The 57,465-nt window shown below is 71.5% G+C and carries 51 protein-coding genes (1 of these 51 only partly in view); 30 read left to right on the top strand and 21 right to left on the bottom strand.

Features of this window, described 5'->3' with window-relative positions; translation table 11 throughout:
* The 3 genes from HD597_RS40565 to HD597_RS40555 form a co-directional block, all read right to left on the bottom strand.
* A protein-coding gene (locus HD597_RS40565; RefSeq protein ID WP_253749708.1) for an aKG-HExxH-type peptide beta-hydroxylase crosses the window boundary here: on the bottom strand, window positions 1-877 show its 5' portion. Its footprint begins 272 nt before the window's first position; 877 of the gene's 1,149 nt are visible here — the first part of the coding sequence; its start codon is at window positions 875-877; the stop codon falls past the left edge of the window.
* On the bottom strand, window positions 874-1,059 hold the full coding sequence (locus HD597_RS40560) for a hypothetical protein (RefSeq protein ID WP_185109430.1): 186 nt from the start codon (window positions 1,057-1,059) through the stop codon (window positions 874-876). Before HD597_RS40560 ends, HD597_RS40565 begins: the two co-directional genes overlap by 4 nt.
* A 121-nt stretch (window positions 1,060-1,180) precedes the next feature.
* Window positions 1,181-2,638: a PucR family transcriptional regulator gene (locus tag HD597_RS40555; protein ID WP_253749707.1), complete on the bottom strand. Its 1,458-nt coding sequence runs from the start codon at window positions 2,636-2,638 to the stop codon at window positions 1,181-1,183.
* 70 nt (window positions 2,639-2,708) lie between these two features.
* Here HD597_RS40555 and speB point away from each other — a divergent pair, with 70 nt between their 5' ends.
* Genes speB through HD597_RS40540 form a run of 3 tightly spaced genes read left to right on the top strand, consistent with a single transcriptional unit; the run spans window position 2,709 to window position 5,757 of the window.
* Window positions 2,709-3,641, top strand: a complete 933-nt coding sequence (gene speB / locus HD597_RS40550) for an agmatinase (protein ID WP_253749706.1) — start codon at window positions 2,709-2,711, stop codon at window positions 3,639-3,641.
* Window positions 3,638-5,143 carry a purine-cytosine permease family protein gene (locus tag HD597_RS40545; RefSeq protein ID WP_253749704.1) on the top strand — a complete coding sequence of 502 codons (1,506 nt, stop codon included), beginning with the start codon at window positions 3,638-3,640 and terminating at the stop codon, window positions 5,141-5,143. Before speB ends, HD597_RS40545 begins: the two co-directional genes overlap by 4 nt.
* Window positions 5,143-5,757, top strand: a complete 615-nt coding sequence (locus HD597_RS40540) for a cyclase family protein (RefSeq protein ID WP_253759680.1) — start codon at window positions 5,143-5,145, stop codon at window positions 5,755-5,757. The genes HD597_RS40545 and HD597_RS40540 overlap by 1 nt, the downstream gene beginning before the upstream one ends.
* Window positions 5,758-5,772: 15 nt before the next feature.
* Here HD597_RS40540 and HD597_RS40535 read toward each other — a convergent pair whose 3' ends face one another.
* A complete protein-coding gene (locus HD597_RS40535) occupies window positions 5,773-6,267 on the bottom strand; it encodes an Lrp/AsnC family transcriptional regulator (RefSeq protein WP_253749702.1) in 495 nt (164 codons plus the stop codon).
* A 201-nt stretch (window positions 6,268-6,468) separates the two neighbouring features.
* Between HD597_RS40535 and HD597_RS40530 the strand changes: the two genes are divergently transcribed.
* The 8 genes from HD597_RS40530 to HD597_RS40495 all read left to right on the top strand — a co-directional run bounded on the left by HD597_RS40530 (window position 6,469) and on the right by HD597_RS40495 (window position 15,320).
* Complete coding sequence (locus tag HD597_RS40530) at window positions 6,469-7,902, top strand: gamma-aminobutyraldehyde dehydrogenase (protein WP_253749700.1); 1,434 nt, start codon at window positions 6,469-6,471, stop codon at window positions 7,900-7,902.
* Between the two features lie 21 nt (window positions 7,903-7,923).
* Window positions 7,924-8,991, top strand: a complete 1,068-nt coding sequence (locus HD597_RS40525; RefSeq protein ID WP_253749698.1) for an ABC transporter ATP-binding protein — start codon at window positions 7,924-7,926, stop codon at window positions 8,989-8,991.
* A 30-nt stretch (window positions 8,992-9,021) separates the two neighbouring features.
* On the top strand, window positions 9,022-10,215 hold the full coding sequence (locus tag HD597_RS40520; protein ID WP_253749696.1) for a polyamine ABC transporter substrate-binding protein: 1,194 nt from the start codon (window positions 9,022-9,024) through the stop codon (window positions 10,213-10,215).
* A gap of 3 nt (window positions 10,216-10,218) precedes the next feature.
* On the top strand, window positions 10,219-11,070 hold the full coding sequence (locus tag HD597_RS40515; protein WP_253749694.1) for an ABC transporter permease: 852 nt from the start codon (window positions 10,219-10,221) through the stop codon (window positions 11,068-11,070).
* Window positions 11,067-11,852, top strand: a complete 786-nt coding sequence (locus HD597_RS40510) for an ABC transporter permease (RefSeq protein WP_253749692.1) — start codon at window positions 11,067-11,069, stop codon at window positions 11,850-11,852. Before HD597_RS40515 ends, HD597_RS40510 begins: the two co-directional genes overlap by 4 nt.
* Window positions 11,853-12,011: 159 nt before the next feature.
* On the top strand, window positions 12,012-13,406 hold the full coding sequence (locus HD597_RS40505) for an NAD(P)/FAD-dependent oxidoreductase (protein WP_253749690.1): 1,395 nt from the start codon (window positions 12,012-12,014) through the stop codon (window positions 13,404-13,406).
* 10 nt (window positions 13,407-13,416) lie between these two features.
* Entirely contained in the window at window positions 13,417-14,274 is an 858-nt protein-coding gene (locus HD597_RS40500; protein ID WP_253749688.1) for an alpha/beta hydrolase, read from the top strand.
* A 113-nt stretch (window positions 14,275-14,387) separates the two neighbouring features.
* Window positions 14,388-15,320, top strand: coding sequence for a serine hydrolase (locus HD597_RS40495; protein WP_253749686.1), 933 nt, complete (start codon window positions 14,388-14,390; stop codon window positions 15,318-15,320).
* A 1-nt stretch (window position 15,321) separates the two neighbouring features.
* Here the strand turns inward: HD597_RS40495 and HD597_RS40490 are convergent, their stop codons facing one another.
* From HD597_RS40490 to HD597_RS40455, 8 genes are read right to left on the bottom strand one after another with little or no spacing between them, the layout of a single operon-like run.
* Window positions 15,322-16,830 carry an MFS transporter gene (locus HD597_RS40490; protein WP_253749684.1) on the bottom strand — a complete coding sequence of 503 codons (1,509 nt, stop codon included), beginning with the start codon at window positions 16,828-16,830 and terminating at the stop codon, window positions 15,322-15,324.
* A gap of 35 nt (window positions 16,831-16,865) precedes the next feature.
* Window positions 16,866-19,757 (bottom strand): ATP-binding protein, encoded by a 2,892-nt coding sequence (locus tag HD597_RS40485; protein WP_253749682.1) that lies wholly within the window; start codon window positions 19,755-19,757, stop codon window positions 16,866-16,868.
* Window positions 19,758-19,767: 10 nt separating this feature from the next.
* Complete coding sequence (locus HD597_RS40480) at window positions 19,768-20,508, bottom strand: isocitrate lyase/PEP mutase family protein (protein WP_253749680.1); 741 nt, start codon at window positions 20,506-20,508, stop codon at window positions 19,768-19,770.
* The gene (locus HD597_RS40475; RefSeq protein ID WP_253749678.1) at window positions 20,505-21,230 is read right to left on the bottom strand and encodes a cytochrome P450 family protein; all 726 of its coding nucleotides are present in this window, start codon (window positions 21,228-21,230) and stop codon (window positions 20,505-20,507) included. Before HD597_RS40475 ends, HD597_RS40480 begins: the two co-directional genes overlap by 4 nt.
* A gap of 54 nt (window positions 21,231-21,284) precedes the next feature.
* On the bottom strand, window positions 21,285-21,965 hold the full coding sequence (locus tag HD597_RS40470; protein WP_253749676.1) for a DUF998 domain-containing protein: 681 nt from the start codon (window positions 21,963-21,965) through the stop codon (window positions 21,285-21,287).
* Window positions 21,962-23,173 (bottom strand): glycosyltransferase, encoded by a 1,212-nt coding sequence (locus HD597_RS40465; RefSeq protein WP_379498380.1) that lies wholly within the window; start codon window positions 23,171-23,173, stop codon window positions 21,962-21,964. Before HD597_RS40465 ends, HD597_RS40470 begins: the two co-directional genes overlap by 4 nt.
* Window positions 23,174-23,228: 55 nt before the next feature.
* On the bottom strand, window positions 23,229-24,041 hold the full coding sequence (locus HD597_RS40460; protein ID WP_253749672.1) for a DMT family transporter: 813 nt from the start codon (window positions 24,039-24,041) through the stop codon (window positions 23,229-23,231).
* A gap of 36 nt (window positions 24,042-24,077) precedes the next feature.
* Complete coding sequence (locus HD597_RS40455; RefSeq protein ID WP_253749670.1) at window positions 24,078-24,698, bottom strand: DedA family protein; 621 nt, start codon at window positions 24,696-24,698, stop codon at window positions 24,078-24,080.
* Between the two features lie 391 nt (window positions 24,699-25,089).
* Here HD597_RS40455 and HD597_RS66175 point away from each other — a divergent pair, with 391 nt between their 5' ends.
* Both HD597_RS66175 and HD597_RS40445 read left to right on the top strand, forming a co-directional pair.
* On the top strand, window positions 25,090-26,241 hold the full coding sequence (locus HD597_RS66175) for a sensor histidine kinase (RefSeq protein WP_253749668.1): 1,152 nt from the start codon (window positions 25,090-25,092) through the stop codon (window positions 26,239-26,241).
* Between the two features lie 40 nt (window positions 26,242-26,281).
* Window positions 26,282-27,355 carry a hypothetical protein gene (locus tag HD597_RS40445; protein ID WP_253749666.1) on the top strand — a complete coding sequence of 358 codons (1,074 nt, stop codon included), beginning with the start codon at window positions 26,282-26,284 and terminating at the stop codon, window positions 27,353-27,355.
* Here the strand turns inward: HD597_RS40445 and HD597_RS40440 are convergent.
* From HD597_RS40440 to HD597_RS40430, 3 genes are all read right to left on the bottom strand, one after another.
* A complete protein-coding gene (locus HD597_RS40440; protein WP_253749664.1) occupies window positions 27,263-27,904 on the bottom strand; it encodes a VC0807 family protein in 642 nt (213 codons plus the stop codon). The two genes, HD597_RS40445 and HD597_RS40440, sit on opposite strands and share 93 nt — an antisense overlap.
* 215 nt (window positions 27,905-28,119) lie before the next feature.
* Entirely contained in the window at window positions 28,120-28,770 is a 651-nt protein-coding gene (gene leuE / locus HD597_RS40435) for a leucine efflux protein LeuE (protein WP_253749662.1), read from the bottom strand.
* A 46-nt stretch (window positions 28,771-28,816) separates the two neighbouring features.
* The gene (locus HD597_RS40430; protein ID WP_253749660.1) at window positions 28,817-30,010 is read right to left on the bottom strand and encodes a serine hydrolase domain-containing protein; all 1,194 of its coding nucleotides are present in this window, start codon (window positions 30,008-30,010) and stop codon (window positions 28,817-28,819) included.
* A gap of 91 nt (window positions 30,011-30,101) precedes the next feature.
* On the opposite strand from HD597_RS40430, the gene HD597_RS40425 reads away from it, so the two are divergent.
* Genes HD597_RS40425 through HD597_RS40415 form a run of 3 tightly spaced genes read left to right on the top strand, consistent with a single transcriptional unit; the run spans window position 30,102 to window position 32,987 of the window.
* Window positions 30,102-30,968 (top strand): TIGR03619 family F420-dependent LLM class oxidoreductase, encoded by an 867-nt coding sequence (locus tag HD597_RS40425; protein WP_253749658.1) that lies wholly within the window; start codon window positions 30,102-30,104, stop codon window positions 30,966-30,968.
* A gap of 31 nt (window positions 30,969-30,999) precedes the next feature.
* A complete protein-coding gene (locus HD597_RS40420) occupies window positions 31,000-32,391 on the top strand; it encodes a selenium-binding protein SBP56-related protein (RefSeq protein WP_253749656.1) in 1,392 nt (463 codons plus the stop codon).
* Window positions 32,388-32,987 carry a hypothetical protein gene (locus HD597_RS40415; protein ID WP_372513465.1) on the top strand — a complete coding sequence of 200 codons (600 nt, stop codon included), beginning with the start codon at window positions 32,388-32,390 and terminating at the stop codon, window positions 32,985-32,987. Before HD597_RS40420 ends, HD597_RS40415 begins: the two co-directional genes overlap by 4 nt.
* Window positions 32,988-32,998: 11 nt before the next feature.
* Here HD597_RS40415 and HD597_RS40410 read toward each other — a convergent pair whose 3' ends face one another.
* A complete protein-coding gene (locus tag HD597_RS40410; RefSeq protein ID WP_253749654.1) occupies window positions 32,999-33,469 on the bottom strand; it encodes an Lrp/AsnC family transcriptional regulator in 471 nt (156 codons plus the stop codon).
* Window positions 33,470-33,563: 94 nt separating this feature from the next.
* On the opposite strand from HD597_RS40410, the gene HD597_RS40405 reads away from it, so the two are divergent.
* Window positions 33,564-34,256 (top strand): nitroreductase family protein, encoded by a 693-nt coding sequence (locus tag HD597_RS40405; protein WP_253749652.1) that lies wholly within the window; start codon window positions 33,564-33,566, stop codon window positions 34,254-34,256.
* Between the two features lie 71 nt (window positions 34,257-34,327).
* Complete coding sequence (locus HD597_RS40400; RefSeq protein WP_253749650.1) at window positions 34,328-36,154, top strand: M14 family metallopeptidase; 1,827 nt, start codon at window positions 34,328-34,330, stop codon at window positions 36,152-36,154.
* 57 nt (window positions 36,155-36,211) lie between these two features.
* On the opposite strand, the gene HD597_RS40395 is transcribed toward HD597_RS40400, so the two are convergent.
* Window positions 36,212-38,710: a helix-turn-helix transcriptional regulator gene (locus HD597_RS40395; RefSeq protein WP_253749648.1), complete on the bottom strand. Its 2,499-nt coding sequence runs from the start codon at window positions 38,708-38,710 to the stop codon at window positions 36,212-36,214.
* A gap of 797 nt (window positions 38,711-39,507) precedes the next feature.
* Here HD597_RS40395 and HD597_RS40390 point away from each other — a divergent pair.
* From HD597_RS40390 to HD597_RS40380, 3 genes are read left to right on the top strand one after another with little or no spacing between them, the layout of a single operon-like run.
* The gene (locus HD597_RS40390) at window positions 39,508-41,070 is read left to right on the top strand and encodes a chitinase (RefSeq protein WP_253749646.1); all 1,563 of its coding nucleotides are present in this window, start codon (window positions 39,508-39,510) and stop codon (window positions 41,068-41,070) included.
* Window positions 41,067-42,503: a carbohydrate-binding protein gene (locus HD597_RS40385; protein WP_253749644.1), complete on the top strand. Its 1,437-nt coding sequence runs from the start codon at window positions 41,067-41,069 to the stop codon at window positions 42,501-42,503. The genes HD597_RS40390 and HD597_RS40385 overlap by 4 nt, the downstream gene beginning before the upstream one ends.
* 56 nt (window positions 42,504-42,559) lie before the next feature.
* A complete protein-coding gene (locus tag HD597_RS40380) occupies window positions 42,560-44,353 on the top strand; it encodes a chitinase (RefSeq protein WP_253749642.1) in 1,794 nt (597 codons plus the stop codon).
* On the opposite strand, the gene HD597_RS65110 is transcribed toward HD597_RS40380, so the two are convergent.
* Entirely contained in the window at window positions 44,346-45,917 is a 1,572-nt protein-coding gene (locus HD597_RS65110) for a molybdopterin-dependent oxidoreductase (protein WP_276083144.1), read from the bottom strand. The genes HD597_RS40380 and HD597_RS65110 overlap by 8 nt on opposite strands.
* Window positions 45,918-46,034: 117 nt before the next feature.
* On the opposite strand from HD597_RS65110, the gene HD597_RS40370 reads away from it, so the two are divergent.
* Window positions 46,035-47,426 carry a putative hexosyltransferase gene (locus tag HD597_RS40370; protein ID WP_253749640.1) on the top strand — a complete coding sequence of 464 codons (1,392 nt, stop codon included), beginning with the start codon at window positions 46,035-46,037 and terminating at the stop codon, window positions 47,424-47,426.
* On the opposite strand, the gene erm is transcribed toward HD597_RS40370, so the two are convergent.
* Window positions 47,398-48,123, bottom strand: a complete 726-nt coding sequence (erm, locus tag HD597_RS40365) for an ErmE/ErmH/ErmO/ErmR family 23S rRNA (adenine(2058)-N(6))-methyltransferase (protein ID WP_372513643.1) — start codon at window positions 48,121-48,123, stop codon at window positions 47,398-47,400. The genes HD597_RS40370 and erm overlap by 29 nt on opposite strands.
* Window positions 48,124-48,475: 352 nt before the next feature.
* Here erm and HD597_RS40360 point away from each other — a divergent pair, with 352 nt between their 5' ends.
* Genes HD597_RS40360 through HD597_RS40335 form a run of 6 tightly spaced genes read left to right on the top strand, consistent with a single transcriptional unit; the run spans window position 48,476 to window position 54,045 of the window.
* Window positions 48,476-49,153: a response regulator transcription factor gene (locus tag HD597_RS40360; protein WP_253749636.1), complete on the top strand. Its 678-nt coding sequence runs from the start codon at window positions 48,476-48,478 to the stop codon at window positions 49,151-49,153.
* Window positions 49,150-50,547 carry a sensor histidine kinase gene (locus HD597_RS40355; RefSeq protein WP_253749633.1) on the top strand — a complete coding sequence of 466 codons (1,398 nt, stop codon included), beginning with the start codon at window positions 49,150-49,152 and terminating at the stop codon, window positions 50,545-50,547. The genes HD597_RS40360 and HD597_RS40355 overlap by 4 nt, the downstream gene beginning before the upstream one ends.
* A gap of 24 nt (window positions 50,548-50,571) precedes the next feature.
* On the top strand, window positions 50,572-51,090 hold the full coding sequence (locus tag HD597_RS40350; RefSeq protein WP_253749631.1) for a hypothetical protein: 519 nt from the start codon (window positions 50,572-50,574) through the stop codon (window positions 51,088-51,090).
* On the top strand, window positions 51,087-52,178 hold the full coding sequence (locus HD597_RS40345; protein ID WP_253749629.1) for a peptidoglycan-binding protein: 1,092 nt from the start codon (window positions 51,087-51,089) through the stop codon (window positions 52,176-52,178). Before HD597_RS40350 ends, HD597_RS40345 begins: the two co-directional genes overlap by 4 nt.
* Window positions 52,178-52,840: an ABC transporter ATP-binding protein gene (locus tag HD597_RS40340; protein ID WP_253759676.1), complete on the top strand. Its 663-nt coding sequence runs from the start codon at window positions 52,178-52,180 to the stop codon at window positions 52,838-52,840. Before HD597_RS40345 ends, HD597_RS40340 begins: the two co-directional genes overlap by 1 nt.
* Window positions 52,837-54,045, top strand: a complete 1,209-nt coding sequence (locus tag HD597_RS40335) for an ABC transporter permease (RefSeq protein WP_253749627.1) — start codon at window positions 52,837-52,839, stop codon at window positions 54,043-54,045. Before HD597_RS40340 ends, HD597_RS40335 begins: the two co-directional genes overlap by 4 nt.
* On the opposite strand, the gene HD597_RS40330 is transcribed toward HD597_RS40335, so the two are convergent.
* Window positions 54,046-54,468, bottom strand: coding sequence for a hypothetical protein (locus tag HD597_RS40330; protein ID WP_253749625.1), 423 nt, complete (start codon window positions 54,466-54,468; stop codon window positions 54,046-54,048).
* Between the two features lie 79 nt (window positions 54,469-54,547).
* Between HD597_RS40330 and HD597_RS40325 the strand changes: the two genes are divergently transcribed.
* On the top strand, window positions 54,548-55,402 hold the full coding sequence (locus HD597_RS40325; RefSeq protein WP_253749623.1) for a hypothetical protein: 855 nt from the start codon (window positions 54,548-54,550) through the stop codon (window positions 55,400-55,402).
* 37 nt (window positions 55,403-55,439) lie between these two features.
* The gene (locus tag HD597_RS40320) at window positions 55,440-56,183 is read left to right on the top strand and encodes a DUF6597 domain-containing transcriptional factor (RefSeq protein WP_253749621.1); all 744 of its coding nucleotides are present in this window, start codon (window positions 55,440-55,442) and stop codon (window positions 56,181-56,183) included.
* 44 nt (window positions 56,184-56,227) lie between these two features.
* On the opposite strand, the gene HD597_RS40315 is transcribed toward HD597_RS40320, so the two are convergent.
* On the bottom strand, window positions 56,228-57,253 hold the full coding sequence (locus HD597_RS40315; protein ID WP_253749619.1) for an AI-2E family transporter: 1,026 nt from the start codon (window positions 57,251-57,253) through the stop codon (window positions 56,228-56,230).
* Window positions 57,254-57,465 lie beyond the last annotated feature (212 nt).

The raw sequence follows: 57,465 nt of genomic DNA, 5'->3' as shown, positions 1-57,465 counted from the left end.
GCCAGAAGGCGGTGATCGCGAAGTTCGCGAAGCAGCCCTGCACCAGCGCGCCCAGCGGCCGGGGGTCGGAGCGCCACGGGGCGTACCAGCGGCGGTCGTCGCCGGGATCGACCAGCGAGGTCGTGTCCTCCACCGCGCCGAGCAGCAGGTGCCACACCTCGTGCACCAGGCTCTCGGCGAACGCGAGCGGATCGGGCGGGGGCGACAGGGCGATCGCGCCGTACGCCCAGCCGGAGGTGGCGCTGAACGGCCGGCTGCGCTCGCCGCTGTCCAGGGGCACCAGCGTGGTGAAGACCTCCGCCACCGTCCCCGCCGCCGCGTGATGCCGCTCGCACAGCACCTGCCAGGCCAGGCTCAGCTCGCGCTGCCACCACACCGGATCGGCGCCGCCCCGCCTGCCGTAGCCGGCGAGGTAGGGGTCGATCGCGTCGAGACGGACGGACAACCGGGCCGGGCCCGCCGCCACGTCGAGGACGGGTATCGGCACGAGGCCGGACTCGGTGATCGTGCCCATCCCGGGGACGAGCGGACCGGCGAACGGCGGCGGCCGCCGGCCGGCCCGCATGGCGGCGCCGGCCGCGAAGGCCGCCAGGTAGGTCAGGTCCGGCTCCTCGCCGCGGTCCAGCCGCCACAACGCGTCCACCGCCCAGCAGCCCACCTGGGGGAGCAGCAGCAGCTCCGCCATGAGCCGCGGCTCGTCGCTCTGCAGGCGCCCGAGCGCCCGGAAGGCGGCGTCGTGGCCGGGCACCCTGCGCTGCACCGCCGCCAGGAGCACCTGGTTCCTGGCCAGCTGGAGGCCCCTGAGGCGCTCCAGCAGCGCGGGTGTGGGGTCGCCGCCGGCCAGGTGGTCGCAGAGCTCGTACGTGCCGGCGGTCACGGAACGGCGCCGTGGCCGGACGCGCTGTCCTCCTGCCACAGCCGGTCCCACGGCCCTCGTCGCCCGACGATCCCGCGCACTGCCCGGTCGAGAGTCGCCTCGTCCACCTCGACGAGCTGGAGCAGCGTCAGGTCGGTCAGCTCCACGAGCCCGGTGCCGACCGCGCGAGCCGGTTGCGCCATAGAAAGTCCCTCCTCGCCCGCTGTGGCGATGATACGACGGGACTTTGGCCGAATGAAATGCCGGATAATCGGGCGTTGTTTTCGGATGCGGCCGAACTGGGGCGGTGACTATAGCGCCGGCTCAGTTGTGGAGGCCGAGTTGGCGGGCCGCGCGGATGGCCAGCCAGACCTCGGCGAAGGCCGCGCTGGAGTCGAGGTCCCGGCCGCTGAGCTCGCTGAATCGGCGCAGGCGGTAGGCCAGTGTATTGGGATGCACGTGCAGGGCCCTGGCGGCGTCGCGCATATGGCGGTTATGTTCCAGCCAGGTCCGTACGGAAGCCAGCAAATAGGAATTGTGCGCCTCGTCATAGGCGAGCACCTTGCCCAGCACGTATTCCACCAATGCGGCCAGCGTGGCCGGATCCTCGGGCAGCCACCGGCCGGTCGTGTCGTCGCCGTACAGGACGAGCGACCGGCTCGACTCGGCGGCGTGCGTGGCCGCCCAGGTGGCCTCCCGCTGGGCCACCCGCAGCGGCTCCCCGGGCGGGAAGGGGCGGCTCATCCCGGCCGCGACCCCTGGTACGGCGGCGACGGCGGGGCCGAGCGCCGGTGGGCCCAGGAGGTAGTGGTCGTCGCCGCGGCGCAGCATCAGGTGCGGCAGGTCGTCCATGGCGCGGCGCAGGGCGTCGTCGGGGACGCCGCGCACCACCAGCAGCACCGTGTCGGACTCCATGGACAGGCCGAGGCGGGCCAGGCGGCGGCGGGCGGCCGGCGGGTCGAGGAGGTCCTGCAGCAGCTCGGCCAGCGTCTCCGCACCCTCCCTGCGCAGGGTCTCGCGCTCGTGCCTGGCCATCGCGACCTGGAGCGCGGCCACCGTGGCGATGTGCTGGACCACGGCCAGGCCCGCGGGGCGGGCGCCCTCGCGTTCGAAGGCCACCAGGTAGCCGGCGGGGCCGCCCGGGGCCGAGACGGGCAGCACGAAGCCGCCGGGGATCGTGGGCGGGGCGTCGGGCGCGGCGGGCAGGACGGACGGCGGGGGGACGGGGACGCCGGGCAGCAGGGGGCGGCCCGAGCGGGTGGACAGGTAGACGTCGTAGCCGGACAGGCGTTCCAGGCGCTTGAAGAGCGTGGCCGTGTCCAGGTCCTCCGCGGCCAGCCAGCGCAGCGCGCCGAACACCTGGAGCTGGGCGCCGAGGCGGTGGCTGGCGTCCTCCTGGAGCGCCGCCGCGACCTCCTGCGCGATCGCGATGAACGGGACCGCCAGCGGCACCTCCAGCACCGGCATGCCGCGCTCCTCGGCGGCCTCGAAGAACGCCGGGTGCAGCGGCGGCACGTGGAGCTGGGCCGACAGGGCGAGCGCGCAGACCCCGGCGTCGTCGAGGCGCTCCAGGTAGGCCCGCTGCCTGGCGGCCGAGCGGGGCACGCCGATGCCGGTCGTCATGATGACCTCGGCGCCGAGCAGCCACGGCGTCGGGTCGTCCAGCTCGCTGACGTGCGCCCACGAGACCGAGCGGGACAGCCCGGCCTCGCCCGCCAGCACGCGGAGCTGGAGTGCGGGGGAGCGGAGGAGATCCTCCACGGTCAGTTTGTGCTCGGCCACAACACACACCGTAATACTTCGTGACGACCACAATTGCCGCAGGTCAGAAGCGTGACGAACACTGAGGCGCATGAACCTCGGCCCCGTCGACTCCAGCAAGGTCCCGCGCTTCGCGGGCCCCGCCACCTTCGCCCGCCTGCCCCGCCTCGACCAGGTGGAACGGGCGGACGTGGCGGTGGTGGGCGTGCCCTTCGACACCGGCGTCTCCTACCGGCCCGGCGCCCGGTTCGGCCCCGCCGCCGTACGGGAGGCGTCCCGGCTGCTGCGGCCCTACCACCCCGGCCTCGACGTGTCCCCGTTCGAGCGGGTGCAGGTCGCCGACGCCGGGGACATCGCGGTCAACCCGTTCGACATCGGCGCCGCCATCGAGACCATCGAGGGCGCGGCCGACGACCTGGACGCCAGGCTGGTCACCATCGGCGGCGACCACACGATCGCGCTCCCGCTGCTGCGCTCGGCGGCCAGGAAGCACGGCCCCGTGGCGCTGGTGCACTTCGACGCGCACCTCGACACGTGGGACACCTACTTCGGGGCCGAGTACACGCACGGCACCCCGTTCCGCCGGGCCGTCGAGGAGGGCGTCCTCGACACCGAGGCGCTCAGCCACGTCGGCATCAGGGGCTCCCTCTACGGCAAGAAGGACCTGGAGGAGGACCGGCGGCTCGGGTTCGGCATCGTGACCGCGGCCGACGTGCTGCGGCGCGGGCTGGACGAGGTGATCGACCTGCTGCGGCAGCGGGTCGGCGACCGCCCGCTGTACCTGTCCATCGACATCGACGTGCTCGACCCCGCGCACGCCCCCGGCACGGGCACCCCCGAGGCCGGCGGGCTCACCAGCCGCGAGCTGCTGGAGATCCTGCGCGGCCTGGCCGGGCTGAACCTGATCGGGGCCGACGTGGTCGAGGTGGCCCCGGCCTACGACCACGCGGAGATCACCTCGATCGCCGCCTCCCACGTGGCCTACGACCTCGTCAGCCTGCTGGCGCTCCAGGAGAAGACATGAGCAGCGGCTCCCTCACCGAGATCGAGACCTACGGCGTCGAGCGCATCCCCGACGCCGACCGCAACGCCCGCCCCGTCGACCTGTTCAGGGTCGCCTTCGGTGGCGCCAACACGTTCGCGACGTGCGTGCTGGGCGCCTTTCCCATCCTGTTCGGCCTGTCGTTCTGGCACGGCCTGGCCGCCACCGTGCTCGGGCTGGTGGCGGGGGCGCTGATCCTGGCGCCGCTGTCGCTGTTCGGGCCGCTCAACGGCACCAACAACGCCGTGTCCTCCTCCGCGCACCTGGGCGTGCACGGCCGGGTCGTGGGCTCGTTCCTGTCGCTGCTGACCGCGATCGCGTTCTTCTCGATCTCGGTGTGGTCCTCGGGCGACGCGCTCGTGGGCGGCGCCCACCGGCTGGTGGGGCTGCCGGACACCGACTTCTCGTACGGGGTCGCGTACGGCGTCTTCGCCGTCCTCGTGCTCGTGGTCTGCGTGTACGGCTTCCGGTTCATGCTGTTCGTGAACAAGATCGCGGTCGCGGCGGCGTCGCTGCTGTTCGTGCTGGGCGTGTTCGCCTTCGCCGGCGACTTCGACCCGTCGTACGCCGGCGCCGTGAAGCCGGGCGACGCCCTGTTCTGGCCCTCGTTCATCGGCGCGGCCCTGATCGTGCTGTCGAACCCGGTCTCGTTCGGCGCCTTCCTGGGCGACTGGTCCCGCTACATCCCGGCGAGCACCCCGCGCGGGCGGGTGATGGCGGCGGCGTTCCTGTCGCAGATCGCCACCATCCTGCCGTTCTTCTTCGGCCTGGCCACCGCCTCGATCATCGCCACCAAGGCCGCCCAGTACGTCGACCCCGCCGCCCCCAACTATGTCGGCGGCCTGCTGGCGGTCTCGCCCGGCTGGTACTTCGTGCCCGTCTGCCTCATCGCCCTGATCGGCGGCATGTCCACCGGCACGACCTCGTTGTACGGCACCGGCCTCGACTTCTCCAGCGTCTTCCCCCGCTTCTCGCGGGTCCAGGCCACGGTGTTCATCGGCACGCTGTCGATCGTGTTCATCTTCATCGGCCGTTTCGCGGCGAACCTCACGCAGAGCATCTCCACGTTCGCCACACTGATCATCACGTGTACGGCACCCTGGATGGTGATCATGATGCTCGGCTACGTGACGCGGCGTGGCTGGTACGACCCCGAGGCGCTGCAGGTGTTCAACCGGCGCCAGCGCGGTGGCCGCTACTGGTTCACGCACGGCTGGAACTGGCGCGGGCTCAGCGCCTGGCTGGTCTCCGCCGGGCTGGCGCTGATGTTCGTCAACCTGCCGGGGCAGTTCGTCGGGCCGCTGGGGAACCTGGCCAGCGGGATCGACATCTCGCTCCCGGTCGGGCTGGCCGTGGCCGGGCTGCTCTACCTGGTGCTGCTGGCGCTCTTCCCCGAGCCGCGCGAGGTGTACGGGCCCGAGGGGCCGCGCCTGGTCCGCTCGGCCGACACGCCGGTGCTGCCCATCGTGGAGCCGGTGGCGTGATGACGCTGCTCGACCTGTCGGCGCCGATCGAGACCGGGATGCCCGTCTACCCGGGCGACCCCGAGGTCTCGGTCGGCCCCGCGCTCACCGCGGCCCGCGACGGCGTGAACGTGCTGAGCCTGCACCTGGGCTCCCACTCGGGCACCCACGTGGACGCCCCCTTCCACCTCGACGACTCGCTGCCGACGCTGGACGAGCTGCCGCTGGAGCGCTTCCACGGGCCCGCCGTCGTGGTGGACGCCCGGGGGCTGGGGGCGGGCTCGGCCATCGGGCCGGAGCGGTTCGAGCACATCGACCCGGAGGTGATCGTGCTGGTGGCCACCGGATGGCCCTTCGGGGCTCGCGACCACCCCTTCCTCAGCGCGCAGGCCGCGGCGCTGCTGGCCGGGCGGGGCGTCCGTACGGTGGGGATCGACGCGCTCAGCGTGGATCCGACACCCGCGGACGCCTTCCCGGCGCACGAGGCGCTGCTGCGCGCGCACGCGGTCATCGCGGAGAACCTGTACGGCCTCGACCGGTTGATCGGGGAGCGGGAGATCGAGGTGTCGATGTTCCCGCTGCGGATCGCCGGAGGCGACGGCTCGCCCGTGCGGGCGGTCGCCAGGGTCGGCTAGCGGGTGCCCCAGGAGCTAGCGGGTGCCCCAGGAGTAGGTCTGCTTGCGCAGCTTGAGGTAGACGAACGACTCGGTGGCCCGTACGGCGGGGATGGCGCGGATCTTGCTGAGGATCTCCAGCAGGTGCCCGTCACCCTCGCAGACCACCTCGACGATCACGTCGAAGGAGCCGGCCGTGAGCACGACGTAGTCGATCTCCTCGATGTTCGCCAGCTCGTCTGCCACCTTCTCCAGGTCGCCCTCGCAGTTGACGCCGATCATGGCCTGGCGGGGGAACCCGAGCGTGAGCGGGTCGGTGACCGCGACGATCTGCATGACGCCGGCGTCCTGGAGCCGCTGGACGCGCTGGCGTACGGCGGCCTCGGACAGGCCCACCGCCTTCCCGATCGCCGCGTAGGGCTTGCGCCCGTCGGCCTGGAGCTGCTCGATGATCTGCTTGGACAGGTCGTCGAGCACTACCGGGCCACCGGAGCCTGCGCTGTTCCGGCGTACGCGGGGCGGCGTCGTCATTGAGCGGATCCTCCTAGCGGTCCGGCGTTACGGGGTCGTTCCCGCCGGGTTGCCGTCCTGGTGCGACATGTTGTCAGTTCTTCGCGGTCTGTCAAGCGAATTCGTAGCAATTTGATATCTTCACCACGAAATCCCTTGTCGTGATGCATCTGCTCTGTCAGAGTCGCGGCATCTCAGCCACCTCACGAGGAGGTCATCACCTTGACCACCCGTCTGCAGAACTACATCAACGGTGAGTTCGTGGACGCCAAGAGCGGCCGATTCTCCGACATCATCGATCCGTGCACGGGTGAGGCCTATGTCCAGGCTCCCGTCTCGGGTCAGGAGGATGTCGACGCCGCCTTCGCCGCCGCGGCCGCCGCGTTCGAGTCGTGGGGCAGGACCACCCCGGGCGAGCGGGCGAACCTGCTGCTCAAGGTCGCCGACGCGATCGACGCCCGGGCCGATGAGATCAACGAGGCCGAGTGCCTCAACACCGGCAAGCCCCGCGCCCGCATGGCCGAGGACGAGACGCCGGTCGCCGCCGACCACTTCCGCTTCTTCGCGGGCGCGGCGCGCACGCTGGAGGGCCCGACGGCCGGCGAGTTCCTGGCCGAGCACACCAGCGTCATCAGGCACGAGCCCATCGGCGTGATCGGCCAGGTCACGCCGTGGAACTACCCGATGATGATGGCGGTCTGGAAGATCGCCCCGGCGCTGGCCGCCGGCAACACGATCGTGCTCAAGCCGTCCGACACCACCCCGGTCTCCACGCTGAAGCTGGCCGAGATCCTCGGCGAGGTGCTGCCGGCCGGCGTCTTCAACGTCGTCACCGGCGACCGCGAGAGCGGCGCCATGGTGGTCAGCCACCCGACCGCGGCCATGGTGGCCATCACCGGCTCGGTCGGCGCGGGCATGTCGGTGGCCAGGAGCGCCGCCGACGACCTCAAGCGCGTGCACCTGGAGCTCGGCGGCAAGGCGCCGGTCGTGGTCTTCGAGGACGTCAAGGACCTGCGCAGGGCCGCCGGCGACATCGCCACCGCGGGCCTCTACAACGCCGGCCAGGACTGCACGGCCGCCTGCCGCGTGCTGGTGCACGAGAGCGTGCACGACGAGTTCGTGGCCGCGCTCACCGAGGCCGCCGCCGGCACCGTCACCGGCGACCTGGGCAACGAGGACGCCCTCTACGGCCCGCTCAACAACGAGAACCAGCTCACCAGGGTCCAGGGCTTCATCGACCGGGTCCCCGCGCACGCCAAGGTCCTCACGGGCGGTCACCGCGTCGGCGACAAGGGCTACTTCTTCGCCCCGACCATCGTCGACGGGCTGCGTCAGGACGACGAGATGGTGCAGAACGAGGTCTTCGGCCCCGTGATCACCGTCCAGACGTTCACCGACGAGGCCGACGCCCTGGCCAAGGCCAACGACGTGAGGTACGGCCTGAGCGGCTCGGTCTGGACCTCCGACCACGGCCGCGCCATGCGCATGTCGAACCGGCTCGACTTCGGCGTGGTCTGGGTCAACACGCACATCCCGTTCGTCTCGGAGATGCCGCACGGCGGCTTCAAGCACTCCGGATACGGCAAGGACCTCTCGGTGTTCGGTCTGCACGACTACACCCGGGTCAAGCACGTCATGCACTACATCGGCGAATAGCGGCAAGGAACGAACCTGGAAATGACCGGGCTGAGTGCGATCGAGCTTGCGGACGTCGTCAAGGAGTACCACTCGCATGGCGAGGTCGTCCAGGCAGTCAGAGGTGTGACGCTGGGCATCGAGGAGGGGGAGTTCTTCTCCCTCCTCGGGCCCTCCGGCTGTGGCAAGACCACGACCATGAGGATGATCGCGGGCTTCGAGGCGCCCACCAAGGGCCTGGTGAAGCTCTACGGCCAGGACGTCACGAACGTCCCCCCGAACAAGCGCGACGTCAACATGGTCTTCCAGTCCTACGCGCTCTTCCCGCACATGAGCGTCTGGGACAACGTGGCGTTCGGGCTCAAGCAGCGCAAGTCGCCGAAGGCGGAGATCGACCGGCGGGTCGGCGAGATGCTGGAGATCGTCGACCTCGCCGACCGGGGCAGGCGCATGCCGCGCCAGCTCTCCGGCGGCCAGCAGCAGCGCGTGGCCCTGGCCAGGGCGCTGGTCAACCGGCCGCGCGCGCTGCTGCTCGACGAGCCGCTCGGCGCGCTCGACCTCAAGCTGCGCCAGGCCATGCAGATCGAGCTCAAGCGCATCCAGCGCGAGGTCGGCATCACGTTCGTGTACGTCACGCACGACCAGAGCGAGGCGCTGACCATGAGCGACCGCATCGCCGTCATGAACGACGGCGTGGTCGAGCAGCTCGCCGGCCCGCGCGAGATCTACGAGCGGCCCGCCACGGCCTTCGTGGCCGGCTTCATCGGCACCTCCAACCTGCTCGCCGGCGCCGCGACCGGCGGCGAGCTGAAGGTCGGCGGCGGCCGGGTGCTGGTGCCCGGCCAGGACGGCGACGTGACGGTGACCGTGCGGCCCGAGAAGATCACCATCGGCACGGACGAGCCCGCGCAGGGGCTGAGCGCCGTGCGGGGCACCGTGGCCGAGGTGGTGTATCTCGGCACGTATAACAGCTATGCGGTGAGTCTCGCTGACGGGGCCGAGGTCACCGTGTTCCAGCAGAACGCGCATGACGCGACGGCCACGGCGGAGCGGGGCGACTCCGTCTGGCTGTCGTGGCAGGCGCAGCACTCGTACGTGATTGGAAGTTGATAGCACCCCATGAACCCCTTCATGCGTGGAATGACGCAGCCCCGCACCCGTCGTGACGTCTTCCGCCTGGCCGGCTTCTCGGCCGCCGGGCTCGCCCTGGCCGCCTGCGGCGTGCAGGGGCAGAAGGCGGCGCCCCCGAAGGCCGACGCCGTCGCCGACTACTGGGCCAAGCAGAAGAAGAACGGCAAGGTCGTCTTCGCCAACTGGCCCGAGTACATGCCCGAGGACAAGGGCCCGCTGGAGAAGTTCAAGCAGGACACCGGCATCGCGTACGAGTACAAGGAGGTCATCCAGGAGAACGCCGAGTTCTTCGGCAAGGCCGACCCCGTGCTGCGCGCCGGGCAGCCGCTGGGCTACGACATCGTCGTCATGACCAACGGCATCCAGCTCCAGCACATGATCGAGCTGGGTTACGCGGTGCCGCTCGACCACTCCAAGCTGCCGAACTTCCAGGCCAACGCCGGGCAGAAGTACAAGGAGCGCTCGTACGACCCGGGTAACAAGTACACGGTGCCGTACACCTCCGGGGTGACCGGCATCGCCTACAACACCAAGTACGTCAAGGACGAGATCACCAGCATCGAGTCGCTGTTCGACCCGAAGTACAAGGGGCGGGTCGGCATGATGGCCGACGCCCAGGAGATCGCCAACTTCGGCATGATCGCGCTGGGCATCGACCCGGAGAAGTCCACCGAGGCGGACTGGAACAAGGCCGGCGAGAAGCTGAAGGCGCAGCGCGACGCCGGAATTGTGCGGAAATATTATGATCAGTCGTATATCGACGCCGTGTCGAAGGGCGACGTCTGGCTGACCATGGCCTGGTCCGGCGACGTGTTCCAGCGGCAGCTCGCCGGCGAGCCGGTGAAGTTCGTCGTGCCGGCCGAGGGCGGCACGATCTGGACCGACAACATGCTCATCCCCAAGGGCGCGGCCAACCCGGTGGACGCCCTCATGCTGATGGACTACCTCTACCAGCCGGCCGTGGCCGCGGAGCTCGACGAGTACATCCAGTACGTCACCCCGGTCCCCGCCGTGCAGGACCTGCTGCGCGAGAAGGCCGCGACGGCCAAGGGCGAGGACAAGAAGGCGCTGGAGGACATGGTCGGCAGCGCCCTCATGTTCCCCTCCGAGTCCGACTACGCCAAGCTGCGCAACTACACCCGGCTCACCACCCAGCAGGAGCAGGTGTTCAACCCGATCTTCCAGTCCATCACCCAGGCGTAACCGATGCGGCGGCTCACCCCCTACCTGCTCGCGCTGCCGAGCTGGATGTGGCTGGCGATCTTCCTGGTCGTGCCCATGGTCGCGATGGCGTCGGTGTCGCTGCAGACCGGCAACGCCATCGACGGCTTCGCCATGACGTTCAGCTTCTCCAACTACACGGACGCGATCGGCCGCTACAGCACGCAGCTCGTCCGGTCGCTGGTCTACGGCGGGCTCGCCACCGTGGCCATGCTGGTCATCGGCTACCCGGTGGCGTACTTCATCGCCTTCAAGGCCGGCGCCCGCAAGTCGATGTACCTGTTCCTGCTCCTGCTGCCGTTCTTCGTCTCGTTCGTGCTGCGCACGATCTCGTGGAACTTCCTGCTGTCGGACAACGGCATCCTGTTCGGCACGCTCAAGGGCTGGGGGCTGCTGCCCGAGGACTTCCACGTGCTGGCCACGACGTTCGCGGTGGTGGGCGGGCTGACCTACAACTTCCTGCCGTTCATGATCCTGCCGATCTACGTGGCGCTGGAGCAGGTGGACCCGCGCGTGGTGGAGGCGGCCCAGGACCTGTACGCGACGCGGGCGGCGGCCTTCCGGCGGGTGGTGCTGCCGCTGTCGCTGCCGGGGGTGTTCGCCGGGGTGCTGATGACGTTCGTGCCCGCCACGGCCGACCCGATCAACGCCGCCATCCTCGGCGGCACCTCGAACACGATGATCGGCAACATCATCCAGACGGAGTACCTGACCAACCTCGACTACCCGACCGCCTCGGCGCTGTCGTTCACGCTGATGGCGGTGCTGCTGGTGGGCATCTTCATCTACGCGCGGGCGCTCGGGACCGAGAACGTGCTAGAGGCGGCGGCCCGATGAGGGGCGCGCGGGCCGGCGACCGGCTGCTGCACCTCTACACCTGGCTGATCATCGTCTGGCTGTCGTCGCCGATCGCCGTGATGATCCTGTTCGGCTTCAACGACAAGCAGAGCAAGTCCAACACCACCTGGCAGGGCTTCACCCTGCGCTGGTACGCCGAGCTGTTCGAGATCTCCGACCTCACCGTCGCGCTGCGCAACTCGCTGGTGATCGCCCTGATCAGCACGATCATCACGGTCGTGATCGGCACCATGCTGGGCCTGGCGCTCGGCAGGCACCGCTTCCGCGGCCAGGGAGCGACGAACTTCCTGGTCTTCGCCGCCATCTCCACGCCCGAGCTGGTCATGGGGGCCTCGCTGCTGTCGTTGTTCGTCTCCGGCAACGTGCCGCGCGACGCCAACACGATCATCATCTCGCACGTGCTGTTCTCGCTGTCGTTCGTGGTGGTCACGGTGCGGGCGCGGGTCGTCACCCTGGACCCCTCCCTGGAGGAGGCGGCCAGAGACCTGGGCGCGACGGCCTGGGGCACGTTCCAGCAGGTCACGCTGCCGGCGATCCTGCCGGGCGTGCTGGCGGGCGGGATGCTGGCCTTCGCGCTGTCCATCGACGACTACGTGGTGACCAGCTTCGTCAACGGCTCGACCGTCACCTTCCCGCTGTGGATCGTCGGCGCGGTGAAGACCGGCATCCCGCCGCAGGTCAACGTCATGGGTACGCTGATCTTCTGCATCGGGGTGCTGATCGCCGTGGGCAACGCGGTCGCGGCGCGCCGCCGTAGCTGAGAACATTCTTCCGGATTCCCCTCCGCAGGTCGCGGAGGGGTTTCACCTTGGCCAAGAACAGGGAGGCGAGATCGGATTCCGGCGGGGGGAACCCGCGCGTGACACCTCATTGGTCCCGCAATTTTCAAAACTCAGACTTTCGTAAGGGAAGTGGGATTTGTGGATCCGCTGAAGGCGCTGGCTGACGCGGAGCGCAAGCCGTACTGGCTGGACAGCCCGGCCAGACCCGAGCCGCAACCGCGGCTCTTCGGACACACCACCGCCGACCTGGTCGTCGTCGGCGGCGGCTTCTCGGGGCTCTGGACGGCCCTGATGGCCAAGGAGCGCGACCCCTCGCTGGACGTCGTCCTGATCGAGGGCCGCAGGATCGGCTGGGCGGCCACCGGCCGCAACGGCGGGTTCTGCATGGCGACCCTCACCCACGGCCTGGCCAACGGGCTGGAGCGGTGGCCCGAGGAGATCGACCGGCTCGAACGCATGGGCGTCGAGAACCTCGACGAGATCGAGCGCACGCTGGAGCGCTACGGCGTCGACTGCTCCTTCGAACGCACCGGCGAGCTGCACGTGGCCACCGAGGAGTGGCAGCTCGACGGCCTCAACGAGCACCTCGACCTCATCTCCGACCTCGGCCTCGACTACCTGCCGCTGGACCGGGAGCAGGTGCGGGCCGAGGTGAACTCGCCGACCTACCTGGGCGGGCTCTGGGAGCGCAGCGGCTGCGCCATGCTCGACCCGGCGCGGCTGGTGTGGGGGCTGCGGGACGCGTGCCTGCGGCTCGGCGTACGCGTCCACGAGCGCACCCCGGTCCGCTCGATGGCCGACGACGGCACGACGATCACCCTGCGCACGCCCCACGGCACGGTGGGCGCGCGCCAGGTGGCGCTGGGCACCGGGGTGTTCCCGCCGCTGCTGCGGCGGCTGAAGCACTTCGTGGTCCCGGTGTACGACTACGTGCTGATGACCGAGCCCCTGACCGCGGCCCAGCTCGACTCCGTGGGCTGGCGCAACAGGCAGGGCGTCGGCGATTCGGGCAACCAGTTCCACTACTACCGGCTGACCGACGACAACCGGATCCTGTGGGGCGGCTACGACGCCGTCTACTACAACGGGGGCCTGGTCAAGCCCGAGTACGACCAGCGCGACGAGACGTTCGTCAAGCTCGCGCGGCACTTCTACGACACCTTCCCGCAGCTCGACGGGGTGCGGTTCACCCACAGGTGGGGCGGCGTGATCGACACGTGCAGCCGGTTCAGCGCCTTCTACGGGCAGGCGCACGGCGGCCGGCTCGTCTACGCCGCCGGCTACACCGGCATGGGCGTCGGCGCCACCCGGTTCGGCGCGAACGTCATGCTGGACCTGCTGTCGGGCAAGCCCACCGACCGCACCGAGCTGCGCATGGTGAAGGAGAAGCCGATGCCGTTCCCGCCCGAGCCGGTGCGGTCGGGGGTGATCCAGTTCACCCGCTGGTCGATCGCGCAGGCCGACCAGCACCAGGGCAGGCGCAACCTGTGGCTGCGCGCGCTCGATCGGATGGGGCTCGGGTTCGACTCGTAGCCTGGTGCGTATGAGAGTGGATTTCATGGTGGACGGTCTCACGCTGGCCGGCGATCTGCGGGTGCCGGACGGCGTGGGGCCGTGGCCGGGGCTGGTGTTCACCGGGCCGTTCACCGGAGTGCGTGACCAGGTCACGGGCCTGTACGCGGCCCGGCTGGCCGAGCGGGGGTATGCCACGCTGGCCTTCGACCACCGCAACTGGGGCGAGTCCGAGGGGCGGCCGCGCCGCCACGAGGACCCGCAGGGCAAGCTGCACGACCTGCGGGCGGCGGTGTCCTTCCTGCGCTCGCGGCCCGAGGTGGACCGCGGGCGGATCGGAGCGGTCGGGATCTGCCTCGGCGGTGGGTACGCGCTCAAGTTCGCCGCCTTCGACCCCCGGGTGAAGGTGTTCGCGGGCATCGCCGGGGCGTACAACAACCCCTACGCGATGCGCGGCGCGGACCTCGCGCCCTACCTGGACGTGCTGGAGCGGCAGGACCTGGGCGGGCCCGTCGAGTACCTGCCCGCGGTCGCCGGGCAGGGTGAGGCCGCGATGCCCGGCGACGAGCCGTACGCGTACTACGGCGGCGAGCGCGGCGCGTCCCCGCACTGGGCGAACGAGGTGACCAGGGCCAGCGTGCTGGAGCTGCTGACCATGGACAACATGACGGGCAGCGACTTCCTGTCGCCGAAGCCGGCGCTGATCGTGCACGGCGTGGTGGACCGGTTCTGCTCCCCCGAGGGGGCGGAGGAGGTGTTCAGGCGGCTCGACCGGCCGAAGGAGATCGTCTGGGTGGACGCCAAGCAGCACATCGACCTCTACGACCGCGAGCCGTACGTCACGCAGGCCGTGGACGCGACCGCGGCCTTCCTGGGCGAGCACCTCTGAGCCCGGCAAGGTAGTGCTGAAGGTCTCGCCAGGAAACCGCCTGGCGGGATGGGCAGGGCCGCCCGGCCGGGCATCATCCGTACGACCCCCGACGAGATCACGGGGGTTCGCGCGTGCGTGGGAAGTGGATGGCCTGGCTCGGATCGGCGGTCGCGGCGGGCTGCGCGGTCGGCTGCGCGGCCGGCTGCGGGGCGGGGAAGGCGCCGGTGGTGCCCGCCGCGGTGGAGGCGCCGGTCAAGGTCGCCCGCTGTGTCCTGAAATTTCGTGACATCCGGGCGGGTAATGCCGCCCGGGCACGGCTCGAACGCGACATCGCCCAGTACGTGCGCGGCCGGCCGGGCCGGATCGTCTACGGCGCGCTGGACCTGGTGACCGGGGTCCGGCTGGGCCACGGGGAGCACGAGCACGACATGATCACCGCCAGCGGCGCCAAGGTGGACATCCTCGCCGCGCTGCTGGCCGGCCGCGACTCCCGCCTCGACGAGGGCGAGCGGGACCTGGCCTCCCGCATGATCAGGGAGAGCGACAACCGCGCCGCCGACGTGTTGTGGTCGCGCGTCGGCGGCGGCGGGGCCATGAGCGACTTCTACCGCCGGATCGGGCTGAAGGAGACCACGCCGGGGCCGAGCAAGTACTGGGGCGGCACCAACACCAGCCCCGCCGACCGCATCCGCCTGCTGAAGGTGCTGGTCAAGGGCGGCAAGGGGCTGACGGCGGGCGACCGGGGGACGGTGCTCGGGCTGATGGAGCGGGTGCAGAAGGACCAGGCGTGGGGCGTCAGCGCCGCCGCCAGGCCGGGCGACAGGGTGGCGCTGAAGAACGGGTGGACGCCGCGGCCGTTCATCCACCACACGTGGGCGGTGACCAGTTACGGCCGCGTCGTGGGGCCGGAGCGGGACCTGCTGCTGTCGGTGCAGACCGACCGGCAGCCGGGCGAGGGGACGGGCATCCAGACCATCGAGGGCATCGCCCGGATGATCGGCCACCGCCTCGACGACCTGTCCCCGACGAGAACCCGCCCCTGCCCGACGAACCCCATCGCGTGAGCTAGTGCGCGCCGGACAGCACCTCCTCCGGGATGACCTTCGGCACGCCGCGCAGGCCCACCAGGGCGAGCACCGCCACCACGGCCAGCAGGCCCGCCGTGACGAGCGAGGTGAGGTGCACGGCCTCGACGAAGGCCGCCTGCGCCGCCCGTACGAGCTGGGCGGCCTGCTCGCCGGGGAGCGCGGCGGCCAGGTTCAGCGCTCCCGCGATCGACTCACCGGCGGCCTCGGCCGGGACCCCGGCGGGCACCTCCAGGCCGGCCCGGTAGGCGCTGGTCAGCACCGTGCCCAGGATCGCGATGCCGAGCGCGCCGCCCAGCTCGAACGCGGTCTCCGACACCGCGGCGGCGGCCCCCGCACGCTGCCGCGGCGCCGTGGCCAGCACGTTGTCGTTGTTGACGGTGAAGGCGAACCCGACGCCCATGCCGCCGATCACCATGACGGGCAGCAGGGTCAGGTAGTTCAGCTCGGTGCCGAGCGTGGCGTAGTAGAGGAACGAGCCCGCGTTCATGGCCAGGCCCAGCGCGACCACGCCGTTCCTGCCGAGGTGCCGGATGAGCCTGGCGGCCAGCACGCCGCCCACCGCGCCGCTCAGCCCGCCGGGGAGCTGCGCCAGCCCCGCCTGCAGCGGCGACCAGCCGAGCACCAGCTGCAGGTACCAGGCGAACATCAGCATCATGGCCGACATGGCGAAGATCGCCAGCAGGTTCGTCAGGATCGAGGCGGTGAACGCGCGCCGCGCGAAGAGCCGCACGTCGATGAGCGGCTCGGCGAGCGTGGTCTGCCGCCACACGAACAGCGCCAGCAGCACGGCCCCCGCCAGGCCCGCAGCCGCCACGTCCAGGTGCCCGACGCCCTTGTGCGCCGCCTCCTTGATCGCGTAGATGGCCGTCACGATGCCGGTGAACGACAGCGCCACACTGACGAGGTCGATCCGGCCCGCGTACGGGTTGCGCGACTCCGGCAGCACCAGGACGCCGCCCACCAGCACCAGCGCCATGATCGGCACGTTGATCAGGAAGACCGAGCCCCACCAGAAGTGGTCGAGCAGCACGCCCCCGACCACGGGGCCGACGGCGAAGCCCGCCGCGCTCATCCCGCTCCAGACGCCGATGGCCGCGGTGCGCTCGCCCGGCTCCGTGAACACGTTCCGGATGATCGACAAGGTCGAGGGCATGATCGTGGCGCCGGCCACGCCCAGCAGCGCCCTGGCCGCGATCAGCAGCTCGGGGGTGGGCGCGTACGCGGTGACCACGGAGGCGGCGCCGAACGCGACGGCGCCGATCAGGAGCAGGCGCTTGCGGCCGATGCGGTCGCCGAGGTTGCCCATGGTGACGAGCAGGCCGGCCAGCGCGAAGCCGTACATGTCGCCGATCCACAGCAGTTGCGTGGAGGTCGCGCCGAGGTCGGCCACCAGCCGGGGCAGGGCCAGGTGCAGGACCGTGAGATCCAGGGAGAGCAGCAGCGTGGCCAGGCAGGCGATGGCCAGACAGGCCCATTTGTTCTTCATGCCGCACACTCTGATGAGGGCGGCTGACGGCGGGCCTACCGTTCGCTGACCGAGTCGCTGATCTGCGCCAGCGCGGTGTCGATGCGGCAGCGGGTGTCCTCGGTGCTGTACCAGCCGCGGGGGCACACCTCGCGCGCCTGGACCAGCAGCGCACGGGCGGCGTCCGGGTCGCCGCGCTCCACCTCGACCAGCCCCAGCCCGAGCAGGGCCCAGGCCAGGGTCTCCATGGAGCCGTTGCGGCGCGACAGCTCGGCCGCCTCCGCGTAGTCCGCTCGCGCGCCCTCCACGTCGCCCAGGGGGCTTCGCGCGTCGGCGCGGCGGCACAGCCCCTCGGCGGTCTCCGTGGCCGAGCCCAGCTCGCGTGCCAGCGCGAGCGCCTCGTCGGCGAGCGCGTGCGCCGCCGCGTAGTCGCCCTCCCGCTGGCGCAGCGCCCCGAGCCCGGACAGCACCAGCACCATGCCCCACCGCTCCCCGATGGCCCTGAACCCCGCCAGGCTGAGCTCGAAATGGTTCAGCGCCTCGTCGATCCGGCCGAGGATCTGCAGGACGAACGCGTGGCCGCAGTTGGCCAGCGCCTTCTTCCACGGCGACAGGCCGCTGACCGCGGCCAGGTAGAACTCCTGCATCGCCCCGAAGTCGTCGGGCGGCCCCGTGAACATCGACAGCAGCATCATCATGAACTCGACCCGCACCGGCACGTAGTCGATCGGCAGCAGCCGCCGCACCTCGGCCAGCCGCTCGCGCAGCGGCTCGTCCATGCCTCCGGCCCAGGCCACGATGAGCACGCACATGCTGTACTCCTCCTTGAGGCCGGGCACGCGCGTATCGCCCAGCGCGGCCAGCAGCGCGGCGGCCAGGTTCGCGCTCGCGGTGCGGTGGCCGCGCATCCACCAGTAACAGGCGCTCTGGGCCAGCAGCCGCATGCCCAGCTCGAACTGCCCGGTCTCGGTCGCCCAGCGCACGGCCGCGTCGAGGTCGCCGCTCTCCTCGTCGAGCCTGGCCAGCCACTCCATCTGCGTGCCCGTACGCAGCATCGGGTCGGCCGTCAGCATCAGGTCGAGGTAGTAGTGGGCGTGCGCGTCGCGGATCGTGTCGCCTTCGCCCGACTCCATCAGCCGCTCCGCGCAGAACGCCCGGATCGTCTCCAGCATCCTGAAGCGCCCGTCCGCGAACTCCACCAGCGACTTCTCCGCCAGCGAGAACAGCACCTCCTCCGGCAGCCCGCACACCCGCTCGGCCGCCTCGGGCCGGGCCCCCGCCACGAACGTGCTCAGCCGCCTGGCCATCACCTGCTCGCTCTCGTCCAGCAGGTCCCAGCTCCACGCCACGACCGCGTGCAGCGTCTGGTGCCGGGGCAGCGCCGTGCGGCTGCCGCGGGTCAGCAGCCTGAACCGGTCGTCGAGCCGGGCCGCGACGTCGGCGATCGACAGCGTACGCAGCCGCGCCGCCGCCAGCTCGATGGCCAGCGGCAGCCCGTCGAGGGCCCGGCAGATGCGTACGACGTGCCCGGCGTTGCCCGCGTCCACCGCGAAGCCGGGCCGCACGGCGGCGGCGCGGTCGGCGAACAGCCGCACCGAGGGATAGCCGAGCGGCTCGTCGGTCTCGGCGGGCGGCAGCCGCAGCGGCGCCACGGGCAGGATCGACTCGCCCGTGATGCCCAGCGCCTCCCTGCCCGTCACCAGCACGCGCAGGTCGGGGCAGGCGGCCAGCAGGTGGTCGGCCAGCTCGGCGGTGGCCGTCACGAGGTGCTCGCAGTTGTCCAGCACCAGCAGCAGCTCGCGTTCGGCCAGCGCGGCGACGAGCCTGGCCTCGGGGTCCAGGGTGGGCCGGCCGTTGATGTTCAGCAGGGCGTCGCGCACGCCGAGGGCGGCCAGCACGGCCTGCGGCACGCCGTCGCCGTCGGAGACGGGGGCGAGCGGCACGAAGCACACGTCGCCCGGCTCCTGCGCGGCCGTCTCGATCGCCAGCCGCGTCTTGCCCGCGCCGCCCGGGCCGATCAGCGTGACGAGCCTGCTGTCCCGGAGCCTGGACCCGACCTGCGCCAGCTCCTCGGCGCGGCCCACGAAGCTGGTGAGCTGCGCCCGCAGCCCCCGCCTGGCCGGCTGCCCGGCCCCGCCCTGGCCGGCCGTCCCCGCCGGGGCTGCGGCCCCGGGCGTCGAGGGTTGCGGGGGCGTGGTGCCGGGCGGGAGCGCGGGGCCGAGCGCGGGGTCGGCTCTGAGGACGGCCAGGTGGGCCGCGGCCAGCTCGGCGCCGGGCTCGATGCCCAGCTCGTCGTCCAGCAGCTTCCTGGTCTCCTCGTAGACGGTCAGCGCCTCCGCCTGCCGGCCGCTGCCGTACAGGGCGCGCATGAGCTGGGCGCGCAGCCGCTCGCGCAGCGGGTGCGCGGTCGTGAGCTGGCTCAGCTCGGCCACCAGCTCCCGGTGCCTGCCGAGGTCGAGGTCCGCCTGCGCGCGGTCCTCCGTGGCGGCCAGCCGCAGCTCCTCCAGGGCCGCCGCGGCGGCCTCGGCGTGCGGGGCGTCGGCGAGCGGCGCGCCCCGCCACAGCTCCAGCGCCTCGCGCAGCAGAGCAGCCGCCCGCCCGGGGTCGCCGCCGGCCAGCGCCTGCCTGCCCTCGGCCGTCAGCAGCTCGAACCTGCGCGCGTCCACGTCCCGCGGGTCGGCGACCAGCCGGTACCCGGCCGGGTGGAACTCCACCAGGTCCCGCCCCAGCGCCCGGCGCAGCCGGGACACCTGCGACTGCAGCGCGTTGGCCACGCCCTCGGGAGGTCGGGGGCCGTACATGCCGTCCACGAGCTGCTCCGCGCCGACGATGCGGCCGGCGTGCAGGGCGAGCAGCGTCAGCAGGGCACGTACGCGGGGGCCGCCGAGCGTGACCGGCCGGCCGTCCTCGCCCAGCACGTTCGTGGGCCCGAGGATCTGGAAGCGCATGTCTCGATTATCACGGCAATCGAGCGGCGATCTCGTTATATGTCGGGATCCCCGGAGCCTGCTCGCCGCGGACGCCGAGCGCCGTGCCCAGCGCCGCCGCCAGCGCGGCCCGGTAGAGCAGCGACCCGGTGCTCACCCTGGCCACCCCGGCCTCGGCCAGCCGGGCCAGGCCGGGCCCGCCCTGCTGGTAGAGCACGTTGAGCGGCAGCGGCGTGCTCGCCGCCAGCTTCGCGATCTCGTCCAGGTCGTTCAGCCCCGGCACGAAGACGCCGTCGGCGTGCCCGTAGGCGTCCAGCCGCTCGCGGGTGCCTTCGCCGGAGCCCAGCCAGTACGTGTCCGTGCGCGCGTTGACGAACACCCCGTGCCCCTTGGCCGCCTCGATGATCCGCTGCTGCAACCCGATGGGGCGCAGCGTGCCGTCCGGGCGGCCGTCCTCCAGGTTGACGCCCGCCACGCCCAGCGCGGCCAGGCCCGCCACCAGCTCGCCCACCTCGGCGGGGTCGTCGCTGAACCCGCCCTCGATGTCCACCGTCACCAGGACGCCCAGGCCGCTGATCGCCTCCGCCAGCTCGATCGTCTCCGCCCTGGTGGCGCCGGCCCCGTCGGGCCTGCCATGCACGGCGGCCACGCCGAGGCTGGTCGTGCCGATCGCGGGGAAGCCGTGCGCGGCCAGGTGGGCCGCCGAGCCGTAGTCCCAGGCGTTGGGCAGCAGCAGCGGGTCGCCGGGGCGGTGCAGGTCGTGGAAGTTCACTTCAGCAGTCCCTCCAGGACGCCCGCGGCCAGCGCGAGCGCGTGAGCGGGGGCGGGGCAGGGGCGCACGCCGTGGCCGAACGTCAGGTGCGGGACGTGGCCGCGCGCGGGGTCGAACGCGTCGGGGTCGCGGTTGACGGCCACCAGGTCGATGGTCACCTCGTCGCCGGTGTGCGTGTCCAGCCTCCGGGTGGCCCGCAGCGGCGGATCCTGGCTGAGCGTCTCGCGCAGCAGCTCGTCGATGTCCTGGCCGGGGGCGGCGTGCCGGAGTGCGGTCTCGATGAGGCCCTCCGTGGCGGAGTGCGCCTGCAGCAGCAGCGTGATCACCGGGACGCCGGCCAGCTTCAGCAGCTCGGCCACGGCGGCGTCGGCCTGCGGGCTCTCCTCGCCCGACAGGTAGCCGGCCGCGGCGGCGGGCACCGCACCGGTGTCCTGGACGCCCAGCGCGGCCCCCAGCACGGCCGTCGGCACGCCTCGCCAGTCACCGCCCCGCTGCCTGGTCAGCGCCCCGGCGGCCGATCGCAGCCCGGCGGGGTCCAGCCCGGCCAGGAGCCCGGTCAGCTCGTGGCGCCGCCGCGCGTGCGTCTCGCCGGCGCTGAACCGGGACACGCGGGCGCGCAGCCAGGCCAGCGTTCCTTCCGCGCCGTCCTGGCGTACGGGTGGCGGCACGTACCTGGTGTCGGAGAGCACCGCCGCGGCTTCGGCATGACGTGTGATGAGCATGAGGTCACGCTAGGGCGAAGTCCTTTCGGCGGCGGTCGAAGTGTCGCGGGGCGATCAGGCGGCGAGCCGTTCCTCACGCTCGTGCCCGGTGGCCTCGGCCGGCTCGGCGGGGACGGGCTCGCTCTTCGCGACGGCCCGGCCGGAGAAGGCGGCCAGCGCCATGGCGATGAGCAGCGCCATCTCGGCCAGCACGACGCCGCGCTCCAGCGTCCCGTAGTAGCCGGCGCCGTTGATCAGCGACGAGGTGATGGTGGCAGGGTGGGCCGCCAGGTAGATCGCGAGCGTCGCCGCGGCGGCCACGCTCAGCGCGCGCACCGCGTTCCAGCGGGGCGCGGCCGCCCTGCCCTTGGCCAGGATCCAGCCGGCGACCGGCAGCGAGGTGAACACGACCGCCGCCGACCAGCGGTGGATCTCGCCGGAGACCGTGCCGATCTGCGAGGTACCCGGGTCGGTCGGGAAGATCGCGCTCATCATCAGGCCCGCCGCCCCGGCCACCAGCAGCACCCGGGTGGGCGCGGTGCGCGCCGGGTCGAGGGTGACCAGCCCGTACGCCAGGCACAGGCAGGCCGCCGCCAGCGCGAGCATCCCGATCAGCACGGGCACCAGCCCGCCGGAGACCAGCGCGTAGTCACTGAGCAGCACCTGGGTGGGCAGCGCCACGTCCGCGTACGCGAGCGCACCGGCCGACACCAGCGTGCCGATCATCGTGCCCCAGACGCTCTGCCTGGGCGTCATCGCATCACCTCGTCATAGATCCGCTCGAACCGGGCGAGCGACGCCTGGTCGTCATGGGTGAGTGCCAGCTCCCTGCTGGCCTTGCCGAGCCGGGCGCGCAGGCCGTCGTCGGCGAGGATCGCGGTCAGGTGCCGGGCCAGCGCGACCACGTCGCCCGGCTGGTAGAGGTAGCCGTTGTCGTCCACCAGGTGCGGCAGCGCCATCGCGTCGGCGGCCACCACGGGCAGCCCCGAGGCCATGGCCTCCAGCGTGGCGATGCTCTGCAGCTCGGCGACGCCCGGCATGGCGAACACGTCGGCGGCGGAGAAGGCCTGCGGCATGTTCTCGTCGGCCACGAAGCCGAGGAAGAACACCCGCTCGCTCACGCCGATGCGCCTGGCCAGCTGCGTCAGCTCCTCCCGCTGGTTGCCCTTGCCGACGAAGGCGACCTGCGCGTCGGTCTCGTTGAGCACCAGCGGCAGCGCGCGGATCACCTCGTCGAGGCGCTTCTCCTCGTCCAGGCGGCCGACGAACAGGATCGTGGGCCGGTCGGGCAGGTCGAACATCTTGCGCGCCCACGCCTTGGGCTCGGCGTGCGGGTGGAACCTGGTCAGGTCGATGCCGCAGGAGACCGGCTCGACGTCGCGCCCGAAGCCCTGGTCGGACAGCAGCTTGGCGGCCAGCGGGGTGGGCGTGGTGATGTGGTCGGCGCGGTTGAAGACGCGGCTGAAGTCGCGCCAGGCCAGCTTGCCCGCCTTCTCCCGCAGCCGCGCGGGGATGTGGGCGAACTGGAAGAGGTTGTCGGGCATGAAGTGGTTGGTGGCCACGATCGGCACGCCGGCCCGGCGGGCGGCGGCCATGGCGGCCCTGCCGACCACGAAGTGACCCTGGGTGTGCAGCACGTCGGGCTTGATGATGGAGACGAGCCGGTCGAGCCTGGTCGGCACGGTGAAGCGCATGGTCGGGTGGACCAGCAGCGGCGCCGAGCGCAGCCGGTGCACGATCACGCCGTCGGCCACGTCGGCGCTGGCCGGGCCCACGTCCGACTGGCAGATCACGTGCACCTCGTTGCCCCGGGCGGCCAGGCCGGTGGCCAGGCGATGGGTGAAGTAGGCGGCGCCGTTCACGTCGGGTGGGTAGGTGTCGGACGAGATGAGGATGCGGCGCGGGCGCTCCGGGGCGGGGGAGAGCGCGGCGAGGTCGGGGACGCTGTGCAGGGGCATGGCCATGTCGATGAACTCCGATGTCAGGGATGGCTTGGGGAGAGCCGTGAACGGGGCGATCTCATGCGGGGTCGTGGTGGGCCTCCAGCGGGCTGGTCCGCGCCAGGGCGACGGTGCCCGCGGCGGTCAGCAGGGCCGCCACGACCGGCAGGATCCCGGTCGGCAGCGGCTCGCCCAGCAGCAGCGCGCCGAACGCCACCGCGGTCAGCGGGTCGGCGATCTGCAGCGAGGCGAAGGAGACGCCGAAGTGCCCGACGGCGTAGGCGCGCTGGAGCATCATCAGCGCCAGCAGCGCGGGGACCGGCAGTGCCAGCAGGTACCACCAGTTCCAGTCGCCGTCCACCAGCACCCGCATGAGGGTGGCGGTGGCGCCGTACAGCACTCCTGAGCTGGTCGCCAGCAGCGCCGCCCGGCCGGCGGGCGAGACCACCCGCGAGGCGGCCCACAGCAGCACCGCCGCCACCCCCGCCACGCCCAGCAGCGTGAGCACGCCGTTCGGGCTGAGGTGGGTCGGGCCGTGCGACTCGGGGACCAGCAGCACCAGCCCGATCAGGCCGGCCGCGACCACGCCGGCGGACACCAGCTCGGCGCGTGAGGGCCTGCGGCCGTGCAGCGTCGCCGCGAGGGGCAGCGCGAACAGCAGACTGGCCACCCCCATCGGCTGCACGATCGTCAGCGGTCCGAGCCCGAGTGCGACGATGTGCAGGCCACCACCCGCCAGGATGGACACGCCGCCGAGCAGCCAGCGTGGCCTCCGGAGCAGCGCGAGCAGCCCCGGCTTGGCGGAGCCGACCGCCTCGAACTGCTGCAGCGCGGCTCCGAGCGCGAAGAACAGCGAACCGACCAGGGCGATCACCGCGGCCAGCACAGTCATGCGCACTCCTTTCAGACGGATGGTTGCCAGGCAGGGTCAAACGGACGTGTCCGCAGGAAGACGTTCCGGGGAAGCCTTGATGGCGCGCTGCTTCCTGACCCATCGCACGATCTCCACCACGGCGGTGATGGACAGCGCGATGCCCAGGCCGAGCAGCAGGCCCTTGATCGGGTCGTTCTCGAACGCCATCCCGCCGAAGTAGCCGATCAGCCCGGAGTACACCGCCCACGAGCTCGTCGCGATCAGGTCGAAGAAGGTGAACGAGCGCAGCGGATGCCGCACCGCGCCCATGGTCAGCGTGGTCGCGGTACGCCCACCGGGGATGTACCTGGCCACGACCAGGACGAGGCCGCCCCGCTCCGCCAGGGCCCCCCGCGCCCAGACGAACGCCTTCTTGCCGCGCAGCCTGCCTGCCGACCTGTTGCCGATCAGGTAGGAGATGTGGTCCCCGGCGAACGCGCCGAGCGCGGCCACCACGATGACCAGAGCCAGGTTCGGCCCGCCGGACGCGGCGGCGAACACCCCCGCGGTGATCACCGACGTCTCGGCGGGCACGACGGGGAAGAACCCGTCGAGCAGCGCCAGGGCGAACAGCGCGACATACAACCACGGCGACGACATCACCTGCTCGACGAGGTCGAGGATGGCGTGCGACATGAGCGTGTACTCCGATCGTTAGGGCACTCACACAGCCTGGCGGCGTGTGACGTCCGGGAACATCGGGGATGCCCCCGGTCGAACGCGGTCCTTTCCCCTATGCGGGTCAGGGCCGATACCCCTTGAAGGTAGAAACTCCGCAGGTCACGGCACATCGGACGATCGGCACGCACTACCCCCTACTTTCGTCGGGGGCAGCGCCTGCGACCTCCGGATGACACCTACGATCAAACAGGTTCGAGCCGGTGGAATCAGGAGTGGAGATAGGCGCATTCGTGGTGGGGCTAGCCCTACCTCGAAGGTGGACGGCACCCCACCCCGACTTTCGTCAGGGGAGCCACCTGACTTCGGACGGCATCCACCTGCCGGCGCTGCCGCTACCGTCGGTGCGGTGAAGCGTCTACGCCGGGACAACCGCCGCCAGGTGGTCTATGACGTGCTGCTCTTCGTCGTGCTCGGCGTGTTCGTCGCCGCCATGGGGCCCGACCCGTTCAGGGACCCCGCCGGGTTCGCCATGGTGACCGTGCCCCGCTGGGCGCTGGCCGCGGTGGCCGTGCTCGTGGGACGGCCGTACCCGCTGGCGGCCCTGGTGCTGCTGCTGCCGCTGGGGCCGTGGCGGTTCAGCGAGGGGTTCGCGACCGTGGACCTGAGCTGGCTGCTGCCCCGGCGCGACGTGAAGATCCTGCCGCTGCTGCCGACGTCGCCGTTCATCGCCTGGTACGCGTACCTGACCGGGCGGCGCATGGCCAGTTGGTGGCCGGCGCTGATCGCGTTCTGCCTGATCTCGCTGGTGGGCGTGGTGGTGGTGCTGGGCAGGGGCGGTGATCTGGCGCTGTGGGTGTCGATGATCACCGCGGTCGTCGGCACCTACGTGGTGCCGCACCTGTTCGGGGTGCTGCGCCGCAAGCTGCTGCAGCAGCGGCGGCAGGCCAGGACGTCGGCCGAGGCGCAGGCCAGGCTGCGGGAGCGGGCCAGGATCGCGCGGGAGATGCACGACTCGCTCGGCCACGACCTGGCCCTGATCGCGGTCAGGGCGGCGGGGCTGGAGCTGGCTCCCGGCCTGGCCCCCGCCCAGGTCAAGGCGGCGGGGGAGCTGCGGCTCGCGGCGGCCGACGCCACCGAGCGGCTGCGCCAGATCATCGGGCTGCTGCGCGAGGACTCCGACGCGGCGCCGCTGGCCCCCGTGGACGAGGACGTGGCGGAGCTGGTGCGCCGGGCCGCCGGCTCCGGCATGTCGATCTCCCTCGACCTCGCCCCCGGGCCGGTGCCCGGTCTGGCCGCCGCGGTGGTGCAGGAGGGGCTCACCAACGCCGCCAAGCACGCGCCCGGGGCGGCCGTGACGGTCTCGGTCGCGCCGCGCCTGGTCCGCGTACGCAACGGGCCGGCCCGTTCCCGGCCCACCGCCAGGACCGGCGGGCTGGGGCTGGCGGGCCTGCGCGAGCGCGTACGCCTGGCCGGCGGCACGCTCACCGCCGGCCCGGCGGGCGACGGCTTCGAGCTGACCGTGACCCTCCCCCGCGAGGGGGAGGAGGATCCCCGCTAGGCGGGAGGGCCCCGGCCCCGGGGCAGGCGAGGCTCGGAGCATGACGCAACCCGCACCGGGCACCGGCCACCGGCCCCGCCAGGCCGTGAGCACCACGGACCTCCCACCGGGCACCGGCCACCGGCCCCGCCACATCACGGGCGCCACGGACGTCGCGCCGGGCATCGGCCGCCGCACTGCCGCGATCGTGGCGGTGGCGGCCATGCTGCCCTACCTCACGCTCAAGGTCCTCTGGCTGACCGGCAGCTCCCTCGGCGTGAGCGACCCGAGCCTGATGAACGACCCGGCGATGGTCGGGCTGAACGCGATGACCTTCGGCATGGAGGCCGTGGGCCTGCTGCTGGCGCTGGCCTTCACCGCCCGGTGGGGCATGCGGCTGCCCGGCCTGCTGGTGCTGCTTCCCCTCTGGGTGGGCACCGGCCTGCTGTCCGTGATCGTCGTCACCGCGCCGATCCTCGTCGCGACCGCAGGCACGGCCGCCTTCAGCGGCGGCCCCATCGCGCCGTGGGTCTACATGATGGTCTACGGGGGTTTCCTGGGGCAGGGCGCCGGCCTCATGGCGGCCTTCGCCCTGTACGCCCGCGACCGCTGGCCGGCCGCCTTCACCACGGCCACCGGCCTGCCCTTCCCCAGCCCCACCAGGCCGCTGCAGGCGATCCTGGCCTGGGGCGCGCTGCCGGTGGCCGTGGTGGTGGGCGGAGCGCGGCTCGTGCAGGCCCTGGACGGCCCGGCCGCGGCGGCGGCGCAGAGCGGGCTCAAGGGGCTGCTCGCGATCGCCGGGGCCGTCGCGCTGGTCGTGATCGTGCGCGGGCGCGGAGGCGTCCCGTTCCGGCGTCCGCTGGCGATCGCCTGGCTGGGCTCGGGCTCCCTGTTCGCCTGGGGCCTCTACGTGATGATCGTCCGGTCCGTGGGCGGGCCGCTGGCCGGAGGAGGGGGCGGCCCAGCCGACCTGGTGGAGCTGTTCGGCATGCTGACCGGGCTCGTCATGGGGTTGTGCGGGGCGTTCCTGCTGGTGGAGCGGTCAGGTGTGCGCGACGTGCAGCCGGCGCAGGAGCCGCTTGAAGGCGATGACCGAGAAGGTGATCGCCGCGCCGCTGATCACGGCCACCGCTGACGTACGCATGATCATGAACGCGCCGAGCGAGCCGCCGATCGACTCGTAGACCGCGAGGAAGATGCTCAGCGTGGAGTTCATCAGCAGCACGAACGCCCACAGCAGCGTGATCCTGGCGAAGAACCGGCGCACCCGCTCGTGCTTGAGCACCGCCGACGGCAGGTGGATGTAGTCGAGCGTGAGCTTCTGCACGAGCGGCCTGTTCAGCCGCACCGAGGCGAGGAAGGCGATGCTGATGCAGATCGTGCCCATCTCGGGCTGGATGAAGAACCACATCCACGTCCCCGTCCAGAACGCCACGATCGCCCGGATGGTGATCGCGAACGCGGCCAGGTACATGGTGGCGGGCACCTTGACCCGCTTGACGAGGCGCCAGGCCACGCCCAGGTAGACCCAGGCGACGGTGAGGGCCAGCGCCCACTTGAAGCCGAGGACCACCATGGCGAGGTAGAAGACGGCGAGGGGGGCGACCACGCCTTCGAGCAGCCGGGGAGCCGCCTGCCGGGCGAGCGCGGTGAGGCGTGGGAGGGTGACCGGTGGATGGTTCAAGGCTGCTCCGCAGATAGGCCGACGATCAGCGTCTACCCGGGCTTCGGGGGACCAGGCATTCCGGATGGACCGCTCGACGTCACCGATGCGTCCATCACCCGCCGTCCCGGGAAGCACGCCGGTGGCTTACCGTACCCGAGGAGGAGGGATGGGACTGCCTCTTTTGACGCGTTCCATCTGTCTCCACGAAAACAGCGCAACCTTGAATACGGCTTTCATCCGAGTGACGCTGTGGCGAGCTTCGCGCCGAACCCCAGGAAGACGGCCCCGACGCCGGACGTGAGCCCGGCGCTGAGCCGGCGGCGGCTGCGGAACTGCGCGGCCAGGAAAGTGCCGCCGAAGATCAGGCCGGTCAGGTAGAGGAAGCTGAAGAGCTGGATCACCGCGCCCAGGATGACGAACGACAGCGCGGGGTTGGCGTAACCCGGGTCCACGAACTGCACGAAGAACGACAGGAAGAACAGGATGGCCTTCGGGTTCAGCAGGCTGATCGTCAGGGCCTTGCGGAACGGGCGCGTGCGGGCGTCCACCTGTGCGGCGGGCGCCTCCGTCATCCGCGCGGACCGCCACGACCTCCAGGCGCCACGGATCATCTGGAACCCGATCCAGGCCAGGTAGCCCGCGCCGGCGTACTTGACGATCGTGAACAGCAGCGGGTTGGCCCTCAGAAGCGAGGCGGCGCCGGCGGCGGTGAGGACCATCAGCACCGTGTCGCCGACGAAGACGCCCGCCGCTGCCCGGTATCCCTGCCGGACCCCGTGCTGGGCGGCGTAGGACAGGACGTACAGGGAGTTCGGGCCGGGCAGGAGGATGATCAGGAAGGCGCCGACGACGTAGGCCCAGAAATCCGTGATACCGAAGAACATGCCGCTGCTCCTGGGAAGAATGGTGACATATCACGGTATCCGGTGATCAGGCGTACCAGATGCCTCCGTGGGCCTGACGGTGGCCGAGCGCCCGGTAGGCCGCGTCCACCAGTGCCTGGCCGCGCGGGTTCACGCCCAGCCCGGCGCCCTGCTTGCTCATCGTGTAGCCGAACGCCAGCCGCGCCGCCGGATCGCAGAACCCGATCGAGCCGCCCATCCCCACGTGCCCGAACGCGGTCTCGGCCAGCAGCACGCCCTCGCTGTCGGGCTCCGGCAGGTGCCGGTTGTCCACCGGCTTGACGAAGCCCAGCGCGAAGTGGGTCGGCGCGAGCAGCACCGCGTCGGCGCCGGCCGAGGCGGTGAGCGACATGAGCGCCAGGTGCTCCCTGCTCACCAGGCCGCCGCCGCCCAGCGACAGCGGGCGGTACATGCCCGCCAGCCCCCGCGCGTTCGTGATCCCGCCGACGGCCCCGATCTCGGCGGCGTGCGCGGCCCTGCTGTCGGACTCGCCGGCGGCCATGTAGCCGCCCTCGTGGGCCAGCACCCCCGCCTGCACCGAGGCGGGGTCGCCGAACGCCCTGAGGTAGAACGAGGCCGGCGCCTGCGGCGGATCGGCGGGCACGGTCGGCGCGACCCGCCCCTCCTGCTCCTCGGGCAGCCCCAGCCAGAAGTCCAGCCCGAGCGGCTCGGCCACCTCCTCGCGGAAGAACGTGCCGAGCGAGCGCCCGCTCACCCGGCGCACCACCTCGCCCACCAGGTAACCGAAGGTGAGCGCGTGGTAGCCGTGCCTGGTGCCCGGCTCCCAGTACGGCTCCTGCTCCGCCAGCCGCCCGGCCATCAGCTTCCAGTCGTAGAAGGCGCCGGGCGGCAGCGGCTCGCGCAGCGCGGGCAGCCCGGCCTGGTGGGCGAGCAGGTGGCGGACGAGCGTGCCGCCCTTGCCGCGCGCGCCGTACTCGGGCCAGTAGCGGGTCACCGGCGCGTCCAGGTCGAGCTCGCCGCGCGAGGCCAGCATGTGGGCGCACAACGCCGTGGCGCCCTTCGTGCACGACCACACGTGCCCGATCGTGTCGCTCTCCCAGGGCCGGCCGGGTGACGCCTGCCCGCCCCACAGGTCGACGGCCACCTCGCCGCCGACGATCACGCACACCGACGCGCCCACCTCGCCGCGGTGTTCCAGATTCGCTTCGAACTCTTCGCGCACCTGGGAGAACATGGGGTCGCAAGTGCCATGCACGGTCATTTCCCGAATGCATCACGAATGCCGGCGCGTGTAAACCGATGACTTTCCACCCTTGCCCTGGTCAGAAGTGCAGACAAGGAAGGAGCACGAGATGGATCTCGGAATCGGACTTCCCGTGACGGGCCCGCAGGCGAGCCCGGAGGAGATCGTCCGCGTGGCCCAGGCGGCCGAGCGGGCGGGGCTCGGCGCGGTGTGGGCCTACGAGCGCCTGCTGCGGCCCGCCGAGCCCTGGATGCTGGGGCTGGAGCAGGTCATCCCGCTGCCCGAGGACAGCGCCTCCGTCTACGACCCGCTAGAGACCCTCGCCTACCTCGCGGCCAGGACCAGCACGATCCGCCTGGGCACCACGGTCGTCGACGCGCTGTTCCACCCTCCTGTCGTGCTGGCCAAGCGGCTGGCCACGCTCGACCGGCTCAGCGGCGGCCGCGTCTGGGCCGGGCTGGGGCAGGGCTGGATGAAGCAGGAGTTCGAGGCGGCGGGCGTGCCCGTGAGGCGGCGCGGGGCGGGCTTCGCGGAGCACGTGGAGGCCATGCGCGCCTGCTGGGGCCCCGACCCGGTGAGCTTCTCCGGCCGCTTCTACACGATCCCCGAGTCGGGCATCGGGCCCAAGCCGACGGGGCTGACCCTGCTCGGCGGCGCTGCGGCGCCCCCGGCGGTCGAGCGGGTGGCCGGGCTCGGCCTGGGGCTGACCACGGTGGTGTTCGACTGGGACCAGCTCGGGCACGGCGTCGAGGCGTACCGCAAGGCCGGCGGCGCCGGCCCGCTGGTGATCCAGGTGAACGGCACGGTCAGCGAGCGTCCGCTGGACGAGCGCGCGCCGCTCACCGGCTCGCCCGAGCAGGTGGCCGGGGACCTGGCGCGGGCCAGGGCGCTGGGCGCCGACCACGTGGTGTGGCAGCCGATCGGCTTCGAGACGGACGGGCTGGTCGAGCGCATCGCGCAGATCAATACCTATTGACCGTGTAGGGAATCGGTCTATATCTGGAGAGATGACCCTCTGGACTCCGGATCCCACGTTCTACCCGTCCCCCAGAGACGCCGCCGGCGCCCCCGCCGAGAAGCTGGCCTACGTCGCCGCCTTCGACCGGGCGGCGGCCCGGCCCGACGCCCTCGCCGTCATCGACACCGACCCGTCCTCGCCCGCCTACGGCACCGTCGCGGGCTGGACCGACCTGCCCGGCACGGGCGACGAGCTGCACCACTTCGGCTGGAACGCGTGCAGCAGCGCCCTGTACCCGAACGCGCCGCACCCGCACGTGGAGCGGCGCTACCTGGTCGTGCCGGGCCTGCGCTCCTCCCGCATTCACATCTACGACACCAAGGACCGGATCAGCCCCGAGCTGGTCAAGGTGATCGAAGCGGAGACGCTGGCCCGCCGCGCCGGCTACTCGCGCCCGCACACCGTCCACTGCGGCCCCGAGGGCCTGTACGTGTCCGCGCTCGGCGGCGCCGACGGCAGGGACGGCCCCGGCGGCATCGCGGTGCTCGACCACACCACGTTCGAGGTGGTCGGCCAGTGGGAGCTGGACCGGGGGCCGCAGTACCTGGCCTACGACTTCTGGTGGCACATCAACCAGGACGTGCTGGTCTCCTCCGAGTGGGGGACCCCGTCGATGATCGAGGACGGGCTGGTCGGGGAGCTGCTGCTCGGCCGCAAGTACGGCCACAAGCTGCACTTCTGGGACCTGCGCAAGCGCGCCCACGTGCAGGAGGTGGACCTGGGCGACGAGCACCAGATGCCTCTGGAGCTGCGCCCCGCCCACGACCCGACCCGCCTGTACGGCTTCGCCGGCGTGGTCGTCAGCGTCGAGGACCTGTCGGCGTCCGTCTGGACCTGGTTCCACGAGGACGGCCGCTGGCAGGCCCGCAAGGTCATCTCCATCCCCGCCGAACCGGCGGACGCCGACCGCCTGCCGCCGCTCCTGCGACCGTTCGGCGCGGTGCCGCCGCTGGTCAGCGACATCGCCCTGTCGGTGGACGACCAGCGCCTGTACGTCTCGTGCTGGGGGACGGGGGAGATCAAGCAGTTCGACGTCTCCGACCCGTTCAAGCCGGTCGAGCTGGCCTCGCTGCGGGTGGGCGGCATCGCGCGCAACGACCCGCACCCCGCCGACCCCTCGCTCCCGCTGCGCGGCGGGCCGCAGATGGTCGAGGTCAGCCGCGACGGCCGCCGCGTCTACCTGACCAACTCCCTGTACGGCGCCTGGGACGACCAGTTCTACCCGGAGGGGGTGGGCGCCTGGATGGCCAAGATCGACACCGACGCGTTCACCTTCGACCCCCGCTTCTTCCCCCACGGGGACGACTTCCGCGGCCTGCGCCCCCACCAGGTGCGCCTGCAGGGCGGCGACGCCTCCTCCGACTCCTACTGCTACCCGTGACCCTCACCGCCGTGCTCCTGCTGGGCGCCTTCCACGGCCTCAACCCGGCGATGGGCTGGCTCTTCGCCGTGGCCCGCGGCCTTCAGGAACGCAGCCTGGACCGGCTGCTCCAGTCGATCCCGATGATCGCCCTGGGCCACCTCGCCTCGGTGGCCCTGGTGGCCCTCGTCGTCGCCGCCACCGGCTCGCTGGTCACGGGCAGCGTGCTGTCCATCGGCGGCGGGGTGGTGCTGGTGGGCTTCGGCCTGTGGCGGCTGCTGTCCCGCAGGCACTTCCGGTGGGTGGGGATGCGGCTGTCGCTGTGGCAGCTGGCCGGCTGGTCGTTCCTGATGTCGTCCGCCCACGGGGCCGGGCTGATGTTGCTGCCGGTCTTCACCGGCCTGCACGCGCAGGGCCACGCGGGTCACGCCGCCTCCGGCGGGCTGGGCGTGGCGGCCCTGCACACGCTGGCCATGTTCGGGGTGGCCGGGACCATCGCCGTGGTCGTCTACCGGGTGGCCGGGCTGACCGTGTTGCGGCGGGCCTGGTTCAACGTGGACCGCATGTGGGCCCTGGCCCTGGTGGCGGCCGGGGTCATCACGCTCGCCCAGGTCTGACCTCCGGCCTGTCACGGGCCCGCCAGCGGCATCACGCGGTGCGGCACCACCGTGGACAGCGTGATGACGGTGGTGCTGCGCCGCACCCCGGGGATGGCCAGCATGCGGTCGATGACCTGCTGGAGGTGCTCGTGGTCGCGGCCCGCGATCCGGCACAGCACGTCGCCTGGACCGGTCACGATGTGGGCCTCCAGCAGCTCGGGGACGGCCTCCAGGATCGCCGAGATGTGCTCGCGGGCCGCCTGCTCGACCTCCAGCGTGGTGAACGCCTGCACCGGGTGGCCGAGCGCGGCGGGGGAGAGCTCGGGGCCGAAGCCGGTGATCACGCCGTCGGCGATCATGCGGTCCAGCCGGGCCTGTACGGTGCCGCGCGCCACCCCGAGCAGCCGGGCGATCTCCAGCAGGCCGCTGCGCGGGCGTTCGGCGACCAGGCGGAGGACGGCGCGGTCGAGATCGTCGAGACCGTGGCGGCGTGCTGGCATATTCGCCTCCGAAAAGGGGGTTTCGCTGTCAGATCGGCAGCATGGAACGAGTGCTGTTGTCAGATCCGGCAGCCGGGCCGAGACTTGCGATCTTATGGAGCACCGGCACCCGTTCGTTCCCTACAAGCCCGAGCGCTACGAGCCCGAGGAGATGGTCAGGCGAGGAGAGGAGTTCCACCGGCTGGTGGACCGGCGGCGCAGCGTGCGGCAGTTCAGCCCGGAGCCGGTGCCGTACCGGTGTGTCGAGCTGGCCGTGCGGGCCGCGAACACCGCGCCGTCGGGGGCGCACCAGCAGCCGTGGAAGTTCGTGGTGATCGGCGACCCGGAGACCAGGCGGCGCGTGCGCGAGGCGGCCGAGGCGGAGGAGCGGCAGAACTACGAGGGCGGCCGGTTGCCGCCCGAGTGGCGCGCGGCGCTGGAGCCGCTGGAGACCGGCTCGGACAAGGGGTATCTGGAGGTGGCGCCCTGGCTGGTGGTCTGCTTCGCCGAGAAGTACGGCCTGACCTCCGAGGGCGAGAAGGTCCGCCACTACTACGTCAACGAGAGCGTGGGGATCGCCTGCGGCCTGTTCATCACGGCGCTGCACGTCATGGGCCTGTCCACACTGACGCACACGCCCAACCCGATGGCCTTCCTCGGCGAGATCTGCCGCCGCCCGGCCAACGAGCGGCCCTACATCCTCTTCCCCGTCGGGTACGCGGCCGAGGGCGGGGAGGTGCCTGATCTGGCCAGGAAACCCCTTGAGGAAGCCCTCATCCCCATGTACGTAAATTTGGGCCTTTCCTAGCCCTTCCAACGTCATCACTCTCAGTTCAGGCGCGAGTCAGCATCCCATCCCGAGCGCCTGAGGAGGACGAGGTGAAACGCCGTTTAGTCATCCTGATGGCAGCCCTCAGCCTGATCTGCCTGACCGGCATGACGGGCGCGGGCGCCACCGCCGAACCGCCGCCCAACAAGCAGTACCGCGTGTCCGGCCCGGCCGACGCCCGCCAGCGCAGTGCCGTCGCGGCCACAGGAGCCGCCATCGAGGAGGTGGCCACGGACTCCGTCCTGGTCACGGCCACGGAAGCCGAGGTCTCCGCGATCAGGCGGCTCGGCTACCGGGTCGCGGAGGTGCCCCGCCCGACACCCCCGTCCGCCGACGCCTTTGACTTCCCGCCGGCGGACTCGCAGTACCACAACTACGCGGAGATGAACGCGGAGATCAACGCCCTGGTGGCGGCCCACCCGACGATCATGAGCCAGTCGAACTACGGCACGTCGTACGAGGGCAGGAACCTGCGCCTGATCAAGATCAGCGACAACGTGGGCACGGACGAGAACGAGACCGAGGTCCTGTTCACCGCCCACCAGCACGCCCGCGAGCACCTCACGGTCGAGATGGCGCTGTACATCATGCACCTGCTCACCGACAACTACGGCAGCGACACGAGGATCACCAACCTGGTGAACACCAGGGAGATCTGGATCATGCCGGACATGAACCCGGACGGCGGCGAGTACGACATCGCCACCGGCAGCTACCGCTCCTGGCGCAAGAACCGCCAGCCCAACTCCGGCTCGTCGGCCGTCGGCACCGACATGAACCGCAACTGGGCCTACAACTGGGGCTGCTGCGGCGGCTCGTCCGGCACGACGTCGAGCGAGACGTACCGGGGAGCGAGCGCTGAGTCGGCGCCCGAGGTCAGGGCGGCGGCCAACTGGGTGCGCAGCCGCGTGGTCGGCGGCGTCCAGCAGATCAAGTCGCACATCGACTGGCACACCTACAGCGAGCTGATCCTGTGGCCCTACGGCTACACCTTCAACGACACCGCCCCCGGCCTGACCCAGGACGACCGGGACGCCCACGCCACCCTCGGCCAGAACATGGCCTCCACCAACGGGTACACGCCCGAGCAGGCCAGCGACCTCTACATCACCGACGGCACCATCGACGACTGGATGTGGGGCGTCTACAAGATCTTCAGCTTCACCTTCGAGATGTACCCGACCGGCTCCAGCCCGGGCTTCTACCCGCCGGACGAGCAGATCGTCCCCCAGACCACCCGCAACAGGGAGGCGGTGCTGCGCTTCCTGGAGTACTCCGACTGCGTCTACCGCATCATCGGCAAGGAGGCCCAGTACTGCGGCACCGGCAACCCGCCGATCACCGTCTGGTCGGACACGTTCGAGACGGCCACGGGCTGGACGGTGAACCCGGCCGCCACCGACACCGCCACGCTCGGCCAGTGGGAGCGCGGTGACCCGGAGGCCACCACGTCCAGCGGCGCCAAGCAGCTCGGCACCACGGTCAGCGGCACGAACGACCTGGTCACGGGGCGGCTGGCGGGCTCCTCGGCGGGCGCGTACGACGTCGACGGCGGGGTCACCTCGATCCAGTCACCGCCGATCACGCTGCCGTCCACCGGCGCGCTGACCCTGTCGTTCTCGTGGTACCTGGCGCACGGCTCGAACGCCTCCAGCGCCGACTACCTGCGGGTCCGCGTGGTCGGCGGCACCACGTCCACGGTGTTCAACCAGGCGGGCGCGGCCTCCAACCGCAACGGCTCCTGGGCCACGGCCTCGGCGAGCCTGAACGCGTTCGCCGGCCAGACCGTCCGCATCCTCGTGGACGCCGCTGACGCCTCGGGGGCCTCCCTGGTCGAGGCCGGTGTGGACGACGTGCGCGTCACGCAGCAACCGTAACCCTCCACCACCACTCCGCCGCACGGGATTCCGGCCCCCGTGCGGCGGAGTCCACGGTCAGTCGCTTTCTCTGAGGGTCGGACCCGAGGCGCGGAACGCCAGCATGACGGCGTCGGCCGCCTCGTGCCGCCCCGACGCGCGCAACAGCTCCGCCAGCGCCGTCGCGGCGAACTCGTTCCCGTCATCGACCGCCTCGCGCAGTGCCAGCTCGGCCTCGTCCTGCCTGCCCGCCTCGATCAGCAGGTCGGCCAGCGCCATCGGGGCGAACTGATCGCCTGCCGCCGCCATCCTGCGCAGCAACGCCTCGCCCTTCTGATCCAGAGTCTCGCTGATGCCGGTCACCCTGGATGGATCGCTCGACGCCGCGCGGACCTTCCACCTGACGGCATCCTCAGTGCGGCCCGCGCGTTCGAGCACCCCGGTCAGCCGCCACATGGCATAGCGGTTGCCTGCCTCGGCCAGCGGCAGCCACATCTTGTGGGCTGCCTCCGGATCACCTTCGCGTTCGTGCAGGTCGGACAGGCTCGCCAGGGCGCGCAGGTCTCCCCGGTCCGCCAGGCGGCGCAGCCAGAGCTTGGCCTTGTGCCGTGCGCCGAGGCGTTCCTGCAGGTCCGCGAGCGACCGGATGCTCTCCGGATCGTCGGTCACGGCCGCGGCGAGCAGCCATCTCTCGGCCTCCTGCACCGCTCCCGCCTGCTCCTGGAGCCGGGCGAGCTCACGCATGGAGGGGATGCTTCCGGCGGTGGCGCTCGGCAGCCAGATCGCGCACGCTTCCTCGACACGGCCGGACTCCGAGAGGAGCTGGCTGAGCTGCCGCATGGCAGCACGGTTGCCGGTGCTCGCGATCCGGCGCAGCAGCTCGCAGGCCTCCTCCACATGGCCGAGCTGCACGAGCAGTCGCGCGTTCTCCTGGACGGCGCCGGTGTCGCCGTGATCCATGGCGGTCTGCCACAGGACATAGGCGTCATGCAGTCGTCCGTCCTGCTCCAGCCGCCTGGCCAGCCGCCGTGCCGCGGCCGTGTCGCCCCGCCGTGCCGACCTGGACAGCCACGACTCGGCCTCGTCCATGCGGCCCGCGCTCTCCAGCATGTCAGCCAGCACCCACATGGCCTCGGTGTCGCCCGACTCGGCGGCGGGACGCCAGAGGTCGATCGCCTCGGCGGTGCGCCCGGAGTGCTTGAGCTTCTCAGTGAGCGCCCACCTGGCGTAGACGTCGCCGTGGTCGCCGCCGGACCGCTCGGCGGGCTGCGCGACGAAGGATTCCCGCTGGGGCGTGCCCATCCAGCGTTCTGCCTCCTTGACGGACCCTCCCAAGGCCTTGATCAGCAAGCTCACCAGCCGCTGTTGTCTGGGGCCCGGTGCGCCTGACAGCACGCGGTGCACGGTTGTGTGGCTGTATCCGGTGCGTGTCGCGAGCTCCCGTACGGACGGGTTGCCGGCCTGCACCCTCAATCGCCGCAGGTAGTCGATCATGACGTCACCTTCGGAATGGACGTACCACCGGCGGCTCACTGTCCTGCGGAGCCGGGCGAGGCGGAGGTCCACGTCCGAGACGCTCGTCCCCAGGAAGTCGGCGATCTGCCGCGCGGTGTACCCGTCGCCGCGCAGGAGCGCCACCTGGGCCGTGTGGCGATCGACTCCGTTGAGCATCTCCCACGGGACCATGCGCTGCACCACCGTGTCGGCGACGTCGGGCACGGCGGTGTCGTCCGCCAGGGCGCTCATCCGCGTCAGCAACGCATCGGAACGGCTCTGCTGACGTCGCAACGAGATCGCGCAGCGACGGGCCCTGGCCTGGATCCAGGACCTGACGTTCTCGTCGGCACGCACGCCACTCCACTGTTCACACGTGATCGCCAGGCTTTCCTGGGCGGCGTCCTCGCGGTCGGCGGGGCTGAGGGCCTGCCGCTCCAGTTCCTGGTCCACCCAGGTGCGGCCCAGGGGGTAGAAGTCCTCGAAGTCGAAGGGGATGCGCACGCCTTGCTTGATGCCCTGCTCGGTGAGGTTGCGCCGGCATTTCCATTCGTGCTGGTCGCCCCCGCACGCTCGGACGACGGCCGCCAGCAGCGCGGGCGACGGGAGCGTCCGCCCGGAGAACGCTTCTGAGAGCGCACCGGGGCTGTAGTAGGTCGTCATGCCGAGTGCGCGCAGCGACGGCGATCCCGCTCTGATGCGCAGCGTCCTCAGATCCTCCGCGAACTCGCGGATGAGCTGTGCCGCCGTGACTGGGCCGCCACCGAGTCTGGGAAGCACCGGCGCGGGCTCGACCGGTGGTGCGGGACGCCGGCGCGAGATCGCCCTGCCCGCGGCGGCTTGACCGGTGTCCGTGACCCGGTAGTAGCGCCGTCGGGGCCCACGTGGCACGTGCTCTGACAGATCCCACCGGCCTTCGACCCAGCCGTGCTCCTCCAGACGGGACAGGATCGGGTAGACGGTGCCGGTCGGACGGCGAGTCGAGCGGGCGATCTCCAGCCCGTAGTGCTCCCGCTCCCTGTCGCCGCTCAGTACGGCGAGCACGTCGAGGGTGGCTTCTGTAAGCCGAATTTCTCCAGACATGGAAGTGAACCATCTACCTATGTAGAGATGGGGCCGAGTGTTCAGTGTCGCGAGGTGTAATAAGGAGGAGTGCGGAGGGAGGCGAAGGCCTGCTCCAGGTGCCGACCGTCACAGGTCTCCACCCCCCTCCTCGATGCACCGCCGCCCAGCTGGTTTCCCGGGTCCCTGGTTAGGACCCGGGCCAGCTGTCGCGGACGATTTCGAACAGGCGCATCGCCAGCATGGCGAGCGTGCTGTACTTCACCGTCCTGAGCGCGAGGCGACGGAGGCGGGCTCGAGCCCGTCGTTTCCTCGGGGCGTCGGATTCCTCATCGGGCTCCGACTTCTCACGCGGCTCCTGGCCGCCTGGTGAACCGGGCATCCGCCTGACCTCTTTCTGTTGGCGCGGCGGTCCCCGGGGACCCGCCATTACTGCGCCACGCCAGCAGGAACAGGCTGAGATCAGCCTAGCCCTTGCGCGCCTCGAATGAGGTCAAAGACATCAACAGCCTCACAGCTCACTGAAGTAACCGATTTCGGTCACCCCCAACCCCGATATTGGGGCTTTTGTCCCGATTCTCGGTGTGCCGGAATTGGGTCTTGTAAGCCTCCGTTGTCAAAGCTACGATCGCGACAACTCTTAGGAAACTTTCCTAAAAGTAATCATCAATCGGACAAAACCTAACAACCGCTGCAAGGTTACTCGCGCCGACACCCCCCAGGCCCGTGTCTTCACCTCCGCGGGCCGTGCCGTACGGCTTGCGCTCTCACCCCCCGGTGCAAGCCGTACGGCACGCACACCCCCCAAAGGAAGAACCGTGAGACTCCGCGCGATCCTCTTATCGCTGGCGACCCTCGCACTCGGCCTCCACGCCCTGCCCGCCCACGCCGCCACCGCCACCGCGACCTTCGTCAAGGTGGCCGACTGGGGCTCCGGCTTCGAAGGCAGGGTCACCGTCACCAACGGCACCACCGCCGCCCTGCCGAGCTGGAACGTGCAGTTCGACGTGCCCTCCGGCTTCACCATCCCCTCCGCCTGGGACGCGGTGATGACCAGGAGCGGGCAGCACTACACCTTCACCAACCCGAGCTGGGCCTCGCCGCTCGCCCCGGGGGCCGGCGCCAGCTTCGGCTTCAACGGCAGCCCCGGCAACTTCCCCGGCATCACCGGCTGCACGATCAACGGCTCCTCCTGCGGCGGCGGCACCCAGCCCGGCGTGCCCGGCGCGCCGGGAGCCGTCAACGCCACCACGACCGGCAGCTCGATCACCCTGAGCTGGGGCGCCTCCAGCGGCACGGTGACCGGCTACCGCGTCTACGAGGGCACGGCCGTCAAGGCCACCACCACCGCCACCACGGCCACGATCGGCGGGCTCGCCGCCTGCGAGACCCGCACCTACACGGTCAAGGCGTACAACGCGCAGGGCGAGTCGCCCGGCCGGGACGCCACCGCCACCACCACCGGCTGCACGGGCGGCGGGACGCTGCCCAGGCACTTCCTCACCGGCTACTGGCACAACTTCGTCAACCCCGCCGTCGAGCTCAAGCTCTCCGCCGTGCCGAACGAGTACGACCTCGTCGCCATCGCGTTCGGCGAGGCCACGGCCAACCCCGGCGAGGTCGTCTTCGGGGTCGATCCCGGGCTCGCCACGGCCGTCGGCGGCTACACCGACGCCCAGTTCAGGGCCGACGTCGCCGCCCTGCACCAGCGCGGCAAGAAGGTGATCCTGTCGGTCGGCGGCGAGGCAGGCCGGGTGCAGGTGGCCAGTGCCGCCGCGGCGACGCGGTTCGCCGACTCGGTGTACGCGCTCATGCAGAGCTACGGCTTCGACGGCGTGGACATCGACCTGGAGAACGGCCTGAACGCCACCTACATGGCCCAGGGGCTCAGATCGCTGCGCGCCAAGGCCGGCTCCGACCTGATCATCACGATGGCCCCGCAGACCATCGACATGCAGTCGACCGGGATGGAGTACTTCAAGCTCGCCCTGTCCATCAAGGACATCCTCACGGTCGTCCACACGCAGTTCTACAACTCCGGCTCCATGCTCGGGTGCGACCAGGCCCAGGCGTACGCGCAGGGATCGGTCAACTTCATGACCGCCCTGGCCTGCATCCAGCTTGAGAACGGCCTGCGCCCCGACCAGGTGGCGCTCGGCCTGCCGGCGGGGCCGGGCGCCGCGGGCGGCGGCGTCGTCGCGCCCTCCCTCGTCAACCAGGCACTCGACTGCCTGGCCAAGCGCACCAGTTGCGGAAGCTTCACGCCACCGCGCGCCTACCCGGACATCAGGGGCGCGATGACCTGGTCCATCAACTGGGACGCGAGCAACAACTGGCAGTTCTCCAAGACCGTCAAGCCGCACCTTCAGGGAATGCCATGAAATTTCGCAGCAGACTCATCGCATGGGTGGCCGGTCTGGCCCTCGCGCTGACCGGCGCCGGGCTGACCGCCGCCGCGCCCGCGGCGTACGGCGCGGCGCAGCAACTGGCCGCCGCCTGGGCGCCGTGGACCTCCTACGCCGCCGGCGCGGTCGTCACCCACAACGGCGTCGACTACGTGTGCCTGCAGTCGCACACCTCCCAGCCCGGCTGGGAGCCGCCGAACGTGCCCGCCCTGTGGAAGCAGGGATCGGGCGGCGGCGGCAACGACACCACGGCCCCGTCGGTGCCCGGCAACCTCCGCTCGACCGGCGTCACCTCCAGCAGCGTCTCCCTGGCCTGGAACGCCTCCACCGACAACGTGGGCGTCACCGGCTACAACGTCTACCGCGGCGGCACCCTGGTCACGACGGCGACGGGCACGTCCTTCACCGACACCGGCCGCGCCGCGAGCACCAGCTACACCTACACCGTCCGCGCCCGCGACGCGGCCGGCAACCTGTCCGGCGTCAGCAACTCCGTCACCGCCACCACCTCCACCGGCGGCGGCAACCCGAACCCCACCAGGATGCCCGGCGCCCCGTACCTCTACATGGGCTGGGGCAACCCGCCCAACCCCGGCACGGTGATGGACGCGACCGGCGTGAAGTCGTTCACGATGGCGTTCATCCTGTCCAGCGGCGGCTGCACCCCCGCCTGGGACGGCCAGCGCGCGCTGACGGGCGGCGCCGACGAGCAGGCGATCAACACGATCAAGTCCAAGGGCGGCAGCGTCCAGATCTCCTTCGGCGGCTGGTCGGGCAACAAGCTCGGCCCCAACTGCAGCACTCCGCAGGCCTACGCCAACGCGGTGCAGCAGGTCATCAACGCCGTCGGCCCGGCCGTCGTCGACTTCGACATCGAGAACACCGACGAGTTCGAGAACTACACCGTCCAGGACCGCATCCTGAACGGACTCAAGATCGTCAAGCAGAACAACCCGAACGTCAAGGTCGTCGTCACCTTCGGCACCACGAGGACCGGCCCGAACAGCCACGGCATCCGCCTCATCAACCAGGCCAGGGCGCTCGCCGTGCCGATCGACAACTTCACGATCATGCCGTTCGACTTCGGCAGCTCCAACATGTACCAGGACACCGTCAACGCCTCCGAGGGGCTGAAGAACGCGCTCAAGAGCGCGTACGGCTGGACCGACGCCCAGGCGTACGCGCACATGGGCATCTCCGGCATGAACGGCCTGTCCGACCAGCAGGAGCTGACCTCGCCCGCCACCTGGACCCAGATCCGCGACTGGGCCAACTCCAGGGGCCTGACCAGGCTCGCCTACTGGGCCGTCAACCGCGACCGCCCCTGCCCCGGCGGCGGCGTGGTCTCGAACTGCAGCGGCATCGCGCAGTCCGACTGGGAGTTCACCCGCATCACCGCGGGCTTCTGACCCGCTGAGCGGCCCGCCCCCGCGAACCCCGGGGGCGGGCCGCAGTGAGGAAACCCATGAAACTCCGAGCACCGGCGGTCCTGCTCGCCGCCGCACTCATAGCCCTCCACGCCACCCCCGCTTCCGCCGCCAATATCGCGATGAATCCGGGCTTCGAGGACGGCCTGACGGGCTGGACCTGTTCGGGGGCGCAGGCGGTGTCGTCCCCGGTGCACGGGGGCGCGCGGGCGTTGCAGGCGACGCCGCAGGGCAATGACCTGGCTCGTTGCCAGCAGTCCGTGACCGTGCAGCCGAACACGACCTATCAGCTCTCGGCCTGGGTCCAGGGTGATTACGTCTTCCTGGGCGCGACGGGGACGGGTGTCAACGCCAGCACGTGGGGCGCGCCCGGCGGTCAGTGGAGCCAGCTCAGGACGTCCTTCACCACGGGCGCCTCGGCCACGTCGGTGACGATTCATGTCAACGGCTGGTACGGGCAGGGCGCCTATCACGCCGATGACGTGGTGCTCGACGGCCCCGGTGGCGCTCCGGACACGCAGGCGCCGACCGTGCCGGGCAACGTGGCCGTGGGCGGCGCGACCGCCTCCAGTCTCGGCGTGAGCTGGTCGGCCTCGACGGACAACACAGGTGTGACCCGTTACGAGGTGTCCAGGGACAACGGCGCGCCCGCCGCGGTCTCCGGGACCAGCCACACGGCCACCGGCCTGAGCGCGCAGACGTCCTACTCCTTCCGGGTCAGGGCCTGCGACGCGGCCGGCAACTGCTCCGCCTACTCCGCCGCGGTCACCGGCACCACGACCACCGGCGGTGGCGGTCCCGGAGGCGACCTGCCGAAGCGGGTCCTGGTCGGCTACCTGCACGCCTCGTTCGCCAACGGATCCGGATACATCCGGATGGGCGACGTGCCGAACGAGTGGGACGTCATCAACCTCGCCTTCGGCGAGCCCACCTCCGTCACCTCCGGCGACATCAGGTTCCGCCAGTGCCCGGCCGCCGAGTGCCCGGACGTCGAGCCGGAGGCCGACTTCACCGCCGCCATCAGGGCCAAGCAGGCCCAGGGCAAGAAGGTGCTGATCTCGATCGGCGGCCAGAACGGCCAGGTCCAGCTCACCACGACGGCGGCCCGCGACAAGTTCGTCGAGTCGGTCTCCGCGATCATCGACAGGTACGGCCTCGACGGCCTGGACATCGACTTCGAGGGCCACTCCCTCTACCTCAACCCCGGCGACACGAACCTCGCCGCTCCCACCACCCCGGTCATCGTCAACCTCATCTCGGCGCTGAAGACGCTCAAGAGCCGCTACGGCGCGAAGTTCACGCTGACCATGGCTCCGGAGACGTTCTTCGTCCAGCTCGGCTACCAGTTCTACGGCCCGGGCCCGAACGGCGCGGCCGACAGCCGCAGCGCCTCCTACCTGCCCGTCATCCACGCCATGCGCGACGCCCTGACCCTGCTCCACGTGCAGGACTACAACTCGGGCCCGATCAAGGGCCTCGACGACCAGTACCACACGATGGGCGGGCACGACTTCCACGTGGCCATGACGGACATGCTGCTGGCCGGCTTCCCGATCATGGGCAACCCGGCCAACGTGTTCCCGCCGCTGCGCCAGGAGCAGGTGGCCATCGGGCTGCCCGCCTCGGTCAACGCGGGCAACGGCTTCACCAGCGTCGCGGAGGTGCAGAAGGCGTTCGACTGCCTGGCCAAGGGAAGCAACTGCGGGACGTACCGGCCACGCGGGGTCTACCCGGGCCTGCGCGGCCTGATGACCTGGTCGATCAACTGGGACCGGTACAACGGGCACGAGTTCTCCCGCAGCCATCGGGCGTACCTGGACAGGCTCACCTGACCAGTTGCGTCGGCTTGACCGGCAGGCCCAGGCCGGGCGGGCGGTAGGTGGGCAGCGCCTCGCCGTACTCGTGCATCCAGGCGTGATCCACCAGCAGCCGCATCCGCCCGGCCGCGGCCGGGCCGCCGGGCTCGGCCAGGGGCATGCCGCCGGCCAGCTTGGCCAGGGCCTCGGCGACCAGCTCGGGGTCGGGCGGCGACAGGTCGCAGTGCTCGTCCGGCCCGATCAGCAGGTCCACGCCCGGCGGCAGCGGGTAGATCGGCCGGGGCAGCGCCAGCACCCGGGGCGGCGGCGCCATCGGCCAGCCGTCCGCCACCGCCTCCAACAGCACCGAGCGCGCCGACCTGCGCGCGAACAGGCCCTCCGCCAGCGCCCAGCTCAGCGCGCCCACGTCGGAGCGGTCCTCGCCGCACGCGTGCAGGCACAGGTACGGCACCAGCGGGATGCCCTCCTGCCCGGCCTGCGCCCACCCGCCGCCGCACCCGGTCAGCACCAGCAACGCGAGCATCGCCCGGTAGGCGGTGTCGGCGTGCGGCGTCTCCAGCCGTCCCGGCACGATCACGCACCGGCCGCCGGTCTTCTCCGCCGTCACCCCCAGCTCCCGCGCCGTCTTCAGCGCCCGCGACGCGGCCACCCCCGTGTACGCCTCCTGCCAGGCGGGCGTGTACGGCTCCGCGCGATCCTCGTACCCGTCAGGCCACACGCCGGGCAGCCCGGGCCGCGCCACCCCGTAGGCGGCCAGCAGCAGGTCGAACACCGTCGTCACCAGCTCGCCGCCGTCCCGCAGCACGGGCACGCCGCGCCGCAGCACCCCGGGCCCGAAGTCGAAGCGCGGCAGCAGGACCTCCACGGCCTCCGCCCCGTAGAGGCTGAGCCGCCCGTACGCGCCGCCCGTCAGCCCGCCCGGCACGAATCCCGGCTCCCGCTCGCGCAGCCGCACCAGGAACGGCAGGTCCGTGCGCTCCATGGCGTGCGCGGCGAACGGTGTCCGGTCCAGGAAGAACTCCTTGAGCAGCACGTGCCCCATGGCCATGGCCAGTGCCCCGTCCGTGCCCGGCCGGACCACCAGCGTCTCGTCGGACAGCCGCGTCGGGTGCGTGCCGATCGCGACCACCTTCTGACCCTTGTACCGCCCGGCGATCACGGCCGGCGTGTCCGCCGTCCGGACGAGGCGGTTGTTCTCGCCCCACAGCAGCACGTGTGCCGCCCGCGCCCAGTCGTCGGCCCCCGGGCCCGCGAACCGGGGCCCCAGCACCTGCTCGGGCGCGCACGGATGCTCGGTCAGCACCGCGCCGCCGAGCCCGCCGACCACCCGCGCCAGCGGCGAGCTGGCCAGCGCCGCCACCTGCTCGGCCCCGTGACAGGCCGCCGTGTACGCCATCGCCGCCGCCGTCAGCTCCGCGGCCGTCATGTCGTCCAGCGGCACCCGCCGTTCACCACGGGCCCGCTGGTAGAGCTGTGAGTTCCCTGTGAGTTTCGCCCAGGCCGCGACCGGGTCGCGCAACCCATCTCTCACCTCGAAGTAGAGCCTGACCAGTGCCTGGTTGACCTGCGATCCCCCCATGGAAAAAGTTCAACACAGACGGTGATGTCGTATCGGGATACGTGTCGGCATGTCGGGGATAAGAATTGGAAGCCCTGGTGGCAGTAGTCCTCTGGTTACGGCAGGCTAGATGCCGCCATGGATTACGCAGTTCTCACGGGGGTCGTCCTCGTCGCCGGTGTCGTGCTCGCCCTGGTCGCTCAATGGCGTGATTGGCGTCCGCCTCTCGCTGTCGCGATCCTCGTGGGCGTCGCCGTACGCGTGCTCATCATGTACACGTCAGCGATCGACAGCTGGCAGCCCGTCGACTTCGTCGAGAGCTTCAAGCCCGCGGGCGAGGCCGTGCTGCGGGGTGAGGATCCCGTGCTCGCGAGCGAGGGCGGCTGGCACTTCCTGCCGACCATCCCGTACGTGTACGGCATCCTGCTGTGGCTGGGCATCCCGTGGGAGTATGCCGGCCGCCTGGTCACCGTGGTCGCCGACATCGTGCTCATCCCGCTGGTCGCCAAGCTGGCCGGCGGCCCCAAGGCGTCGCTGCGCGCCCTGCAGTACGCGCTCAACCCGCTCGCCGTGCTCATCGCCTCCGTCCATGGCCAGGTGGAGCCCGTCGCGCTGGTGTTCGGCGTGGCCGCTTTCGTGGTCGCGAGGGGTCCTGGCCACCCCGACAGGCCGGGCCTGGTCACCGACGTGGTCGGCAAGGTGCGGGCGGGCGTGGCCGCGTACGGCGTGCGCGCCTCCGTGCCACGGGTGATCGGCCGGGGCGGCATGCTGCACCGGGCCCTGCTGCCCGGCCCCGACGACCGCGCGCACCTCAGGCGCGGCCTGCTGGCCGGCGTGCTCATGGGCCTGGCACTGTGCGCGAAGAGCTGGCCGATCTGGCTGATCCCCGGCTTCCTGCTGCTCCTGCCGAACCTGCGCTCCCGGATCGCCGCCCTGTTCACCACCGGTGCGGTGCCGATCTTCTTCTTCGTGACGCTGCCGATCTTCGCTGGCACGTCGATCAACCAGCTCCCGGCGGTCATCGACACCATCCGCGACATCCGCCCCATCGTCGGTGAGTGGGGCTGGACCCCGTGGTTCACCGAGGGCAGCTGGGACCTGCGGCCCGAGCTGGCCTCGTTCGGCACCAACCTCATCTACGCCTGCGTCGTCCTGGCCATCCTCTGGTGGCGGCGGGCCGACCCGATCGACATGACCACGGCCATCCTGCTCATCTTCATGGTCGTGACGCCCCGGCTCGGCGCCCAGTACCTGCTGTGGTTCATGCCGTTCCTGGTCGCCCGGCCCACCCGGTTCGCCTGGCCGGCGATCATCGGCGTCTCGTTGTGGTCGGGTTACGGCTACCTCGTCATGACGCAGTTCGACGTCAACGGGTGGTGGCTGCAGCACACGTACTGGTCGCGGGCCTCGATCGTGCTGCTGCCGGTCCTCCTGCTGGCCATGCCGTGGGACCGCCGCATCGCGGCGGCCCCGGCGGCGCGGTCGTCGCTCCCGCGTCAGGTCACCGGCATAGGCGCCCCCACAACGTGACCCACTGGTCGGGGTGGACGTATCCCACGACGGCGTCGCGGGCCACCCCGGCCGCCTCCAGCGCGGCGTCCACGCCGTCGTAGCGGCTCTTCAGCGAGGCGCGCACCGAGCCGCCCACCCCGCCGAAGCCCAGCTCCACCAGCTCCTGGTAGGAGCGGCGATCCTCCACCAGCGGCTCCGGCCTGCGCTCCAGGCGCAGGATCGCCGAGTCGACCGACGGCACGGGCCGGAAGCTCTCCCTGCCGACCGTGTCGCCCAGCCGCCAGTCGAACCACGGCCACGACTCGACCGTGACCAGGCTCCACCGGCCGTAGTCGCCGGTGCGCTTGCGGGCGTACTCCCGCTGTGTGAGCAGCGTCGCCGAGGTCAGGGCCGGCGCCCGCAGGCACCAGTCCACGATCCTGGAGGTGACGGAGTAGGGGATGTTCCCCACGACCGCGAACGGCTCGCGCGGCGCCCGCGCCGCGGTGAAGTCGCCCCTGATCACGTCGATCCTGGAGTCGCCGCGCGTACGCGAGGCCAGCCGTCCGGCCAGCCGCGGATCGAGCTCGTAGCCGATCACCCGCGCGCCCGCCTCCGCCAGCGCCAGGGTGAGCGCGCCCTCGCCGGGACCGGGCTCCAGCACCAGCCCCTCCGGCGCGGCCGCCTTGATCATCAGCTCGACGGCATGCCTGTCGGCCAGGAAGTTCTGCGACAGCTCGCGCCGCGCCCGATCAACGGGCGTGCGACCGCCACCGCCGCCTTGCCTGGCCTTCTTCTGGGTGTGTGAATAGTTTCCGTGCGCGAAATTCTGCGCCACAGCACTGCCCTTCCGGGTCCTCGAGATCGATGGGTCTCGAAGGGCCCTGGGCGCGCCTGCGGACGCTCAGCTCAGGAGTGAGGTCATCGCATCCGCTAGCGGGCCAGAGCCCGGCCGCGGCGGATGCGAATGAAAACCTGGCAGGTGAACATGCATGACATGCCCGCCACGGTAGGCGGCGGCTTCGCGGCCGGGCAACTCAATAAACGCTTTGAGCCCGCTTTGAAGTGGCTCGGGTAAACCTTGAAGCATGGACCGACCGGCCAGGGTGCTCGTCGTGGACGACGAGCCGAACATCCGCGCCCTGCTCTCCCAGACCCTGCGTCTGGTCTCGTTCGACGTCAGGACCGCCGAGACGGGCGCGGAGGCGGTGACGGCCGCCAGGGAGTTCAGGCCCGACATCGTGGTGCTCGACGTGATGCTGGAGGACTTCGACGGGTTCGAGGTCGCCCGGCGGCTCGGCGAGAGCGTCCCCGTGTTGTTCCTGACCGCCCGCGACCGCGTCGAGGACCGCGTGCAGGGGCTCACGCTGGGCGCCGACGACTACGTGGCCAAGCCGTTCAGCCTGGAGGAGGTCGTGCTGCGCATCCGCGCCATCCTGCGCCGCAGCCGCGCCGCCCCCGAGCCCGACGTGCTGCGCTACGCCGACCTGGAGCTGGACCCGCAGGCCCACGAGGTACGCAGGGCCGGCGTGCCGGTCGACCTGTCGCCCACCGAGTTCAACCTGCTCGAATACCTGCTCACCAACGCCGGCCGGGTGGTCAGCAAGGCCCAGATCCTCGACAGCGTCTGGCGCTACGACTTCGACGGCGACTCCAGCATCGTCGAGTCGTACGTCTACTACCTGCGCAAGAAGATCGACACGTTCGAGCCGCAGCTCATCCACACCGTGCGCGGCGTCGGCTACACGCTGAGGACCCCGCGGTGAAGGCCTGGAGCCTGCGGGCCCGCCTCGTCATGGCCGTGCTCGGGCTGGCCACGCTCGGCCTCGTCCTGTCCAACGTCGCCGGCATCGCGCTGCTGCGCGACAACCTGATGGACCGCGTGGACGGCCAGCTCCAGCAGCTCACCAAGGTAGCGAGCACCAAGGCCGTCCAGACGTTCACCAAGATGCCGATCACGCTCAACGACGTGATCGCCAAGCGGGTCGCCGCCGTCCAGCGCGTCATGGTCTTCAACCCCGACGGCTCCCTGCAGTCCAGCAGCTCCGCCGACGACGACCAGCCGCGCCCCGTCATCGGCGAGATCGAGATCGGCGTCAACCACACCGTGCCCGGCTCCAGCGGCCCCTCGTGGCGGATCCGCGCCGCGGAGCTGCCCGACGGCAACATCCTGGTGTTCGCCCACTCGCTCGCCGAGCTGGAGCAGACCCAGACCGCGGCCATCGCCATCGCCTTCGCCGTCAGCGCCGTCGTGCTGCTCCTGCTCGGGCTGGGCGCCAACTCCGTCGTACGCCTCGGCCTGCGGCCCCTGACCAGGATGGAGGCCACGGCCGGGCACATCGCCCGCGGCGACTTCGCCCGCCGCGTGCACGCCGCGGACCCGCACACCGAGCCCGGCCGCCTGGCCACCGCCATGAACGTCATGCTCGACCGCCTCCAGTCCGAGATCGCCGCCAGGACCGGCTCCGAGGCCCGCATGCGCAGCTTCCTCGCCGACGCCTCCCACGAGCTGCGCACCCCGCTCACCTCCGTACGCGGCTTCGCCGAGCTGCACCGCAGGGGCGGCGGCGACGCCGACGAGGCCATGCGCAGGATCGAGGAGGAGGCCGCCAGGATGAGCGTGCTGGTCAACGACCTGCTCACGCTCGCCCAGCTCGACGAGGAGCGCCCCCTCGACCGCCGCCCCGTGGACCTGCTGGAGGTGGCCGCCGACACCATCCGCGACGCCCGCGTACGCGTGCCGGAGCGCCAGGTCAGGCTGGCCGGGCTGGACGGCAGGCTCACCCCCGTCTCGGTCGTGGGCGACGAGGCCCGCCTGCGCCAGGTCGCCGCCAACCTCATCGGCAACGCGCTCTGCCACACCCCCGCCGAGGCGTCCATCACCGTCAGGGTCGGCAGCGCCGGGCACGTGGCCGTGCTGGAGGTCTCCGACACCGGGCCGGGCGTGCCGCCCGAGCACGTGCCCCGCCTGTTCGACCGCCTCTACCGGGTCGGCCAGGGCAGGTCCAGGGCCGACGGCGGCGCCGGGCTCGGCCTGGCCATCGTCTCCGCCATCGTGCGCGCCCACGGCGGTCGCGTCGAGCTCGACACCGCGCCCGGCAGCGGCGCCACCTTCCGCGTACTCCTACCTGGCTCCGAGGTGACTCCGAGCCCGCTCTGAACGGCGCCCGGCACATTCGGGAGCATGACAAGGACACTCCTCACCGCAGCCCTGCTCGCCGCCCTGGCCGCGGGCTGCGGCACCCAGCAGAGCGGCGCCGGCGTCGCCTCGGTGACCGCCACGAGCACGACGCCCACCGCCGCTCCCACCGCCACCACCAGCGCCGACCCGCAGGAACAGGGCAGGAAGTTCGCCCAGTGCATGCGCGAGCACGGCGTGCCCATGGAGGACCCGCAGCCCGACGGCAGCGGCGGGCTCGCCGTGCTGGCCCAGAAGGGCGCCGACGGCAGGACCAAGGAGGCCATCGAGGCCTGCCGCCACCTCTCCCCGTTCAAGGAGCGCAGGGAGGCCACCCCGGAGGACGTCGAGAAGCTGCGCGAGTTCGCCAAGTGCATGCGGGACAACGGCGTGGACATGCCCGACCCCAGCCCCGACGGCACCTTCGGCGGCGGCGCGGGCAAGATCAAGCGCGACGACCCCGCGTTCCAGAAGGCCTTCGAAACCTGCCGCGGCTCCTTCCCCAAGATGGGAGCGGGCAAGTGACGAAGGTCGAGCGGGCCGCACCCGCCCTGCGCGCCCTGCCGCCGCGACGGCGCGGCCCGCTGCGGGCCCTGGCCTGGACGGGCGGCGCCGCGCTGCTCGCCGCCGCCGTCGCGGCCGCCGCGGTGGGCTTCGGCGGCGGCAGCGCCGGCACGGCCGTCGCGGGCCGCACCCCTCCGGCCACCGCCCAGGTGACCCGCACCACGCTCACCGAGACCAAGACCGTGGACGGCACCCTCGGCTACGGCGACCCCTTCACGGTCGCCGCCAAGTCCCAGGGCACGATCACCTGGCTGCCCGCCGAGGGATCCACCATCACCAGGGGGCACGCCGTCTACAGCGTCGACGCCGACCGCCGCCCCCTCCTGTACGGCACCATGCCCCTGTACCGCGAGCTGCGCGACGGCGTCGAGGGCAAGGACGTCGAGCTGCTCGAACGCAACCTGGACAAGCTCGGCTACGACGGCTTCGACGTGGACGGCCAGTTCACCTGGGCCACCAGGGAGGCGGTCGAGGACTGGCAGGACGACCTCGGCCTCGACGTCACCGGCACCGTGCGGCCGGGCGACGTCGTCGTGGCCGACGGCCGCATCCGCGTCGCCGAGCTGCGCAAGGCACTCGGCGACACCGCGAGCGGGCCCGTGCTCGACGCCACCGGCACCACCCGCGAGGTGGACGTCGCCCTCGACGTCGCCGACGAGCACCTCGTCAAGAAGGGCATGCGGGCCACCGTCGAGCTGCCCGACGGCGCCACCGTGAAGGGCGAGGTCAGCGGCGTGGGCAAGGTCGCCACCGAGACCACCAGCGGCAACGACACCGTCGCCACCGTCGAGGTGAAGGTGTCGGTGAGCGGGCTGAGGAAGCCGTACGACGCCGCCCCCGTGGACGTCACCATCGTCTCCGAGCGGCGCGAGAACGTCCTGGCCGTCCCCGTCGGAGCGCTGCTCGCCCTGGCCGAGGGCGGCTACGGCGTCCAGGTCGTGGAGGGCGGGTCCACCCGCTACACCGCGGTCGAGGTGGGCATGTTCGCCGACGGCAAGGTCGAGGTCGAGGGCGTGCCCGAGGGCGCCACCGTGGCGGTGCCCACGTGATCGCCGAGCTGCGCGACGTCAGCAAGCACTACGGCGACGTGGCCGCGCTCCACGGGGTCTCGCTGGGCATCGACCACGGCGAGCTCGTCGGCATCGTCGGCCCGTCCGGCTCGGGCAAGTCGACGATGCTCAACATGCTCGGCACGCTCGACCGGCCCTCCGGCGGCACCGTCCGCATCGCCGGGCACGACGTGCTCACGCTCACCGACAGGCAGCTCTCCGCCCTGCGCGCGAACGTCATCGGCTTCGTCTTCCAGCAGTTCCACCTGGCCGCCGGGGTGCCCGCCCTGGACAACGTGGCCGACGGCCTGCTGTACGCCGGCCCGTCACCGCGCGAGCGGCGCTCGCGGGCGTACGAGGCGCTGGAACGCGTGGGTCTCGGGCACCGGGTCGGCCACCGGCCGCACGAGCTGTCCGGCGGCGAGCGGCAGCGCGTCGCCATCGCCCGCGCCGTCGCCGGCGGCCCGCGCCTGTTGCTGGCCGACGAGCCGACCGGCAACCTCGACTCCCGCTCCGGAGCCGGCGTGATGGCGCTGCTGCGCGAGCTGAACGCGGCCGGCACCACCGTGGTCGTCATCACCCACGACCGCGACATCGCCGCCTCCCTGCCCCGCCAGGTGGAGATGCTCGACGGCCGCGTCCTGGACGGAGCACGCGCGTGAGCCCGGACCGGACCGTCCTCGTGCCCGCGCGCCTGCGGCCCCGCGACGTCGTCAAGGTCGGCGGCGCGGGCCTGCGCGCCAGGCCGCTGCGCGTGTTCCTGTCGGCCCTCGGCATCGCCATCGGCATCGCCGCCATGCTCGGCGTCGTCGGCATCTCCGCCTCCAGCCAGGAGGACCTCAACCGCCAGCTCGCCGCGCTCGGCACGAACCTGCTCACCGTGTCGCCCGGCAACACCCTGTTCGGCGAGGCGTCGCACCTGCCGGCCGAGGCCGAGGGCATGATCGGCCAGATCGCCCCCGTCACCGCCGTCACCGCGACCGGCACCACCCCGGCCAAGGTCTACCGCAACGACCACGTCCCCGAGGCCGAGACCGGCAGCATCTCCGTCACCGCCGCCCGCCTCGACCTGATCGGGGACGTCGGCGCCACCGTCGCCGCCGGCGCCTGGCTGAACGAGGCCACCCACGGCTACCCGGCCACCGTGCTCGGAGCCAAGGCCGCCGACCGGCTCGGCGTCGTCCACGCCGGCCCCGACCAGCGGGTCTGGCTCGGCGGGCAGTGGTTCACCGTCGTCGGCGTGCTCGCCCCCGCCCCGCTGGCGCCCGAACTCGACTCGGCCGCCCTCGTCGGCTGGCCCGCCGCGGAGGAACGGCTCGGCTTCGACGGGTACGCGACCACCATCTACGCCAGGGCGCAGGAGGCGCACGTCGTCGAGGTGCGCGGCGTGCTCGCCGCCACCGCCAACCCCGAGCAGCCCAACGAGGTCGAGGTCTCCCGGCCCTCCGACGTGCTGGCCGCCAAACAGGCCACCGACGCCACCCTGAACGCCCTCCTGCTCGGCCTCGGCGGCGTCGCGCTGCTGGTCGGCGGCGTCGGCGTGGCCAACACGATGGTGATCTCGGTCCTGGAGCGCCGCGCGGAGATCGGGCTGCGCCGCTCCCTGGGCGCCACCCGCGGGCAGATCCGCGTCCAGTTCCTCGCCGAGTCGCTGCTGCTGTCGGCCATCGGCGGGGTCGGCGGGGTGCTGCTCGGCATCGGCGTCACCGCCGCGTACGCGGGCATCCAGGGATGGCCCGCGATCGTGCCGGTGTGGGCCATGGCGGGCGGTGTCGTGGCCACGCTCGTCATCGGGGGCGTCGCCGGCTTCTACCCGGCGGTGCGGGCGGCCCGGATGTCTCCCACGGAGGCCCTGGCGACGCCGTAGCTAGCCGCCGGTGACCACGATGACGCGGACGAGGTGCCCGTGCGACCTGTACATCCCCGGAGGGTCGCCGGGCATCACGCCCGTCACGCACTCGTACGCGTCGTCGCCGGCCTGCCGTACCAGGAAGGACGGCTCGGCGATCACCGACAGCAGCCTGATCACGGCCCGCAGCACGTCCACGCCCTCCAGCGCCTCCTCGGGCCGGGCCCGCACCTCGTAGAACCCGTCGTCGAGCAGCCGCTCACCCAGCAGCTCCCAGCCGGGCACGGCCCGCAGGTGCGGCAGGAGATGCGCCTCGGGCTCCTCCGTCACCCACCCGTCGGTGCGCATCATCTCCCCGAGCCGCTCCACGGCGGGCACCATCGCCGCCGCGTCGCCGACGCCGGTGAACCGCTCGTCGATGTCCCATCGCCGTTGCTCCACGTGTCCGATTGTTACAAGAGAACGGCCCCGGCAAGGGGATAGCTTCGCGGTCGACACCCCTAACGGAAGGACCGCCGCCATGGACATGCTCGACAGGGCGGAGCTGTACCTGCACCACCACGCGAGACTGATCGACAGGCTTCGCTTCGAGGCGCTGTTCAGGGGCGGCTCGCGCGCTCGCGTGCTCGACGTGCTGAGCTGCTACCAGAACGAGGACGGCGGCTTCGGCAACGCCCTCGAACCCGACCTGCGCGGCTCCGGCAGCCAGCCGCAGCCGGTCGAGGTGGCGTTCTGGATCCTCGACGAGCTGGACGCGTTCGACTCGCCGATGGTGCCCGCCGCCTGCAAGTACCTGTCCTCCATCACCACGGGGGACGGTGGCGTGCCGTTCGTGCTGCCCTCGGTGCGGGACACCCTGCGCGCGCCCTGGTGGGAGACCGGGGACGATCCGCCGGGCGACCTCAACCCCACCGCCCCCATCGCCGGCCTGCTGCACAAGCACGCCGTCACCCATCCCTGGCTGGACGCCGCCACCGACTTCTGCTGGTCGAAGCTCTACGCGCAGAAGGAGTTCGAGCCGTACGGGGCTCGCGCGGCGCTGACGTTCCTGAGCTGGGTGCCCGACAGGGCGCGCGCGGAGTCGGAGTTCGCGCGGCTGCGCGACGCCATCCTCGCCGCCGTCACCTTCGACCTGACCGCCTCCGGGCACGTGCACTTCCCGCTGGACTTCGCGCCGAGGCCGTCGCGGCTGCCGCTGTTCACGCAGGACGTCCTGGACGCCAACCTCGACGCGATGCTGGCCGGCCAGTCGGCCGACGGCGGCTGGAGCGGGAACTGGCCGATGTGGACGCCGCTGGTGGCGCACGAGTGGGGCGGCTACATCACCCTGCAGAACCTCAGCACCCTGCGCGCCTACGGGCGGCTTCCCGGGTGAGAGGCGTTCTGTCGGAGGCCTCGCGTACGTTGGGAGTATGTACGTGGAACGGCCGCCGAGCGCGGGCCTGGCCGGCCGCCTCGCCTGCGGGTGGCATCGCGTCAGCGAGGCCGCCTTCACGCAGCTCGTGGTGCCCGACGCGTGCGTCGACCTCATCTGGGGGGCCGAGGGCCTGTACGTCGCGGGCCCTGACACGGGGCCCATGCCGGCGGCGCTGGAGGCCGGGGAGACGCTGGCCGGGGTGCGGTTCAGGCCCGGCGCGGTGGGCGGCTTCTTCGGCGTGCCGCTCCAGGAGCTGCGCGACAGCCGCGTGCGGCTGAGCGACCTGCCCGTGGGGCCCGGTCTCCTGGCCGAGCTCACGAAGGCGGCGCAGACCTGGCCCGCCGAGGCGGCGCCACCGGGCCTGCGGGCGCAGGTGGAAGCCAGGGTCCGGCTCCTGCAGACGGCGGTGGGCCGGCGTCTGGCAGCCTCGGCCGGCTCGCCGTCCGTAGACCCCGCCGCCCCCGCGATCGCCACCGCCCTGGGCAGGGGCCGCTCGGTGGCGGAGGTGGCCTGGGACCTCGGCTACAGCGAACGCCAGCTCCAGCGCCGCAGCCTGCTCGCCTTCGGCTACGCGCCCAAGACCCTCCAGCGCATCGTCCGCTTCCAGCGGGCGCTGCGGCTGGCCCGCGCGGGCACCCCTCTGGCGGAGGTGGCGGTCACGGCCGGCTATGCCGACCAGGCCCACCTGGCCAACGACGTCAAGCGCCTCAGCGGCGTGCGGCTGAGCCGCCTGCTCTGAGCCGCCTGCCCTGAGCCGCCTGCCCTGAGCCGCCTGCTCTGAGCTCACCCGCTGGGCAGCCGCCCCGACACCAGGGCCTGCACCCATTTCGCGCTCGGATCGCTGTCGATCAGCAAGGCCCGCGTCAGCAGGCTCAGGGGAATGGCCAGAATCGCGCCCAGCGGCCCCAGCACAAAAGTCCACACGATGAGCGAGATGAACGTCATCGTCGTCGAGAGCCCGACCGCGTCGCCCAGGAATTTCGGCAGAATGAAAGACTGCGTCACGACATTGATGACGATATAGGCCGCGATCACCAGCAGCATCGTCTTCACACCGCCGTCCAGCAGGGCGAGCATGGCGGGCGGCAACAGGCCGATGACGAAACCGATGTTCGGGATGTAGTTGGCGATGAGTGCGAGCACGCCCCAGAGCAGCGGCAGCGGCACGTCCAGCAACGACAGGGCGACCATGTCCAGGATCGCGTTGATGAGCCCGAACACGGTGGAGACGATCAAATAACGCCGGGTCTTGTGGCCGAACATGGCGAGCGCGGTCACCAATTGCGGCCGGCTGCCTTCCCCCGTGGTCAGAATGCGCGCCGTCATCGGCGCGTCCAGGGACATCGCCAGCAACAACACCACGATGAGGAACAGCGCGGACAGAATGCCGATCAAACTGCCGAGCAGAGTTTGCGCCAGCCCCAGCACCCGTCCGGGGTCGAACGCCTGCAGCCCCTTGTTGAGCACGTCGTTGCTGAGCCCGTGCGTGGCCGCCCACCGCTCGGAGTCGGCGAGCAGTTGCTCGAACTGGTCGGTGTACGCGGGCAGCAGGGCGACGAGCTGGGTGACCGAGATGGTCAGGATGGCGACCATGCCGAGCAGCACGAGCACGACGATGAGGAACGGCACGGCGACCTGGATCCAGACCGGGGCGCTCCTGGCCTGAAGCCAGCCGCGCACCGGGGAGACGGCGATGACGAGCACCAGCGCGAGCACCACGGGGCCGGCGATCGGGGCGACCTCGCGGATGCCGAAGAGCACGACCACCGCGGCGGCGATGCCCACCAGGATGATGAGCGCCCTGGGCACGGATTGATCTCGCACGCACCCGTTCCTACCCGTGTGCGCGGGGCGAACCATCGATTTGACGGTTCCCGTAGGCGTACATAGAGTTCAGCAGTCCCACGGGGGCGGCGTGATCGCCGGCCCCACTCGGGGGCCACCTCCAGACTTCACCTCCACGGTGTGGCGTGCGCGTCCACTCGGATCGGCTGGTAAGTTAGAGGGGTTGTCTCCGAAAG

Source organism: Nonomuraea thailandensis (assembly GCF_024172165.1).
Classification (GTDB): Bacteria; Actinomycetota; Actinomycetes; order Streptosporangiales; family Streptosporangiaceae; genus Nonomuraea; species Nonomuraea thailandensis.
The sequence above is the reverse complement of the archived record's forward strand: the minus strand, read 5'-3'. Positions and strand labels throughout refer to the sequence as shown.

Coding starts and splice junctions, on each gene's coding strand:
- HD597_RS40325 (WP_253749623.1), top strand. CDS start 54,548: ATGGACATGCTCGACAGGGCGGAGCTGTACCTGCACCACCACGCGAGA.
- HD597_RS40535 (WP_253749702.1), bottom strand. CDS start 6,267: ATGACGACGCCGCCCCGCGTACGCCGGAACAGCGCAGGCTCCGGTGGC.
- HD597_RS40470 (WP_253749676.1), bottom strand. CDS start 21,965: ATGACGCCCAGGCAGAGCGTCTGGGGCACGATGATCGGCACGCTGGTG.
- HD597_RS40405 (WP_253749652.1), top strand. CDS start 33,564: ATGGAGCACCGGCACCCGTTCGTTCCCTACAAGCCCGAGCGCTACGAG.
- speB (WP_253749706.1), top strand. CDS start 2,709: ATGAACCTCGGCCCCGTCGACTCCAGCAAGGTCCCGCGCTTCGCGGGC.
- HD597_RS40560 (WP_185109430.1), bottom strand. CDS start 1,059: ATGGCGCAACCGGCTCGCGCGGTCGGCACCGGGCTCGTGGAGCTGACC.
- HD597_RS40445 (WP_253749666.1), top strand. CDS start 26,282: ATGACGCAACCCGCACCGGGCACCGGCCACCGGCCCCGCCAGGCCGTG.
- leuE (WP_253749662.1), bottom strand. CDS start 28,770: ATGTTCTTCGGTATCACGGATTTCTGGGCCTACGTCGTCGGCGCCTTC.
- HD597_RS40430 (WP_253749660.1), bottom strand. CDS start 30,010: ATGACCGTGCATGGCACTTGCGACCCCATGTTCTCCCAGGTGCGCGAA.
- HD597_RS65110 (WP_276083144.1), bottom strand. CDS start 45,917: ATGGGGGGATCGCAGGTCAACCAGGCACTGGTCAGGCTCTACTTCGAG.
- HD597_RS40380 (WP_253749642.1), top strand. CDS start 42,560: ATGAAACTCCGAGCACCGGCGGTCCTGCTCGCCGCCGCACTCATAGCC.
- HD597_RS40385 (WP_253749644.1), top strand. CDS start 41,067: ATGAAATTTCGCAGCAGACTCATCGCATGGGTGGCCGGTCTGGCCCTC.
- HD597_RS40525 (WP_253749698.1), top strand. CDS start 7,924: ATGACCGGGCTGAGTGCGATCGAGCTTGCGGACGTCGTCAAGGAGTAC.
- HD597_RS40545 (WP_253749704.1), top strand. CDS start 3,638: ATGAGCAGCGGCTCCCTCACCGAGATCGAGACCTACGGCGTCGAGCGC.
- HD597_RS40350 (WP_253749631.1), top strand. CDS start 50,572: ATGACAAGGACACTCCTCACCGCAGCCCTGCTCGCCGCCCTGGCCGCG.
- HD597_RS40540 (WP_253759680.1), top strand. CDS start 5,143: ATGACGCTGCTCGACCTGTCGGCGCCGATCGAGACCGGGATGCCCGTC.
- HD597_RS40465 (WP_379498380.1), bottom strand. CDS start 23,173: ATGGCCATGCCCCTGCACAGCGTCCCCGACCTCGCCGCGCTCTCCCCC.
- HD597_RS40520 (WP_253749696.1), top strand. CDS start 9,022: ATGACGCAGCCCCGCACCCGTCGTGACGTCTTCCGCCTGGCCGGCTTC.
- HD597_RS40370 (WP_253749640.1), top strand. CDS start 46,035: ATGGATTACGCAGTTCTCACGGGGGTCGTCCTCGTCGCCGGTGTCGTG.
- HD597_RS40420 (WP_253749656.1), top strand. CDS start 31,000: ATGACCCTCTGGACTCCGGATCCCACGTTCTACCCGTCCCCCAGAGAC.
- HD597_RS40475 (WP_253749678.1), bottom strand. CDS start 21,230: ATGCTCATCACACGTCATGCCGAAGCCGCGGCGGTGCTCTCCGACACC.
- HD597_RS40360 (WP_253749636.1), top strand. CDS start 48,476: ATGGACCGACCGGCCAGGGTGCTCGTCGTGGACGACGAGCCGAACATC.
- HD597_RS40320 (WP_253749621.1), top strand. CDS start 55,440: ATGTACGTGGAACGGCCGCCGAGCGCGGGCCTGGCCGGCCGCCTCGCC.
- HD597_RS40485 (WP_253749682.1), bottom strand. CDS start 19,757: ATGCGCTTCCAGATCCTCGGGCCCACGAACGTGCTGGGCGAGGACGGC.
- HD597_RS40455 (WP_253749670.1), bottom strand. CDS start 24,698: ATGTCGCACGCCATCCTCGACCTCGTCGAGCAGGTGATGTCGTCGCCG.
- HD597_RS40500 (WP_253749688.1), top strand. CDS start 13,417: ATGAGAGTGGATTTCATGGTGGACGGTCTCACGCTGGCCGGCGATCTG.
- HD597_RS40515 (WP_253749694.1), top strand. CDS start 10,219: ATGCGGCGGCTCACCCCCTACCTGCTCGCGCTGCCGAGCTGGATGTGG.
- HD597_RS40425 (WP_253749658.1), top strand. CDS start 30,102: ATGGATCTCGGAATCGGACTTCCCGTGACGGGCCCGCAGGCGAGCCCG.
- HD597_RS40510 (WP_253749692.1), top strand. CDS start 11,067: ATGAGGGGCGCGCGGGCCGGCGACCGGCTGCTGCACCTCTACACCTGG.
- HD597_RS40460 (WP_253749672.1), bottom strand. CDS start 24,041: ATGACTGTGCTGGCCGCGGTGATCGCCCTGGTCGGTTCGCTGTTCTTC.
- HD597_RS40395 (WP_253749648.1), bottom strand. CDS start 38,710: ATGTCTGGAGAAATTCGGCTTACAGAAGCCACCCTCGACGTGCTCGCC.
- HD597_RS40490 (WP_253749684.1), bottom strand. CDS start 16,830: ATGAAGAACAAATGGGCCTGTCTGGCCATCGCCTGCCTGGCCACGCTG.
- HD597_RS40410 (WP_253749654.1), bottom strand. CDS start 33,469: ATGCCAGCACGCCGCCACGGTCTCGACGATCTCGACCGCGCCGTCCTC.